The organism is Burkholderia lata, assembly GCF_902499025.1.
GTDB lineage: Bacteria > Pseudomonadota > Gammaproteobacteria > Burkholderiales > Burkholderiaceae > Burkholderia > Burkholderia lata_C.
In genome coordinates, this window is record NZ_CABVPW010000020.1 from 1 (window position 1) to 56,745 (window position 56,745).

Annotated in this window: 52 protein-coding genes (1 of these 52 only partly in view); 24 read left to right on the forward strand and 28 right to left on the reverse strand. The window is 67.1% G+C overall.

The window, feature by feature from the left end; translation table 11 throughout:
- From mdcE to madL, 6 genes are all read right to left on the reverse strand, one after another.
- A partial coding sequence (mdcE, locus tag BDI24065_RS20660; protein WP_175032836.1) for a biotin-independent malonate decarboxylase subunit gamma occupies window positions 1–661 on the reverse strand: 661 nt, incomplete at its 3' end.
- Window positions 648–1,667 (reverse strand): biotin-independent malonate decarboxylase subunit beta, encoded by a 1,020-nt coding sequence (locus BDI24065_RS20665; RefSeq protein ID WP_254609815.1) that lies wholly within the window; start codon window positions 1,665–1,667, stop codon window positions 648–650. The genes mdcE and BDI24065_RS20665, both read right to left, overlap by 14 nt.
- Window positions 1,664–1,981, reverse strand: a complete 318-nt coding sequence (gene mdcC, locus BDI24065_RS20670) for a malonate decarboxylase acyl carrier protein (protein WP_011351579.1) — start codon at window positions 1,979–1,981, stop codon at window positions 1,664–1,666. Before mdcC ends, BDI24065_RS20665 begins: the two co-directional genes overlap by 4 nt.
- 10 nt (window positions 1,982–1,991) lie before the next feature.
- On the reverse strand, window positions 1,992–3,638 hold the full coding sequence (gene mdcA / locus BDI24065_RS20675) for a malonate decarboxylase subunit alpha (RefSeq protein WP_175032837.1): 1,647 nt from the start codon (window positions 3,636–3,638) through the stop codon (window positions 1,992–1,994).
- A 134-nt stretch (window positions 3,639–3,772) separates the two neighbouring features.
- Window positions 3,773–4,540, reverse strand: a complete 768-nt coding sequence (gene madM, locus BDI24065_RS20680; RefSeq protein ID WP_175032838.1) for a malonate transporter subunit MadM — start codon at window positions 4,538–4,540, stop codon at window positions 3,773–3,775.
- Between the two features lie 11 nt (window positions 4,541–4,551).
- A complete protein-coding gene (gene madL / locus BDI24065_RS20685) occupies window positions 4,552–4,947 on the reverse strand; it encodes a malonate transporter subunit MadL (RefSeq protein ID WP_034186756.1) in 396 nt (131 codons plus the stop codon).
- A gap of 327 nt (window positions 4,948–5,274) precedes the next feature.
- On the opposite strand from madL, the gene BDI24065_RS20690 reads away from it, so the two are divergent.
- Window positions 5,275–6,123: a LysR substrate-binding domain-containing protein gene (locus BDI24065_RS20690; RefSeq protein WP_021162693.1), complete on the forward strand. Its 849-nt coding sequence runs from the start codon at window positions 5,275–5,277 to the stop codon at window positions 6,121–6,123.
- A 180-nt stretch (window positions 6,124–6,303) separates the two neighbouring features.
- On the forward strand, window positions 6,304–6,585 hold the full coding sequence (locus BDI24065_RS20695; protein WP_175032839.1) for a DUF4148 domain-containing protein: 282 nt from the start codon (window positions 6,304–6,306) through the stop codon (window positions 6,583–6,585).
- A 34-nt stretch (window positions 6,586–6,619) separates the two neighbouring features.
- On the opposite strand, the gene BDI24065_RS20700 is transcribed toward BDI24065_RS20695, so the two are convergent.
- Complete coding sequence (locus BDI24065_RS20700) at window positions 6,620–7,537, reverse strand: 3-hydroxyacyl-CoA dehydrogenase NAD-binding domain-containing protein (RefSeq protein ID WP_175032840.1); 918 nt, start codon at window positions 7,535–7,537, stop codon at window positions 6,620–6,622.
- A 247-nt stretch (window positions 7,538–7,784) separates the two neighbouring features.
- Here BDI24065_RS20700 and BDI24065_RS20705 point away from each other — a divergent pair, with 247 nt between their 5' ends.
- Together BDI24065_RS20705 and BDI24065_RS20710 are read left to right on the forward strand one after the other, a co-directional pair.
- Window positions 7,785–8,225 carry an Hsp20/alpha crystallin family protein gene (locus BDI24065_RS20705; RefSeq protein ID WP_175032841.1) on the forward strand — a complete coding sequence of 147 codons (441 nt, stop codon included), beginning with the start codon at window positions 7,785–7,787 and terminating at the stop codon, window positions 8,223–8,225.
- Between the two features lie 16 nt (window positions 8,226–8,241).
- Window positions 8,242–8,652 carry an Hsp20/alpha crystallin family protein gene (locus tag BDI24065_RS20710; protein ID WP_043182225.1) on the forward strand — a complete coding sequence of 137 codons (411 nt, stop codon included), beginning with the start codon at window positions 8,242–8,244 and terminating at the stop codon, window positions 8,650–8,652.
- A gap of 87 nt (window positions 8,653–8,739) precedes the next feature.
- Here the strand turns inward: BDI24065_RS20710 and BDI24065_RS20715 are convergent, their stop codons facing one another.
- Both BDI24065_RS20715 and BDI24065_RS20720 read right to left on the reverse strand, forming a co-directional pair.
- Window positions 8,740–9,075, reverse strand: coding sequence for a zf-TFIIB domain-containing protein (locus BDI24065_RS20715; protein WP_175032842.1), 336 nt, complete (start codon window positions 9,073–9,075; stop codon window positions 8,740–8,742).
- 90 nt (window positions 9,076–9,165) lie between these two features.
- Window positions 9,166–9,921 (reverse strand): TerC family protein, encoded by a 756-nt coding sequence (locus tag BDI24065_RS20720; RefSeq protein ID WP_175032932.1) that lies wholly within the window; start codon window positions 9,919–9,921, stop codon window positions 9,166–9,168.
- Window positions 9,922–10,029: 108 nt separating this feature from the next.
- On the opposite strand from BDI24065_RS20720, the gene BDI24065_RS20725 reads away from it, so the two are divergent.
- The gene (locus BDI24065_RS20725; protein ID WP_175032843.1) at window positions 10,030–10,923 is read left to right on the forward strand and encodes a LysR family transcriptional regulator; all 894 of its coding nucleotides are present in this window, start codon (window positions 10,030–10,032) and stop codon (window positions 10,921–10,923) included.
- Between the two features lie 115 nt (window positions 10,924–11,038).
- Window positions 11,039–12,175: a DUF2242 domain-containing protein gene (locus BDI24065_RS20730; protein ID WP_175032844.1), complete on the forward strand. Its 1,137-nt coding sequence runs from the start codon at window positions 11,039–11,041 to the stop codon at window positions 12,173–12,175.
- A gap of 372 nt (window positions 12,176–12,547) precedes the next feature.
- On the opposite strand, the gene BDI24065_RS20735 is transcribed toward BDI24065_RS20730, so the two are convergent.
- Window positions 12,548–13,468, reverse strand: coding sequence for a pyridoxal-phosphate dependent enzyme (locus BDI24065_RS20735; RefSeq protein WP_175032845.1), 921 nt, complete (start codon window positions 13,466–13,468; stop codon window positions 12,548–12,550).
- 151 nt (window positions 13,469–13,619) lie between these two features.
- On the opposite strand from BDI24065_RS20735, the gene BDI24065_RS20740 reads away from it, so the two are divergent.
- Both BDI24065_RS20740 and BDI24065_RS20745 read left to right on the forward strand, forming a co-directional pair.
- Window positions 13,620–14,531 carry a LysR family transcriptional regulator gene (locus BDI24065_RS20740; protein WP_175032933.1) on the forward strand — a complete coding sequence of 304 codons (912 nt, stop codon included), beginning with the start codon at window positions 13,620–13,622 and terminating at the stop codon, window positions 14,529–14,531.
- Between the two features lie 469 nt (window positions 14,532–15,000).
- Complete coding sequence (locus BDI24065_RS20745) at window positions 15,001–16,206, forward strand: MFS transporter (protein ID WP_175032846.1); 1,206 nt, start codon at window positions 15,001–15,003, stop codon at window positions 16,204–16,206.
- A gap of 119 nt (window positions 16,207–16,325) precedes the next feature.
- On the opposite strand, the gene BDI24065_RS20750 is transcribed toward BDI24065_RS20745, so the two are convergent.
- From BDI24065_RS20750 to BDI24065_RS20760, 3 genes are read right to left on the reverse strand one after another with little or no spacing between them, the layout of a single operon-like run.
- Complete coding sequence (locus tag BDI24065_RS20750; protein ID WP_175032847.1) at window positions 16,326–17,348, reverse strand: histone deacetylase family protein; 1,023 nt, start codon at window positions 17,346–17,348, stop codon at window positions 16,326–16,328.
- Between the two features lie 57 nt (window positions 17,349–17,405).
- Window positions 17,406–18,677, reverse strand: a complete 1,272-nt coding sequence (locus BDI24065_RS20755) for a Zn-dependent hydrolase (protein ID WP_175032848.1) — start codon at window positions 18,675–18,677, stop codon at window positions 17,406–17,408.
- Window positions 18,678–18,708: 31 nt separating this feature from the next.
- Window positions 18,709–20,019 (reverse strand): MFS transporter, encoded by a 1,311-nt coding sequence (locus BDI24065_RS20760; RefSeq protein ID WP_175032849.1) that lies wholly within the window; start codon window positions 20,017–20,019, stop codon window positions 18,709–18,711.
- Between the two features lie 190 nt (window positions 20,020–20,209).
- Between BDI24065_RS20760 and BDI24065_RS20765 the strand changes: the two genes are divergently transcribed.
- Window positions 20,210–21,166 carry a LysR family transcriptional regulator gene (locus BDI24065_RS20765; RefSeq protein ID WP_124495797.1) on the forward strand — a complete coding sequence of 319 codons (957 nt, stop codon included), beginning with the start codon at window positions 20,210–20,212 and terminating at the stop codon, window positions 21,164–21,166.
- 58 nt (window positions 21,167–21,224) lie between these two features.
- Here the strand turns inward: BDI24065_RS20765 and BDI24065_RS20770 are convergent, their stop codons facing one another.
- From BDI24065_RS20770 to speB, 5 genes are all read right to left on the reverse strand, one after another.
- Complete coding sequence (locus BDI24065_RS20770) at window positions 21,225–22,283, reverse strand: porin (RefSeq protein WP_438820023.1); 1,059 nt, start codon at window positions 22,281–22,283, stop codon at window positions 21,225–21,227.
- Window positions 22,284–22,456: 173 nt separating this feature from the next.
- Window positions 22,457–23,887 carry a purine-cytosine permease family protein gene (locus BDI24065_RS20775; protein WP_175032851.1) on the reverse strand — a complete coding sequence of 477 codons (1,431 nt, stop codon included), beginning with the start codon at window positions 23,885–23,887 and terminating at the stop codon, window positions 22,457–22,459.
- 303 nt (window positions 23,888–24,190) lie between these two features.
- Window positions 24,191–24,868 (reverse strand): SOS response-associated peptidase family protein, encoded by a 678-nt coding sequence (locus BDI24065_RS20780; RefSeq protein WP_175032852.1) that lies wholly within the window; start codon window positions 24,866–24,868, stop codon window positions 24,191–24,193.
- A gap of 128 nt (window positions 24,869–24,996) precedes the next feature.
- Window positions 24,997–25,461, reverse strand: coding sequence for a GNAT family N-acetyltransferase (locus tag BDI24065_RS20785; protein WP_175032853.1), 465 nt, complete (start codon window positions 25,459–25,461; stop codon window positions 24,997–24,999).
- On the reverse strand, window positions 25,454–26,422 hold the full coding sequence (speB, locus tag BDI24065_RS20790; protein ID WP_175032854.1) for an agmatinase: 969 nt from the start codon (window positions 26,420–26,422) through the stop codon (window positions 25,454–25,456). The genes BDI24065_RS20785 and speB overlap by 8 nt, the downstream gene beginning before the upstream one ends.
- 127 nt (window positions 26,423–26,549) lie before the next feature.
- Here speB and BDI24065_RS20795 point away from each other — a divergent pair, with 127 nt between their 5' ends.
- Window positions 26,550–27,467, forward strand: a complete 918-nt coding sequence (locus tag BDI24065_RS20795; protein ID WP_175032855.1) for a LysR family transcriptional regulator — start codon at window positions 26,550–26,552, stop codon at window positions 27,465–27,467.
- A 24-nt stretch (window positions 27,468–27,491) separates the two neighbouring features.
- Here the strand turns inward: BDI24065_RS20795 and BDI24065_RS20800 are convergent, their stop codons facing one another.
- Window positions 27,492–28,121 carry an NAD-dependent epimerase/dehydratase family protein gene (locus BDI24065_RS20800; RefSeq protein WP_175032856.1) on the reverse strand — a complete coding sequence of 210 codons (630 nt, stop codon included), beginning with the start codon at window positions 28,119–28,121 and terminating at the stop codon, window positions 27,492–27,494.
- A gap of 146 nt (window positions 28,122–28,267) precedes the next feature.
- A complete protein-coding gene (locus BDI24065_RS20805) occupies window positions 28,268–29,293 on the reverse strand; it encodes an AraC family transcriptional regulator (RefSeq protein ID WP_175032857.1) in 1,026 nt (341 codons plus the stop codon).
- Window positions 29,294–29,539: 246 nt separating this feature from the next.
- Here BDI24065_RS20805 and BDI24065_RS20810 point away from each other — a divergent pair, with 246 nt between their 5' ends.
- On the forward strand, window positions 29,540–30,514 hold the full coding sequence (locus BDI24065_RS20810; RefSeq protein WP_175032858.1) for an alpha/beta hydrolase: 975 nt from the start codon (window positions 29,540–29,542) through the stop codon (window positions 30,512–30,514).
- Between the two features lie 99 nt (window positions 30,515–30,613).
- Here BDI24065_RS20810 and lpdA read toward each other — a convergent pair whose 3' ends face one another.
- The 5 genes from lpdA to BDI24065_RS20835 all read right to left on the reverse strand — a co-directional run bounded on the left by lpdA (window position 30,614) and on the right by BDI24065_RS20835 (window position 37,132).
- The gene (lpdA, locus tag BDI24065_RS20815; RefSeq protein ID WP_175032859.1) at window positions 30,614–32,005 is read right to left on the reverse strand and encodes a dihydrolipoyl dehydrogenase; all 1,392 of its coding nucleotides are present in this window, start codon (window positions 32,003–32,005) and stop codon (window positions 30,614–30,616) included.
- A 7-nt stretch (window positions 32,006–32,012) separates the two neighbouring features.
- Window positions 32,013–33,341, reverse strand: coding sequence for a dihydrolipoamide acetyltransferase family protein (locus BDI24065_RS20820; protein WP_175032860.1), 1,329 nt, complete (start codon window positions 33,339–33,341; stop codon window positions 32,013–32,015).
- 1 nt (window position 33,342) lies between these two features.
- Window positions 33,343–34,383: an alpha-ketoacid dehydrogenase subunit beta gene (locus BDI24065_RS20825; protein ID WP_043182180.1), complete on the reverse strand. Its 1,041-nt coding sequence runs from the start codon at window positions 34,381–34,383 to the stop codon at window positions 33,343–33,345.
- A gap of 2 nt (window positions 34,384–34,385) precedes the next feature.
- Window positions 34,386–35,618, reverse strand: coding sequence for a 3-methyl-2-oxobutanoate dehydrogenase (2-methylpropanoyl-transferring) subunit alpha (locus BDI24065_RS20830; RefSeq protein WP_175032861.1), 1,233 nt, complete (start codon window positions 35,616–35,618; stop codon window positions 34,386–34,388).
- A 482-nt stretch (window positions 35,619–36,100) separates the two neighbouring features.
- A complete protein-coding gene (locus tag BDI24065_RS20835) occupies window positions 36,101–37,132 on the reverse strand; it encodes an alcohol dehydrogenase catalytic domain-containing protein (RefSeq protein WP_175032862.1) in 1,032 nt (343 codons plus the stop codon).
- Window positions 37,133–37,216: 84 nt separating this feature from the next.
- Between BDI24065_RS20835 and BDI24065_RS20840 the strand changes: the two genes are divergently transcribed.
- Window positions 37,217–38,191, forward strand: coding sequence for a LysR family transcriptional regulator (locus tag BDI24065_RS20840; RefSeq protein ID WP_175032863.1), 975 nt, complete (start codon window positions 37,217–37,219; stop codon window positions 38,189–38,191).
- Window positions 38,192–38,501: 310 nt separating this feature from the next.
- Window positions 38,502–38,996 carry a DinB family protein gene (locus BDI24065_RS20845; RefSeq protein ID WP_175032864.1) on the forward strand — a complete coding sequence of 165 codons (495 nt, stop codon included), beginning with the start codon at window positions 38,502–38,504 and terminating at the stop codon, window positions 38,994–38,996.
- Between the two features lie 81 nt (window positions 38,997–39,077).
- On the opposite strand, the gene BDI24065_RS20850 is transcribed toward BDI24065_RS20845, so the two are convergent.
- Window positions 39,078–39,788, reverse strand: a complete 711-nt coding sequence (locus tag BDI24065_RS20850) for a response regulator (RefSeq protein ID WP_205169303.1) — start codon at window positions 39,786–39,788, stop codon at window positions 39,078–39,080.
- A gap of 374 nt (window positions 39,789–40,162) precedes the next feature.
- Here BDI24065_RS20850 and BDI24065_RS20855 point away from each other — a divergent pair, with 374 nt between their 5' ends.
- Genes BDI24065_RS20855 through BDI24065_RS20885 form a run of 7 tightly spaced genes read left to right on the forward strand, consistent with a single transcriptional unit; the run spans window position 40,163 to window position 46,637 of the window.
- Window positions 40,163–40,801 carry an energy transducer TonB gene (locus tag BDI24065_RS20855; protein WP_122944934.1) on the forward strand — a complete coding sequence of 213 codons (639 nt, stop codon included), beginning with the start codon at window positions 40,163–40,165 and terminating at the stop codon, window positions 40,799–40,801.
- Between the two features lie 56 nt (window positions 40,802–40,857).
- A complete protein-coding gene (locus BDI24065_RS20860) occupies window positions 40,858–41,646 on the forward strand; it encodes a MotA/TolQ/ExbB proton channel family protein (RefSeq protein WP_175032866.1) in 789 nt (262 codons plus the stop codon).
- Between the two features lie 3 nt (window positions 41,647–41,649).
- Complete coding sequence (locus BDI24065_RS20865; RefSeq protein ID WP_122944932.1) at window positions 41,650–42,081, forward strand: ExbD/TolR family protein; 432 nt, start codon at window positions 41,650–41,652, stop codon at window positions 42,079–42,081.
- 28 nt (window positions 42,082–42,109) lie between these two features.
- Window positions 42,110–42,538: an ExbD/TolR family protein gene (locus tag BDI24065_RS20870; RefSeq protein ID WP_175032867.1), complete on the forward strand. Its 429-nt coding sequence runs from the start codon at window positions 42,110–42,112 to the stop codon at window positions 42,536–42,538.
- A 24-nt stretch (window positions 42,539–42,562) separates the two neighbouring features.
- Window positions 42,563–43,924 (forward strand): MFS transporter, encoded by a 1,362-nt coding sequence (locus tag BDI24065_RS20875; RefSeq protein WP_175032868.1) that lies wholly within the window; start codon window positions 42,563–42,565, stop codon window positions 43,922–43,924.
- Between the two features lie 22 nt (window positions 43,925–43,946).
- Window positions 43,947–44,966: a dipeptide epimerase gene (locus BDI24065_RS20880; RefSeq protein ID WP_254609816.1), complete on the forward strand. Its 1,020-nt coding sequence runs from the start codon at window positions 43,947–43,949 to the stop codon at window positions 44,964–44,966.
- A 9-nt stretch (window positions 44,967–44,975) separates the two neighbouring features.
- Window positions 44,976–46,637, forward strand: coding sequence for a serine hydrolase domain-containing protein (locus BDI24065_RS20885; RefSeq protein WP_175032870.1), 1,662 nt, complete (start codon window positions 44,976–44,978; stop codon window positions 46,635–46,637).
- Window positions 46,638–46,670: 33 nt separating this feature from the next.
- Here the strand turns inward: BDI24065_RS20885 and BDI24065_RS20890 are convergent, their stop codons facing one another.
- Entirely contained in the window at window positions 46,671–48,137 is a 1,467-nt protein-coding gene (locus BDI24065_RS20890; RefSeq protein ID WP_175032871.1) for a M81 family metallopeptidase, read from the reverse strand.
- A 127-nt stretch (window positions 48,138–48,264) separates the two neighbouring features.
- Window positions 48,265–49,263, reverse strand: a complete 999-nt coding sequence (locus BDI24065_RS20895) for an ATP-binding protein (RefSeq protein ID WP_254609818.1) — start codon at window positions 49,261–49,263, stop codon at window positions 48,265–48,267.
- A 256-nt stretch (window positions 49,264–49,519) separates the two neighbouring features.
- On the opposite strand from BDI24065_RS20895, the gene BDI24065_RS20900 reads away from it, so the two are divergent.
- The 4 genes from BDI24065_RS20900 to BDI24065_RS20915 all read left to right on the forward strand — a co-directional run.
- Window positions 49,520–51,883: a TonB-dependent receptor gene (locus BDI24065_RS20900; protein WP_175032872.1), complete on the forward strand. Its 2,364-nt coding sequence runs from the start codon at window positions 49,520–49,522 to the stop codon at window positions 51,881–51,883.
- A 19-nt stretch (window positions 51,884–51,902) separates the two neighbouring features.
- Window positions 51,903–53,546, forward strand: a complete 1,644-nt coding sequence (locus BDI24065_RS20905; protein ID WP_175032873.1) for a serine hydrolase domain-containing protein — start codon at window positions 51,903–51,905, stop codon at window positions 53,544–53,546.
- 1,091 nt (window positions 53,547–54,637) lie between these two features.
- Complete coding sequence (locus BDI24065_RS20910; RefSeq protein WP_175032874.1) at window positions 54,638–55,753, forward strand: hypothetical protein; 1,116 nt, start codon at window positions 54,638–54,640, stop codon at window positions 55,751–55,753.
- Between the two features lie 321 nt (window positions 55,754–56,074).
- A protein-coding gene (locus BDI24065_RS20915) for a LacI family DNA-binding transcriptional regulator (protein ID WP_175032875.1) crosses the window boundary here: on the forward strand, window positions 56,075–56,745 show its 5' portion. It continues 355 nt past the right edge of the window; only the first 671 of its 1,026 coding nucleotides appear in the window; the start codon lies at window positions 56,075–56,077; its stop codon lies beyond the right edge, outside the window.

The window sequence follows — 56,745 nt, forward strand, 5'->3', positions numbered from 1 at the left end:
CGGCAACCGTGCGGCCGCGCGCGGCGCGCCGGTCGACGCGGTCGGCCGGCTTGCCGAGCCATTCGCCGACCTGCGCGTCGAGCGCGCGGGCCGGATCGAGCACGGCGTCGACGGCGCCCATCTTCACGAGATTGTCGAGCCCCGGCGCGAACACCGGTGTCGAGCGCGACATCTCCTTCAGCACGTCGATCGGCAGCTTGGTCACGCGCGACATCGACGGCAGGTCCATCACCTCCGGCTCGGCGCCCGGCACCGCAAGCAGCGTGCGCGTCGCGAGCGCGGTCGCGATGAACGCGCCGGCGGCCGTGTGGCCATACAGCACGCCGATCGTCCGGTGCCCGGCGAGATCCGCGTGCATCAGGCACTTCGCGAGATGCGACAGCCCTTCGTTCAGGCCGAGCAGTTCGTCGCGCTTGCTCATCCGCTGGCTGTCGCTGTCGACGAGCACGAGGATCGGCGTGTCGCCGCCGCGCTCGATCGTGTCGAGCACGCGCGCCGCCAGCGTCAGCGCCTCGTCGATGCCGAACGGCAAACGGTCGGCGACGCCGATCACGTCGACGCGCGTACCGGCCAGTTCCGCATGGCCGGTCAGCAGGCCGCCGTTGCGGGCGATCGAGTGGCCTTGCGGGAACAGTGAATTCAGTACTTCATCGAGCGTCATGCGGGCTCTCCTGCAGTTGGTCCGCGAGCGCGGCGAAGGCATCGTCCGGCATCCCCGGAATCGCTTCCGGCGCCGATGCGCCCAGCGCGCGCCACACGTCGAGCGCGTCCTGGCATGCGCCGAATCGCTCGACACGCGCTTCGAGGCGCGCCTGCTCGGCGCGCAGCATCGCCGCATCGAACGTCGGCGCACGGCCGATCAGTTCGAGCGCGGCGGCGCGGAACGCATCGGGCGTGTCGGCCACGTAGCGATCCGCGCCGCCGACCAGCCGCCGGTGCTTGCCGCCCATCGTGCGCCAGATCAGCGCGCGGTCCTTCGCATCGAATTCCTCGACGCCGCGATTGGTCTCGATCACTTCGGGGCCCGACACGCTGATGCGGCCCTGCTCCGACACCGCGAGCGCCGAGCAGCACGCGGCGAGCAATCCGCCGCCGCCGTAGCAACCCGAGCGCCCGCCGATCAGCCCGATCACCGGCACACCGGCCGCACGCGCTTCGACGAGCGCACGCATGATCTCGGCGATCGCGAGCTCGCCCGCATTCGCTTCCTGCAGCCGCACGCCCCCCGTATCGAACAGGATCAGCACCGGCTTGCCGGTTTCATGCGCGGCACGCAGCAGCCCGGTGAGCTTCGCGCCGTGCACTTCGCCGAACGCGCCGCCCATGAAGCGGCCTTCCTGCGCGGCGACGAACACCAGCTGGCCGTCGAGCCGGCCGTGGCCGACCACCATCCCGTCGTCGAACTGCTGCGGCAGGTCGAACAGCGGCAGGTGCGGGCTCGTCACGCGCTCGGCCGGGCCGAGGAATTCGCTGAAACTGCCGGCGTCGAGGAGCCCCTCGACGCGCTGCCGCGCCGATGCTTCGTACCAGCTTGCGGCGTTCGCGACGAACGCGGGGGCGTCGTGATCGTGCTTCACGTCGTTCGGCGCCTCCCGACGGGCCGCCCCTGGGGAGGCGCCGCCCCCCTCGGGAGGCAGCGAATGGATGTGAGCGTGGGGGTTGTTCATTGGGCGTCTCCCTCGATCGCGCGCACCGCCTGCGCGAGCCGCAGCGACACCATGTCGGGCCGCGCGCCGCCGTCGTTGATCGACAGCTTCAGGCCGCCCGGCGTGCGCCGCTCGACGAAATCCGTGACGACGGCCTGCCACACCGCGCCGAACCCGACCGCCGCGGTGCGGATGTCGATCTCGCATTCGTTGCCCGGCAGCACGCGCTCGACCAGCACTTCGAGATTGCCGGATGCCACTACGCCGACGAGCGCCGCGGCCTGCTCGCCCTTCGCGCGTTCGCGCGCGGTGAAGCGATAGTTCAACTGTTCCATGCCCTCTTCCTCACCAGTTGCGGAACCGGGCCGGCGGCGCATAGAGGCCGCCCGACCAGTGCACGAGATCCTTGATCGAACGCGCGGCGAGCCAGCGACGGTCGGCGTCGAGCGGATCGATGCCGAGATCCTCCGGACGACGGATCACGCCGCGTTCGCGCAGCCGCTCGACCATCTTCCGGTCACGGCCGCGGCCGATCTCCGTATAGCCGGCGACGCCGCGGATCGCGTGCTCGCGTTCGTCCTTGTCGCGGCACATCAGGAGATTCGCGATCCCTTCCTCGGTGACGATGTGCGTGACGTCGTCGCCGTAGACCATGATCGGCGCGAGGTCGAGCTGCAGCTTGTCGGCGAGCTTCAGCGCGTCGAGCTTCTCGACGAACATCGGCACGTTCTTGTCGCCGAACGTCTCGCCGATCTGCACGACGAGCTTGCGGCCGCGCCTGAGCGCCGCCGGCGTATCGGGATCCGCTTCCGCACCGGCCTTCAGCCACGGCTCGCTCGGATGGCGCCGGCCGCGCGCGTCGCTGCCCATGTTCGGCGCGCCGCCGAAACCGGCAATGCGCTCGGCCGTGACCGTCGACGAATGGCCGGACAGGTCGATCTGCAGCGTCGAGCCGATGAACATGTCGCACGCATAGAGGCCGGCCGTCTGGCAGAACGCGCGGTTCGAACGCAGCGACCCGTCGGGGCCCGTGAACCATATGTCGGAACGCGCACGAATGTAGTCGTCCATCCCGACTTCCGAGCCGAAGCAATGGATCTGCTCGACCCAGCCCGACTCGATCGCGGGAATCAGCGTCGGGTGCGGATTGAGCGCCCAGTGCGAGCAGACCTTGCCCTTCAGCCCGAGCTTCTCGCCGTAGGTCGGCAGCAGCAGCTCGATCGCGGCCGTGTTGAAGCCGATCCCGTGGTTCAGGCGCTTGACGCCGTACGGCTCGTAGATGCCCTTGATCGCGAGCATCGCGGTGAGGATCTGCGTTTCGGTGATCGCCGCCGGATCGCGCGTGAACAGCGGCTCGACGTAGAACGGCCGGCCGGCCTCGACGACGAAATGCACGCGGTCGCCCGGAATGTCGACGCGCGGCACCTTGTCGACGATGCGGTCGACCTGCGCGATCACGATGCCGTCCTTGAACGCGGTGGCCTCGACGACCGTCGGCGTATCTTCGGTGTTCGGGCCGGTGTACAGGTTGCCGTCGCGATCGGCGCTGACCGCGGCGATCAGCGCGACCTGCGGCGTGAGATCGATGAAGTAGCGAGCGAACAGCTCGAGATAGGTGTGCACCGCGCCGAGCGCGATCTTGCCGCCGAACAGCAGCTTCGCGATCCGCTGCGACTGCGGGCCCGAATACGCGAAGTCGAGACGCTTCGCGATGCCGCGCTCGAACACGTCGAGATGCTCGGGCAGCACGACGCCCGACTGCACCATGTGCAGGTCGTGCACCTTCGCGCTGTCGACGTCGGCGAGCGCCGTCGCGAGCAGGTCGGCCTGCTTCTGGTTGTCGCCTTCGAGGCAGACGCGGTCGCCGGGCCGCAGCACCGCTTCGAGCAACGCCACGGTGTCGCGCGCATCGACCCGCTTGCCCTGCGCGTAAGCCGCGCCGGCCGCGAGGCGTGCATCGCGCGCCTGCCGCGCGTGATTCCATCCCGTCATGAACAGTTCTCCCGCTTCGATGGTTCAGCGGCATTCTAAGCCTGGCGCCGCCGCCGATTGATGATGTTGACGAATGCGACTCAGAGGACGCGGCGATGGATGCGGCCCGCGCACGGGCCGCCCACCGTCCGGGCCTAACCGCCGACCAGCGCGCGCGTCGTAAAGAACAGCACCGACGGGCCGAGCAGGCAGCCGACGCCCGTATGGAACGTCGCGACCAGCGCGCCGTACGGGACGAGCCGGCGATCGGTCGCGGCGAGCCCCGCGCTCACGCCGCTGACGGTGCCGGCCAGGCCGCCGAAGATCATCGCGGAGCGCGGCGTCTTCAGGCCCATGAAGTTGGCCGCGACGGGCGTGCCGACCATCACGATGATCGCCTTGACCAGCCCCGTCGCGATGCTGAGCGCGATCACGTCGGAGCTTGCGCCGATCGCCGCGCCCGTGACCGGCCCGACGATGTAGGTGACGGCGCCCGCGCCGATCGTCGTCATGCTGACCGCGTCGGTATAGCCGAACGCGCGCGCGATGCACGCACCGACGATGAACGGCAGCACGGTGCCGAGCAGCAGCGACACGACGCCGACCAGCCCGGCCTTGCGCGCCTCGGTCGGCTGCACTTCGAACGCGGTCGCGACGATCGCGAAATCGCGCAGCATCGCGCCGCCCATCAGGCCGACGCCCGCGAACAGCCGCACGTCGGCGATCCCCTTCTCGCCGCCGGTGAATGCGCCGCCGACGTAGGCCAGCGCGAGACCGATCACGATCGCGATCGCGGAGCCGTGCACGCGGCCGAACGTGAGCTTGCGCGACGCGATCGACGACAGCCACATGATCAGGCCGACCAGCGCGAACGACGCGACGAGCCCGTTGTGGGCGACGGTTTTTTCGAGCATCTGCAGCATGGCGGCCTCCGTCACTGTTCTTCGAATTGCGGCACGCCCGCGAACGCCGTGTCGTCGCGCCCGGTGCGCACGAGTACCGCGATGCAGCATGCGCAGATCGCGACCGCGCCGACGGCGGCCAGCAGCGCAACGGGGCCGCCCTTCAGCGCGGCGACGACGTTCTGGTTCGCGGCCATCGCGACCACGACGGGGATGTACATCGCCCCCCAGAAACCGACGCCGGCCTCGGTCTCCTTCGGCAGCCAGCCGCGGCGGTGCAGCCACAGGCGCAGGCAGATCAGCAGCAGCATCGCGATACCGACGCCACCGACGTTGGTCTTCACGCCGATCGCGCTGCCGAGCAGGTCGCCGAGGAACAGTCCGGCCAGGTGGCAGAACGCCAGCAGCGCGGTTCCGTAGATGATCATGAGTCGTCTCCAGTCTCTTCGTGACGGGCGCAGGACGCCTGCAGGCGCCGGCCCCGCACGCCGATCCCGTGCGCGGACTCGTCTCCTGCGGCGGTGCGCCGCGGCCCGGCGGCCCGTCATGCGGGCACGTTCTCGGGCGGTCGATGGGATGATGCGGTTTCGGGCCGGACGCCGGATGCCGTAGACTGAATGATGCAGCCGCCGGCACGACGCGGGCTACGCGTCCGGTGCGCCCCGTTGCGGGCCGCACCGGGGCGTGATCCGATACTAGCGCCGCAAAATGCGGTCATTTATGAAGTTGTCGAAACCGATTCAGTGGATTTAGCAATGCGTCCGTTACCGCCCGAGCTGCTGCGCAGCTTCGTCGCCGTCGCCCAGTCCGGCAGCTTCACCGCCGCGTCCGAGCGCGTGAGCCTGTCGCAGTCGACCGTCAGCCAGCACATCCGCCGCCTCGAGGAGCTGCTCGACCGGCCGCTGTTCGAACGCGACACGCGCAACGTGCACCTGTCGCAGCACGGCGATGCGCTGTTCCGCTACGCGGTGCGCATCCTCGAGCTGATGGACGAGGCCGTCACGTCGGTGTGCGGGCCGCCGCTGTCGGGCAAGGTGCGGCTCGCGATGTCGGAAGATTTCGCGTCCGCGCACCTGACGGCCGCACTTGCGAGCTTCGTGCAGCGCAATCCGGAAGTCGAGCTCGCGATCTCGACCGGGCTGTCGGGCGACCTGTTCGACGCGCTCGACGAAGGGCGGCACGATCTCGTGTTCGCGAAGCGCATCGCGGGCAGCCGGCGCGGCCGCGTGATCCGCAGCGAGCCGCTGTACTGGTGCACGGGCCCCGATTCGCGGATCACCGGCCACGAGACCGTGCTGCCGCTCGCGATGCATCCGGAGCCGAGCGTGTCGCGCCGCCGTGTGCTCGAATCGCTCGAGGCCGTCGGGCGGCCGTACCGGATCGCGGTTGTGAGCAGCAGCGTCGCGGTGTTGCGCGCTGCTGCGAGCGCGGGGCTCGGCGTCAGCGCGTTCGCCGGCTACGTGATTCCGGCCGGGCTCGCGCGGCTCGACGCAGGGCTGCCCGAACTCGGCGAACTCGAATACGTGATCGACCGGCCGGCGGCCGCGTCGCGTTCGACGCTGGCACTCGAGGCCACGCTGATTACAGCCGCATCGGAGTTGTAACCGCACCGGGCGCGCTCCACGCAGCGGCGAACGTACCCGGTGCCCGCGCACGCACCTGACAGCTTTGCCCGGAACGCGTCATCGTCCACGCAGCACCCGCTCGCGACAATGGGACCCATCGGAACGCACGGCCAGCCGCCGCGTGCATCCGGTGTCCCGTCCCCTTGATCGGAGCACGCCATGAATGTCTTGCGATTCGCCGTCGCGACCGCCACCGCCGCCCTGCTGTCCCCCGCCTTTGCCCAGACGACCGACGCCGCGGCGCCCGCGCAGGGGCTGACCCGCGCGGAAGTCATTACACAACTCAAGCAGGCCTATCTCGACGGCGAACTGCCGACGAACGACAGCAACTACCCGCCGAACGCCGCGACACGCGCGCGCAACCGCGAACTGGTGCAGGCCGCGAGCCCGGCATGGCTCGCGCAGACGCCGCAGGCCCCGCAAACCGCCGCGCAGCAGTAGCCGCCCGCGGCACCTGCGCGACGCCGCGGCGCGATCACGGCAGGAAGCTGCGGCGCCGCGCGTCGATCAGCTCGACGAGCAAGCGGTCGCGTTCGGCCTCGAGTTCCTGCATCGAGCGTTCGCCCTGGATCGCGCGCAATTCGTCGTTCAGCTTGCGATCGACTTCCGGGTCGAACGACGGCGTACCGAGATCGTCCCACCAGCTCGTGATCGGCCCCGACAGGTGTTCGAGAAAGTGCGCGATCCCGCCCGCGCCGCCGCCGAGGTGATAGGTCAGGCACTGCCCCATCAGCCCCCAGCGCAGGCCGGGGCCCCATGCGACGGCCTTGTCCGCATCGGCAACGCTCACGACGCCTTCACCGACGAGGTGATACACCTCGCGGAACAGCGCGGCCGCGAGCCGGTTCGCGACGTGGCCGGTCATCTCCTTGTTGAGAACGATCGTCTGCTTGCCGAGCGCATCGTAGAAATTCTTCACGCGCGCGATCACGTCCTGGCGAGTGGCATCGCCGCCGACCAGCTCGACGAGCGGAATCAGGTGCGGCGGATTGAACGGATGCGCGATCAAACAACGCTCCGGATGCTTGTCGCACGCGGTCTGGATGTCCGACATCTTCAGGCCCGACGAACTCGACGCAATCGGCACGTGCGCGGGCAGCACGTCGTCCATCTGCCGGTACAACTCGCGCTTCAGGTCGAGCCGTTCCGGGCCGTTCTCCTGCACGAAGTCGACGCCGTCGAGCGCACGCACGAGATCGGCGTCGAACGACAGCCGCGCGGAAAGTTCGGCGGCCCGGTCGCCGAGAAACGCGGCCAGCGCGTCGCGCAGCCGCGCGTCGGCGTGCGGTGCCGGATCGGTCGCGACGACGTCGAAGCCCTGCGTCAGATAGAAGGCGGCCCAGCTCGCGCCGATCACGCCGGCGCCGACGATCGCGATGCGTCGAATGTCCATGATTGTCCCGTGTCGTTGGTCTGCAAATAGATCGCGGCGATTGTCGCATCGAATCGCACGGGCCTGCATTGATGCAGATTGCAGATTCCCTCTTGAAATGCGCTTCGGCTGCCACTAATTACACGTCGTCGGGCAGCGCACCATGCAACGCACTGCCCCCGATTCGACCCAGTGGAGCTTCCACGTCGCGCCCGCCGCAGGCGTCGCGCCGTCACGTCTCCCGCGTTCCCTGTTCAGGAGGACCAACATGAGCGGTATCCATTTCGGCAGCGACCTGTTCGACGAATTCGCCCGCGTGCAGCGGCAAGTGGCGAACCTGCTCGGCGAACGTCCGTCCGGCATTCGCGCGGTACGACCCGGTGCGTTTCCCGCGCTCAACGTCGGCGCCACCGACGGCGCCATCGAGATCGTCGCGTTCGCGCCCGGCATGGCCGCGGCCGACTTCGACGTCTCGATCGACAAGGATCTGCTGACGATCAGCGGCGAGCGCAAGCCGGCGGCTCACAACGACGGCGACGATCTGCGCACCTATGCACAGGAACGCTTTCACGGTGCATTCCGCCGTGTCGTCGAGCTGCCGCGGGACGCGGATCCCGACCAGGTCAGCGCCCGCTACGAAAACGGCTGCCTGCTGATTCGCGTCGGCCGGCGCGAGGCATCGAAGCCGCGTGCGATCACCGTTCAATAATATTCAGGATACCGACATGAATGCGAACCCGACCCTGGCCGAGCGTCAGACGAACACCGTTCACCCCGCTGCCGCCGAAGCAGCCCGACGGCCCGCCATCACGCCGGCCGTCGACATCGTCGAGAACCATCTCGGCGTCACGCTGCGGGCCGACCTGCCCGGCGTGCCGCGCGAGAACCTCGACGTGAAAGTGCACGACAACACGCTGACGATCGAAGCCGACACGCACCTCGACACGCCGGCCGACCTGCGCGTGCGGCACGCCGAAATCCGCGCGACGCGCTATGCGCGCAGCTTCGTGCTGAGCCCGGATCTCGACACGTCGAGGATCGACGCGAACCTGCGCGACGGCGTGCTGACGCTGACGATTCCGCGCCGCGAGGAAACGCGTCCGCGCCGCATCGACGTGACGGCCGGCAACGCGTAAGCATCGGCGCGTGCCGTGATCTCGCACGCATGAAAAAGCCCCGCCGGGTATGCACCCGGCGGGGCTTTATTTCAACGTGCGGCGCAATCAGTCGAAGTCGAACAGATCGAACACCGATTTCTTGCGGCGCTGGCCGTCGTGCTTGTAGCGATCGTCGTGTGAGCGGCCATCGTGTCTGTCACGGTTATCGTAAGCGCGAGCGTCACGCCCCCACCCGCCGTCGTGGCCGCGTGGCGCTTGCGCATCGTGCCGCACGGGCGTCTCGTCGCGACGCACCGGCACGTCGCCGGTCTCGCGTGCAATCAGCTTGTCGAGTTCGCCGCGATCGAGCCACACGCCGCGGCAGGTCGGACAGTAGTCGATCTCGATCGACTGGCGCTCGGCCATCAACAGGTCGGGCGTCTTGCAGACAGGGCATTTCATCGCGCTTCTCCTTTCCGTGCGAATTTCGTCTGGATTCCGTATGAGGCGCGCGGGCCGGCCGCCAAGGCGGCCGGCGTCGCGCGCGGTGGCTCAGTGGCCTTCCGTCGGTGCCGAGCGCTTCGCCTTCGCGCGCCGCGCCAGCATGTTCATGCCTTCGACGAAAGCCGAGAACGCCATTGCCGCGTAGATGTAACCCTTCGGCACGTGCGAACCGAAACCTTCGGCGATCAGCGTCATGCCGATCACGACCAGGAACGACAGCGCGAGCATCACGATGGTCGGGTTGCGGTCGATGAAGCGTGCGAGCGGCTGTGCAGCGAACAGCATCACGGCGACGGCGACGATCACGGCGACGAACATGATCGGGACGTGCTCGGTCATGCCGATCGCGGTCACGATGCTGTCGATCGAGAACACGATGTCGAGCATCACGATCTGGCCGATCGCGGCCCACATCGTCAGGCCGACCGCGCCGCCGGCACCGCCCGCGCCTTCACCGTCGTGCGACACGTGGTGATGGATCTCGGTGGTCGCCTTCCACACGAGGAACAGGCCACCCGACAGCAGGATCATGTCGCGCCACGAGAACGCATGGTCGAACAGCGTGAACACCGGTTCGGTGAGGCTCGCGATCCACGCGACGCTGCCAAGCAGCGCGAGGCGCATCACCAGCGCGAGCGCGATGCCGAGGCGCTGCGTGCGGGCGCGCTGCGCTTCGGGCAGCTTGTTGCTGAGGATCGAGATGAAGATCAGGTTGTCGATGCCGAGCACGACTTCCATCACGACGAGCGTCAGAAGCGCCGCCCAGACGGCGGGGTCAACGGCAAGCGTCAGCAGGTAGTCCATGAAATGGGCCGATACGAAAGTGGAAAGCCAGATCATATGCCGCCCCGAACTTCGGAAAAATCAGAGAGAATCTGACTTTCAGTTCGGTTTTTCCGAAATTACGATCCGATGCTCAATTTCCGACATCTGTACTATTTCTGGGTCGTCGTGAAGGAAGGCGGCTTCGCGCGCGCGGCCGCACGGCTCGACATGGCCGTGCAGACCATCAGCGCGCAGGTGCGCGAACTCGAGAAGGCGCTCGGGCACCAGTTGCTGCGCCCGGCCGGGCGCGGCGTCGCGATGACCGACGCCGGCCAGGCCGCGTTTGCGCGCGCGGAGGTGATCTTCGAGATGGGGCGGCTGATTCCCGACGAAGTGCGCGCGGCGGCCAGCCAGCCGACCGTGCGGCTCGCGGTCGGCCTCTCCGACGGCATCTCCAAGCTCGCCGCGCACGCGATCCTCGCGCCCGTGCTGGATACCCCCACGCTGCGGCTGCTGTGCCACGAAGGCGAACACGATGCGCTGCTCGCGGAGCTGGCGCTGCATCATCTCGACCTGGTGCTGGCCGGCCAGGGCGCGCCCTCCGGCTCGAACCTGCGGGTGACGAGCGAGCGGCTCGTCGCGTCGCCGGTCGACTGGTATGGCCCCGCGGCGCTCGTCACGCCGGCCGCGCGGCAGCACTTTCCGCAGTGCCTCACCGACCTGCCGGTGCTGCTGCCGACCGCGCACTCGGCGCTGCGCGCGCGCCTCGACCTGTGGCTGGAAGGCGAGCGGATCGTGCCGCGCGTGGCCGGCGAATTCGAGGACAGCGCGCTGATGGCCGTGTTCGCGGCACGCGGCCTCGGCGTGTTTCCGCTGAGCGAACTCGGCGCGAACGACGCGTCGCTGCTGCGCGGGTTGCGGCGGCTCGGGCGGGCGGGCGACGTGACCGAGGAGATCCACGCGATCCGCTCGCGGCGCGGCGAACACCATCCGCTGACGTCGCAATTGCTGGCCGCGGCACGCGGCGCACCGGCCGACTGAAGCGAGCGCGACATCAAAGGAAACTATAATGGCGCCCCGGCCTTACGAGATTGCCGCGCGCTTTATCCAGGCTCCGCCGTTGCGCGGCCTCTCGCCAAGCCTTCTGAAAGACGCCATGCACAACCGATTTCGCCTGTTTTCCGTTTCGTGCGCGCTCACGGCCGCGACCGTGCTGGCGGCGTGCTCGTCGCCGCCCAAGCCGATCTACCAGCAGGAACAGTTCGACGCAACGAGCAGCCCGTACGCGCATACGTTCCACTCGAAATCCGACGCGGCCTGCGAGGCCGCGCGGCGCGCGCTGCTGAGCCAGGGCTATGTGGTGTCGTCGTCGCGTAACGACGCGGTCGACGGCAGCAAGAATTTCCAGCCGAACAACGACATGCACGTCGTGATCGAATTTCACGTCGTGTGCGCGGACGCGAACGCGGACGGCTCGTCGAGCATCGCGTACGTGAACGCGGTGCAGGATCGCTATACGCTGAAGAAGTCGAATACGTCGGCCAGCGTCGGCCTCAGCGTGTTCGGCTCGCTGTCGCTGCCGATCGGGTCGAGCGACGACGCGCTCGTCAAGACCGCCAGCGAGACGATTCCCGCCGGCGTGTTCTACGAGCGCTTCTTCAATCTCGTCGAGCATTTCCTGAAGATCGATCCGGCCCGCCGCGACCGCGCGACCGTCAAGGCCGCCGAGAAGGAACCCGTCACGCCGCTGCCCGAACCCGCGCCGACGCCGCAGGGCGAGCCGATGAAGATGACGACGCCGATCGTGCCGACGCCGCCCGCGGCGCCGGTACCGCTGTCGCTGCCGGTCGTCGCGCCCGAGTCGGGCTCGAACGCCGTGCCGGCCGCCGCGTCGGCCGTGGTCGCGCCGGCGGCGATGCGCGCTGCCGCGCCGGTGGCCGCGTCTGGCTCGGGGGCGGTATCGGCTTCGGGTGCGGCGCCTGCTTCGGCCGTCTCGTCGACGCCCGCACCGGTTGTCGCTCCCGCGCCGGCGTCCGGATCGGCATCCCTGCCGGCTTCGGCTCCCGTGCCGGTTTCCGCGCCGGCATCCGCTTCCAGCCCGGCGGCATCGCCCGCTGCCGCTTCGACGCCTGCCGCTTCGGCTCCGGCCGCTGCAACGCCGGCACCGGCCGCGTCCGCCGCACCGGCCCCCGTATCGGCGTCGGCACCCTCGAGCACCTCGCCCGCGCCTGCTGCCGCCAACCCCGTCGCATCGTCCGCACCGTCCGGCGCGAGCGCACCTGCCACGAACTGACCGGCCGCCCGTATCGTCGCGCCCGGCCGCATCCGGCGCAGCGCGACGATACGCACCCTTCCCCGTCACGCCTCACAAAAACGCCCGCGCCGCCGGCTGCCTGCCCGCCCGCCCGCTGTATAGCCGACATTGCGTCGACGCTTCGCGGCAAGCATGTGCGGCCGATGCTCACATTCGCCGGGACCGACGGCCGTCCGGCCGTCACATGGCAGACCGGCTTGCGCCGGCCGCTCCGCCTACCGCAACGTTGCGTGCAGCGTCTGCAACTGCTCGACCGTCGCCGTCACGCCGCCACAGACGGTCACGGCGACATCCTTCGCCGACAGCCGTCTGACCGTGACCCTGCAGGCCTGCCTGAGCCGGCCGCTCCGCCTACCGCAACGTCGCGCTCAGCGTCTGCAACTGCTCGACCGTCGCCGTCACGCCGCCGCAGACGATCACGGCGATATCCGTCGCCGACGCGAGCACGGGCACCGGCCGCTCGAGCGCGGCCAGCGCGGCGCCGCACGCGGGCTCGACGACGATCCGGTGTTCGTCGAGGAAGCGAAGCGACGCGGCCACTGCATCGGCGTCGGACACGACGACCGGATGGATCTCGTGCCGCGCGGCCCAGTCGACCGCTGCATCGCACGGCCGCTTCGCGCCGAGCGACGTCGCGATGCTCGTGATCGCCGGCAATTCGACCGGGCGGCCCTGCGCGAGCGAGCGCGCATAGCAGTCGGCGCCTGCCGTTTCGACCGCGACCACCGGCACGTCGTGCCAGCCGTTGCGCGCCAGCCCTTCGAGCACGCCGCACAGCAACCCGCCGCCGCCGACCGCGAGCACGACCGCGTCGGGCTTCGGGCCGGCCGCCGCCATCTCGTCGATCATCGTCGCGTGGCCCTGCCACAGCACGCGGTCGTCGAACGGATGCACGAACGCATCGTGCTCGCCGAGCGCCGACTGCGCGAACGCGTTTGCCTCGGCCCAGCTCGCGCCATGCACGATGAGCTCCGCGCCCTCGACGCGGATCAGCTCGCGTGCGCGGGCCGACGCGCTTTCCGGCACGACGACGAGCACCGGCACGCCGAGTTCGCGGCCGCAATACGCAACCGCGATGCCCGCGTTGCCGCCCGACGACGACACGAAGCGCCGCGCGCCGGCGGCATGTCGCGCTTCGCAGACCGCGCCGATGCCGCGCAGCTTGAACGAGCCCGACGGCTGCAGCGCATCGAGCTTCAGCCGGATGGTCCTGCCGAGCCGGCGGGACGCGATTTGCGAGCGGATATAAGGGGTCGGGATATGGAGCGGCATGGGACGGGACCAATAAGAACGGAAGGAGCGCGACTCGTAGGGCGAGCGGCAATGACGGTCATCGTACGGCACGCTCGCCATGCTTTCCAATACCATCGAATGGCGTTTGCTATGCTTCACAGGTATATCGATGAACAAGAGCCGATACCGCATGCGTCAGATCGAATTACGTCACCTGCGCTACTTCGTGGCCGTCGCACAGGCCGGGAGCGTGATGGCCGGCGCCCGCGCGGCCGGGATCGTCCAGCCCGCACTGTCGCGACAGATCCGCGAACTCGAGGACGCGATCGGCACGCCGCTGCTGGTACGCCGTGCAACAGGCGTCACGCTGACGGCGGCCGGCGCAAGCTTCCTGCAGGACGCGACCGGCCTGCTCGCGACACTTCAGGACAGCCGCGAGCGCGCATTGCGCAGCGCGGCCGGCCAGTTGGGCGAGCTGCGGCTCGGCGCGTTGCCGAACTGCCTGCCGCTGCCCGTCGTCGCGAACGTCCTCAAGGCGTTTCGCGACGGGTGCCCGGACGTGAAGCTGTCGATCGCACCGATGCTGTCCGCCGAACAGGCAAGCGCGCTGGTGCGCGGCCAGCTCGACGGCGGAATCATGGCGTGGCGCCGGGACGAGGCGCCGCACCTGTCGGGCGTACGGTTGCTGAGCGACCGCTTCGTGCTCGCGATGCCCGCGCCGCCGGGCGAACCCTTCACCGCGCCACGCACGCTGGCCGACGTCGCGAACGAGCCGTTCGTCTGGTTCGACGCGCAGCGCTCCGCCGCGCACCACCGGTTCCTGATGGCGCAGTGCCAGCAGGCCGGCTTCACGCCACGCATCGCGCAGGTCGGCAGCGACATTCCGACGTTGATCGGCCTCGTCGCGGCCGGCATGGGCTGTGCGTTCGTGCCGGAAAGCGCGTCGCCGACCTGCCCGCATACGGTCCGGCTCGTCGCGCTCGACGAGCTCGCGAGCCGCTTCGACATCGAGTTCGTGTTCGACGGTGCGGCCGTGCCACCGTCGCCCGTCGTCGCGCGGTTTCTCGACGCCGTGCGCGATGCGGCCGGTGAAGCGGGCTGAGCGGTGCAGATACAGGGGCCTCGCCCGGCGCTTGAGCGGCAGGATTCGCGATGCCGGATGACGGGCGGAATCGCCTTCCGTCAAACCGTCGCTTTGGCTGCTGAAACACGCTAAACATCCGCATCTTTCCCGCGAAAATTCTTTCGAAACGGCGACACCGGACGCCATAGCACCGGTGTTTTTAAATTGACACCAAAAACGGCCGTTTAACGCCGCTTCGAATTGTCACGGTTCGAAATATACTTCGCGCGCATCCAACCCTCGTGCCAAAGAGAGGATGCGTTTCCGCCCCGGTCACGGTCCCCCTGTGATCGGGGCTTTTTTTGCCCGTGGCGCTCGCTGCATTGTTGACATGAAATCAAGATAATTTCGTTCGTATGCGGCTTTTTCCGCAAAAGTCATGCAGGCACACTTCGCCCTGTCCTCAACGGCTCCATGCCGTTGTCCCTCGACTACAGGAGCCCATCGCGTGAACACCACGACTTCCTCTCCTTCCCGCCCGGGTGGCAGCGCCGCGCTGCCGCTGCTGGCACTCGCCGCCGGTGCATTCGGCATCGGCACGACCGAGTTCTCGCCGATGGGCCTGCTGCCCGTGATCGCCGACGGCGTGCACGTGTCGATTCCGCAAGCCGGCATGCTGATCAGTGCGTATGCGATCGGCGTGATGGTCGGTGCGCCGCTGATGACGCTGCTGCTCGCGCGCTGGTCGCGACGCTCGGCGCTGATCGCGCTGATGTCGATCTTCACGATCGGCAACCTGCTGTCGGCAATGGCGCCGGGCTATACGACGCTGCTGCTCGCCCGCCTCGTGACGAGCCTCAACCACGGCGCATTCTTCGGGCTCGGCTCGGTGGTCGCGGCGAGCCTCGTCCCGCGCGAAAAGCAGGCCAGCGCGGTCGCGACGATGTTCATGGGTCTCACGATCGCGAACGTCGGAGGCGTGCCGGCCGCGACCTGGCTCGGCCAGATCATCGGCTGGCGCATGTCGTTCGCGGCGACCGCGGGCCTCGGCCTGGTTGCGATTGCCGGGCTGTTCGCCGCGCTGCCGAAGGGCGAAGCCGGCAAGATGCCCGACCTGCGCGCCGAACTCTCGGTGCTGACGCGCCCCGTCGTGCTCGGCGCGCTCGGGACGACCGTGCTCGGCGCCGGCGCGATGTTCACGCTCTACACGTATATCGCGCCGACGCTCGAACACCTGACCGGCGCTACGCCCGGCTTCGTGACCGCGATGCTGGTGCTGATCGGCGTCGGCTTCTCGATCGGCAACATCGCGGGCGGACGCCTGGCCGACCGCTCGCTCGACGGCACGCTGATCGGTTTCCTGCTGCTGCTGATCGCGACGATGGCCGCGTTCCCGGTGCTCGCCGGCACGCATGCCGGCGCCGCCGTCACGTTGCTCGTGTGGGGTATCGCGACGTTCGCGGTCGTGCCGCCGCTGCAGATGCGCGTGATGCGGGCAGCCCACGAAGCACCGGGCCTCGCATCGGCCGTCAACATCGGCGCGTTCAATCTCGGCAACGCACTCGGCGCGGCTGCCGGTGGCGCGGCACTGTCGGCAGGTTTCGGTTATGCGGCCGTGCCGCTCGTCGGCGGGCTGATCGCCGCGGCCGGACTCGCACTCGTCTTCCTGCAGATCGTGCAGCAGCGCCGCGCACCGGCCGCCGCGAATTCGTAAGCGTGCGGTAGCCCGCCAGGTGCCGATATGCGCACCGCTATTGAAAAACGCCCGCGTCGGGATCCCGACGCGGGCGTTTTCGTTGGCGGGCCGCGCATCGCGGCCGCTGCTTCGACGTATCAGCGCGCGGCGGCGAACCCGCCGAAAAATGCACGTGCGTTCGCGTCGAGGCTGTCGAGGTGATAGCCGCCTTCCTGCACGATCACCGTCGGCAACCCGAGTGCGCCGATCGCGCCGCCGAGCCGCCCGAAACCGTCGGTCGTGACGGCCACCTGCGATTGCGGATCGTCCTTGTAGATATCGAAGCCGAGCGCGAGCACGAGCGCATCGGGCTGGAACCGCGCGAGCGCGCGCAGCGCATCGTCGAGCCGCTCGAAGAACGCCGACTCCGGCGCGCCGTGCGGCATCGGCAGGTTGAGGTTGAAGCCGTCGCCTGCCCCCGTGCCCGTCTCTTCCTCGTAGCCCGCGACGACCGGGTAGAAGTTGGTCGGGTCGCCGTGGATCGACACGTACAGCACGTCGTCGCGGCCGTAGAAGATCTCCTGCACGCCCTGCCCGTGATGCATGTCGGTGTCGAGGATCGCGACCCGGCGATGGCGGCCGAGCAGCGACTGCGCGGCGATCGCCGCATTGTTCAGGTAGCAGAAACCGCCGGCTGCGTCGCGGCGTGCATGGTGGCCAGGCGGCCGGCACAGCGCGTACGCCTCGCGCGCGCCGTCGTTGACATCGGCCGCGGCTGCAAGCGCGTCCTGCGCGGACCAGTACGCGGCGCGCCACGTGTTCGCGCCGACCGGGCAGCTGCCGTCGGCGAGGTAGCGCGCGGCTTTCGCGAGCACGCCGCGCAGCGGGTTCGGGTCGCGCACGAACACGTTCGACATCACTTCGTCGCCCCAGTCGTCGGGCATCTGCTTCCAGTCGCGGTGCGCTTCTTCCAGAAAGCGCAGGTAGTTCATGTCGTGCACGGCCGCGATCGGCGCGGTGCCGCGGTCGGCCGGCTCGCGCACGTCGAAGTCGAGCGCCCGGACGGCCGCGACGAGCCGCGCCGCGCGCTCGGGCACTTCCTGCGGTTCACGCATCCGGCCGCGCGACAGGTAGCTGCGCGGGTGGTGCAGCAACTGCTCGGGATGGAAATAGGTCTTCATCGTTCGCCCTCGTCGGTTGTTCGATTGGTCGGTTTACCGGTTTAGCGGTTCACCGCTTCACGCATCCTGTGGAGTGGCCGCCACGGCAACGCCCGCCGCGACGCCGGCGCGCGCGAGCACCGCATGAAGCAGCACGTTCGTGCCGTGCGTCACGTCGTCAGGCAGCGCATCTTCCGCTTCGTTGTGCGACAGGCCGTCGACGCACGGGATGAACACCATCGCGGTCGGGACGCGGCGCGCAAGCAGGATCGCGTCGTGGCCCGCGCCGCTGACGATCCGCTCGTTCGTATAGCCGAACTTCGCTGCCGCCTGCGCGACCCGTTCGACGCAGTCGCGATCGAACGGCGTCGCCGGGCTGCGCCAGCAGGTTTCAATCGCGACCTGCACGCCACGCGCCGCGGCGACACGCGCGCACGCATCGCGCAAGTCGCGCTCCATCGCGTCGACTTGCGCATCGTCGTGATGGCGGAGATCGACCGTGAACGTCACGTCGCCGGCAATGGTGTTGCGCGACGCGTTGCGGATGCCGACCTGCCCGATCGTCGCGAGACCGCGCGGTGCATAACCGGCGACGATCCGTTCGAGTTCGAGTGCCATCTGCGCGCTCGCGAAATACGCGTCCTTGCGATACGGCATCGGCGTCGTGCCCGCATGCGCGGCCACGCCCGTCACCGTCACGTCGAGCCAACGGATCGCCTGCCCGCCCGTGACGACGCCGATCGTCGTGCCGTTCGCCTCGAGCACGGGGCCCTGTTCGATATGCGCTTCGAAGTACGCATCGACCGCGCCGCCGGTCGCACGCGTGCCGCGATAGCCGCATGCGTCGAGTGCCGCGCCGAGCGTGACACCGTCGGCGTCCTGCTTCGCGAGCGCATCGTCGAGCGGCAACGCACCCGTGAACACCGCCGAGCCGAGCATCGCCGGCGCGAAGCGCGCGCCCTCCTCGTTGGTCCACGACACGATCTCCAGCGGCCGATCGGTCGCGATGCCTGCGTCGTTCAGCGTACGCACGAGTTCGAGCGCGGCGAGCACGCCATAGACACCGTCGAAACGACCGCCTTCGGGCTGCGTGTCGAGATGGCTGCCGATCAGCACCGGCGCGGCCTGCGCATCGGTGCCGTCGCGCCGTGCGAACAGATTGCCGACGGCGTCGACGCTCACCGTCATCCCCGCGTCGCGGCACCACTGCGCGAACAGGTCGCGCCCGCGACGATCGTCGTCGGTGAGCGCGAGACGCCGCACGCCGCCGCGCGGCGTCGCGCCGACACGCGCCATGTCCGCCAGGCTCTGCCACAAACGGGCGCCGTCGATTTCCAGCAGGTCTTTCATGTGCACTCCGGATGAATTCGTTCGTTGGGGTTCATTGCGAGCCGAGCGCTTCGGCGGCGGCCGGCCGTGCCGCGCGGCGTGCGTCGAGCGCGACGATGCAGAGCAGCGAGACACCGGCGAGACCGGTGTAGAACACCGCGAGCGGCCACCACTGGCCCGCAAAGCGATGCGCGAGCCACGTGCCGACGAGCGGCGTCAGCCCGCCCGCGATCGCACCACAGATCTGGTAGGCGAGCGAGATCGCCGAATAGCGCACGTGCGCCGGGAACACGTCGCTCACGAAACCCGCGATCACCGAATAGAAGCCGGCCATGCAGACCACCGCGAGCGCGATGCCGGCGATGAGCGACGCGGACGTACCGCCCTGCACGAGCATGAACATCGGATACGGCGACAGCATCGCGAGCAGCGCCGCGAGCTTCAGGAAGCGCGCACCGCCGATGCGCTCGGCGATCCACGCGGCGATCGGCTGCGCGATGAACTGGATGATCGCGACCGCGAACAGGCTGTCGAGGATCAGCGAGCGCGAGACGCCGACGTACTGCGTCGTGTACGCGATCATGAACGTGTTCGTGAAATAGACGCCCGCGATGCCGATCGTGTTCGCGCCGATGCAGAGCGCCACGAGGCCCGACGCGGAGCGGAACACTTCGGCGACCGGCAGCTTCACCGTGCGGTTGGTTTCCTTCACGCGCGCGAATTCCGGCGACTCGTTCACGCCGAGCCGGATCAGGATGCCGACCACGAGCAGCACCGAACTCGCGAGAAACGGCAGGCGCCAGCCCCAGGCGAGGAAGTCGGCCTTGTCCATCGACGTGACCGCGCGGAACGCGATCAGCGACAGGATCAGCCCGGCCGGGCTGCCGAGCTGCGCGAACGACGCGAAGAACGTGCGGCGCCCCTGCGGCGCATGCTCGCCCGCCATCAGCACCGCCCCGCCCCATTCGCCGCCGACCGCGATCCCCTGCACCACGCGCAGCGCGACGAGCAGCACCGGCGCGAGCATGCCGACCTTCGAATAGTCGGGCAGCAGCCCGACGCAGACGGTCGCGACGCCCATCATCATCAGCGTCGTCATCAGCGCCTTCTTGCGACCGATGCGGTCGCCGAGATGGCCGAAGATCACGCCGCCGAGCGGCCGCGCGAAGAAGCCGACCGCGAACGTCGCGAACGACGCCATCGTGCTGACGAAAGGGTCATGCGACGGGAAATAGAGTTCGCCGAACACGAGCGCGGCGGCGGTCGCGTAGATGTAGAAGTCGTACCACTCGATCATCGTGCCGATGAACGCGGCCGTCGCGGCGCGCCCCGGCTGGCGGGCGGAAGGAAGGGACTGGGTCATGCGGGCTCCTGACGCGCGCCACTGCGACGCGACGCGCAATATCGTGTGACGGCCGTCTGTCGCGGCCTTGCGCCGCACGCTGCGGCACCCCTCCTTTATCGGCGACCGCAAATTATTAGTCAAATTTCAAGTTATTATTCACGGTATAAATTCAACTAATGTCCGCCCCGACGCCTCGCCCGGAGACCCGATGCGCCCCGACCTCGCCCCGTTCCTGAACGACCGCCTCGACTGGAACCTGTTGCGCACCTATCTGGTGATCATCCAGGAGCGCAGCGTGAGCCGCGCGGCCGCGCGCCTGCACGTGACGCAGCCGGCCGTGAGCCAGGCATTGCGGCGGCTCGAGGACACGCTCGAGCGCAAGCTGATCGAGCGGCGCGGCACGCACTTCGCGCCGACGCCTGCCGGCGAAGCCGTCTACCGGATCGCGAGCGACATCTACGGCGGCATCTCGCGCCTCGAAACCGAAATCGACGACAGCACGGCCGACCTGACCGGTTCGATCCGGCTGCTGACGGTGAGCCGCATCGAGTCGCCCGTCTACGACGAATTCCTCGCGGATTTCCATCGCGCGTATCCGCGCATCGACCTGCAGATCGAGGTGATGCGCTCGTCGGACATTCTTTCCTCGTTGCTGCAGAAAACGGCCACGGCCGGGCTCGGCCTGTGCCGCACGCCGCACGACAAGCTGGAGATGCGCTGCTTCCTGCGCCAGCGCTATGCGATCTACTGCGGCCGCCATCACCGGCTGTTCGGGCAGACGCAACTGCGGATGGACGATCTGCTCGCCGAGAATTTCGTGTCGTTCACGAGCGACCAGATCGGCGACAGCCTGTCGCCACTCACCGTGTTTCGCGACCAGAGGGGCTTCACGGGGCGCATCGTCGCGTCGTCGCCGAGCCTCGAGGAAGTGCGGCGGCTGATCTTCGCCGGCTACGGGATCGGCTGCCTGCCCGAGCACATCGTGCGCGACGACATCGCGCAGCAGCGGCTGTGGCGGCTGCCGCCCGACGACGGGCTCGTCGATGTCGACGTGTTCCTGCTGTGGCATCGCGATCGCAAGATGAACGCGGCCGAGCACGCGTTTCTCGACGCGATGGAGCGCTGCATGCAGCGCCATTCGCTCGCGGAACGGCTGGGAAAGTAACGGCGCGAACGCGCTCGCGGAAAGCGCCGGGCACATGTGACCCGGCGCGTCGGCCTCGTCAGAACCGATGCACGATGCCGAGCTGCACGCCGCGCGCATTCGCCCCCGGATACGCGAGCGGCAGGCCGGGGTTCGCCGCGCCGGCGAGCGTATAGCCGGCCTGGTTGCGGTTGCGCAGGTACGACAGCGCGCCGTAGAAGCTCGTGCGCTTCGACAGGTCGTACTCGTACATCAGCCCGAGCTGGTCCGCATTGTTGCCTTGCGACGACCGATCGTGCAGATACGCGTAGCCGAGCGCCACGTAGTTCGCCGGATTGAACTGGTACTTGACCGACAACCCGACCACGCGCGAATCGATGCCGAGATCGGCCCACTTCACCGCGGAGAAGCCGCCGTACACGGTGGCCTTGCCGATCTCGTACGACGCGCCGGCCATGATCGTGCGATCGGTCGTGGTCGCCGTCGCGTTCTTCAGCCACTGGCCCGCGACGAACGCGCCGAACGGCCCGTGTTCGTAGGTCAGGTCGAACTGCTGGCTGGAACCTGCCGAGCGCACGCCGCCCGCATCGCCGAACCCGAAGTACAGCCCGCCCTGGAAGCCCGCGATCTCCGGGCTCTGGTACGACAGCGTATTGCTGGTGCGGAACGCGAACACGGTCAGGTTGTCCATGCCGGACGCCTGCGTGACGCCGCCGAACGCATCCTGTCCGCCCTGGTCGTTGAACAGCGGCGAATTCTGACGGCCCGCGCGCACCTTGCCCCACTGCCCCGCGATGCCGACCCACGCCTGCCGGTTGAACAGGCTGCCCGAACTCGCCAGCGAACCGTCGTTCGGATTGAAGCCGTTCTCCAGCGCGAACTCGATCTTCTGCCCGCCGCCGATATCCTCCCCGCCCTTCAGCCCGAACCGGCTGCCCCACTGACCACCCGAATTGATCGCCGCCGTGTAGCCGTTGCCCGTATTCACGTACTGCGCGAATTCGTCGATCACGCCGTACAGCGTGACGCCATCCTGTGCGAACGCCGCGCTTGGTCCGGCGACGCACGCCACCGCGACCGTCATGCGAAGACCGGCGTGCACCATCCGCGCCCGGGAATCGCTTCCGCGGGTCGTCATTTGTTTAGTCATACTATTTAATAGCCCGAGAATGAAACGACACCGCGCGCGGCAGTCGCGCCGCACCGGCATCGCGGAAAAGGAAACGTGGGGAAGAGCCCGGCGCAGGCGGCGCCCGGCTCGACGCGGCACTCAGGCCGGCAGCCGGCCGGCCCGAGGCGCGTGACGTGTCGTCAGTGGTGAACTTCGCCGCGTTCGAGCGGCAGGATCAGGCGTTCGGGAATGCTGCGGCGCGACGCGCGTGCGCCGATGTAGTACAGCACGGCCGGCACGACCAGGCCGAGGATCCACGAGATGTCGGTGCCGCCGAGCGCATCGACGAGCGGCCCCGTGTAGATGTGCGTCGACATGAACGGAAACTGCACGAGGATACCGACCACGTAGATCGTGATCGCCATCACGTTCCAGCGGCCGTAGCGGCCATCCGGATCGGACAGCGCCGGCACGTCGTAGCGCGAGCGCGTGAAGCAGTAGTAGTCGACCAGGTTGATCGCGCTCCACGGCGTGAAGAACGCGAGCAGGAACAGGATGAACGCGGTGAATTCCTTCAGGAACGAATGGCGGCCCGCGAGCGCGATGAGCGTGGACACGCAGATCATCCCGAAGATGTACACGAGGCGGCTCTTCGACGACACGGCGCCCTTGCCGCGAAAGCCGCTGACGATCGTCGCCATCGACATGAAGCTGCCGTAGGCGTTCAGCGCCGTCACCGTCACCTTGCCGAACGCGATGCTGAAGTACAGCAGCGCAGCCACGGCGCCCGTCGAGCCGAGCCCGACGATATACGACACCTCATGGTGCGCGAACTGGCTGCCGGCCAGTGCGGCCGCAAACACGCCGAACACCATCGCCGCCTGCGCGCCGATCACCGAGCCCAGGCCGACTGCGACGAACGTCGCGACCGACGACGTCGAGCGCGGCAGGTAGCGCGAATAGTCGGCGACGTACGGGCCGAACGCGATCTGCCACGATGCGGACAGCGACATCGACAGCAGGAAGCTCGCGAGCGAGAAATGCTTGTTCGCGAGCAGCGCGCCGATGTCGTGGTTCGCGAACAGTTGCGTGAACATGTAGACGAACGCGATGATGCCGACCACGCTCGCGATCCGGCCGACGGCATGGATCGCGCGATAGCCGAACACGGTCAGCACGACGATCACGGCCGCGAACAACAGGATGCCCGCCGCGTCGTCGATGTGCAGCAGCTGCGCGACAGCCTGCCCGGCCAGCACCGAGCCGCTGGCGGAAAAGCCGATGTACATCAGGCACACGAGCACGATCGGGATCATCGCGCCGTAGACACCGAACTGCACGCGGCTCGAGATCATCTGCGGCAGCCCGAGCTGCGGCCCCTGCGCACCATGCAGCGCCATCACCGTGCCGCCGATGAACTGGCCGATCAGCAGCGCGACCAGCGACCAGAACACGTCGCCGCCGAGCACGACCGCGAGTGCGCCCGTGACGATGGCCGTGATCTGCATGTTCGCCGACAGCCACAGCGTGAACTGGCTCAGCAAGCCGCCGTGGCGCTCGGCGTCGGGGATGAAGTCGATCGAACGTACTTCGATCAGGCCGCCGGCTTTTCCACTGGGATTCGTTGACACGGGGAAATCTCCAAAATACTCAGGATCACAAATGGTTTGGACGAGACGGGAATCTGCGAGCCGCCCTTTCGGCTCGGCGGGTGCGGGGCGCCGTGGATCGCCGGCATGCGCCACGCACGCACGGTCTGCGCACTGGCGCGCAAGCGGCACGACGTGTGCCGACATTGCCAGCGGATGATCTTGTATATACAACTTGCGAGGTATCGGTGATTACCCGGTAACCGCCGATTTTCGAAATTGTCTGAAAAATTGGGATACGTTCGACCCGTTTTGTCGAAAGTCAGGCGTATGAATAATGAAAGGTCAGGTGCGCGCAGGCGAGGCCTGATCGGGCTCGGCCGTCATGTCGGCGGCGGGGAGCAGGTTCACCAGGCGCCGGGCGGCCTCGATGTCGCGCACGTGCAGCCATTCGTCGTAATCGTCGCGGCGCAGCATCACGACGCCCCGCTTCTCTTCGCCGGGCCGATGCATCCGCGCGAACAACGGGTGCCCGTCGGCGTTGACCGTGAGCATGGCCATGCCCACGCGCTCGCGGCCGTCGTCGCCCTCGTAGCGCCGCCAGATGCCGGCGACGCAGCACGATTGCCAGCCGTCGACGCCGATCCGGTGCCACACGTTGCGACCGGTTTCGTAGCAGGGTTCGACGATCCAGCGCACCGGGATCAGGCAGCGCTGGCCGTTGCGCCATGCGTTGCCGTAGAGCCGCGACGAGCCGACCGTTTCCGCCCGCGCGTTCACCGTATCGAGTTTCTTTTTTTTGCGGCCGTTCTCGTCGAGCCGCTCAGGCTGCATGAATTTCGGCCAGAAGCCGAACACGGCCGTGACGACTTCGAGGCCGTCGCCATCGGCGCGCGCAATCGGCGCCGCGTAGTCGGGATACACGTCGGGGGCCCACGGGTCGCGGCGAAACAGATCGCCGATGCCGATCTTCAGTTCGCTGATGCCCGGGTCTTCGTCGGGGGCGCGGTAGTGGGTGCACACGGCTCGGCGGACGATGGATGCAATGTTTCCATCGTAGGTCAGCGCGGGTGCGACGGCCGCGCGATTGTTTGTATGACGAAACAGTTTTACGAATCGATGGTGTGCCGGGAGCGATCCGGCCCATACCGTCACGCGTGCTGCGCGATCCGCAGCGTCAGGATTTCGTCGCCCGCTGCGTCGAGCGTCCCGGTCGGCGTCCAGCCCAGATGCCGATAAAAGCCATGCGAGCGCGACGCGGGATCGGTCGAACACCCGAGAAACAGCGACGTGAAACCGTTCGCCGCGAATTCGTCGATCACCTGCCGCAGCAGCCGCTTGCCGATCCCCGCCCCCTCGTACTCGGGCAGGATCGCGAGCACGACGATCTCGCCCGAATCGGTGTCGCCGAAGCAGTAGCCGACCATGCGCCCGTTCGCACAGCAGACATGGCCCGAGAACAGGCCGCCGCGAATCCCGTCGCCCCAGCTTTCGACGGTGATGCCGAGATCGCGCAACTGCGCCTCGGTGAACGCGTTCTCGCGCGTCCTGCCGCGCAGTGCGATGCACGCGGCCGCATCGTCGGGGACGGCCTTGCGCCAGGTGAGTTCAGTCATCGTTCGCTTCTTCCATGGTTCGCCGCCGGCGCGATGCATACAGGCAGATCAGCTCCAGCGCGATCGTCGCGCCGGCCAGCGACGTGATTTCCGCATGATCATACGGCGGCGACACTTCGACCACATCCATGCCGACCAGGTTGATGCCTTCCAGATGACGCAGGATCTCGAACGCCTGATGGCTCGACAGTCCGCCCGAGACCGGCGTCCCCGTGCCCGGTGCGAAGGCCGGATCGAGACAGTCGATGTCGAACGTCAGGTACACGGGATGATCGCCGACCCGCTCGCGAATGCGCGCGGCGACCGCGGCGGGTGTCGACGCATGCACCTGGCGCGCATCCTGGATGTCGAAGCCCATCGGCTCGTCGTTGGTCGTCCGGATCCCGATCTGCGCCGATCGTTCGGGCACCACCCACCCTTCCCGCGCCGCGTGATAGAACATCGTGCCGTGATCGATGCGCTTGACGTCGCGATCGGGCCACGTATCGGTATGCGCATCGAAATGCACGAGCGACAACGGCCCGTGCACCTTCGCATGCGCCTTCAGCAGCGGATACGTGATGAAGTGATCGCCGCCGAGCGTCAGCATCGCGCAGCCGCGCGCGAGGATCGCATCCGCATGCCGCTCGATCGCGCCCGGCACCGATTCGGGCTGCCCGAGATCGAACGCGCAATCGCCGTAGTCGACCGCGGCCAGCACGTCGAACGGATCGAACGACCACGGCCACGGGCGCTCCCACGCGATGCCCGTCGACGCGATCCGCAACCCGCGCGGGCCGAAGCGCGTGCCGGGCCGGTGCGACGCTGCGGAATCGAACGGCACGCCGGTGATCGCGAGGTCGACACCATCGAGATCGCGGCTGAAACGCCGGCGCATGAAGCTCGTCGCGCCCGCGAAGGACGGCTCGGCCTGCGTGCCATAGAGGCTGTCGCGCGTGAATGCGAAATCGTTCTGGCTCATCGTCGGAATCCTGTCCGTAGGGAAACGGTCGCGCGGCTGGCGACCTCGTGCCCGATTCTGCCGCCAGCGCATCCGACGAAAAATATGAACTAACATAAGCCGACTTCACGAAACGCGATGTATCGCCATGCTGACCCGACTGAGAGACATGGATTTGCAGCTGCTGCGGCTCTTTCTGACGATCGTCGAAAGCGGCGGCTTCAGCGCCGCGCAGGGCACGCTCGGGATGGCGCCCTCGACGATCAGCACGCAAATGGCCAAGCTCGAAACGCGTCTCGGGTTCCGGCTGTGCGATCGCGGCAAGAGCGGCTTCCGGCTGACGCCGAAGGGCGAACGCGTGCTGCAGTCGACGCGGCGGCTCCTGCACGCGATGGACGTGTTCACGCGCGATACGCAGCACGTGTCGGGCACGTTGCTCGGCGAACTGCGCATCGGGCTGTCCGAGCGGCTGGCACCGGACGTCGTCGAATCGATCGCGGCGGCCGTCGGCCGCTTCCGCGAACGGGCGCCCGACGTGCTGATCGAGATGGTCGCGGGTCCGCCCGACGAGCTGGAGCGCCGGCTGCTGAAAAGCGAACTGCAGCTCGCGATCGGCTACTTTTCCGGCCACCAGGCCGGCCTGCACTACGCGCCGCTGTTCGTCGAACACCAGTCGCTGCACTGCGGCGCCCGGCATCCGCTGTTTGCGAAAAAGACCGTGTCGGTCAACGACATCGCGCGTGCCGGCAACGTCGCGCGGCTCTACAAGACGAATACGTCGGGTGCGGCGCTGCGCAACGCGCAGCCGACCGCGTTCTCCGAAAACGTCGACGCCGACGTGATCTTCATCCTGTCCGGCGCGCATGTCGGCTTCCTGCCCGACCATGTCGCGGCGCCGTGGGTCGCCGCAGGGAAAATGCGCCGGCTGCTCGCGAGCAAGCTGAGCCATACGGTCGAATTCCAGCTCGCGACGCCGAGGAACTGCGACGGCAGCGAAGCGCTGGAGGCATTCACGACGGCGCTCGCCGAACGGTTCGGCGGGCTCGACGGTTTCGCGGATCGGTGACCGTCGCGAGCCGCCCGTTCCGGGTCAGACGAGCCGGTCCGACGCGATGACCTGCACGCCCGGCCGTGCGTCGATCGCCGCGTCGAGCATCGCGCGGGCAATCCGCGACGCGGGATTCACGCGCCACTTCGCCGGCAACACGGGCCGGGCCACGTTCAACGCGGACACCAGCAGCCGCTCGCCGAACCGGAATTCGTCGCGGCTGCCGCCGATCAGGCCGGGCCGCACATAAGTGAGCGACGCGAATCCGACGCCGGCGAGCGCCTGCTCGACCTCCCCCTTCACACGGTTGTAGAAGATGCGCGACGCCGGATCCGCGCCGAGTGCGGAATTCAGTACGTAAGCCGGTGTGCCGTAGCGGTGCGCGAGCCGCGCGACCGCGAGCGGATAGTCGTGGTCGACCCGCCGGAATGCCGCCTGAGAGCCCGCGGCCCGCATCGTGGTGCCGAGCGTGCAGATCACGGCATCGGCGTGCCACCAGTCGGCCGCGTCGGGCAGACGATCGAAATCGACCTCGTGCGCGCGCATCTTCGGATGCGGCGACAACGGGCGGCGCGCGAGGACGATCACCTGATCGACCCGCGCATCGGCGAGCGCGACTTCGAGGACGTGACGCCCGACGAGTCCCGTCGCGCCGACGAGCAGCAATTTCATGTCCGGTTCTTCCGTTTGGAGCCTGCGTTGGCGGGCCGGGAACGGCCCGGTTTCCGGCTTCCCACATGATCGTCGGCCGACTCGGCGCCGACAACCGCCCAACATCTCAAAAAATTACAGGACGCGCTTGATTCACCAGGTGCGCGCTACGAACCCGCCGTCTCCTGTCGCGACACGCTCGGCGCGACACCCGTCCAGCGCTTGTATGCCTGCGAGAACGACGACATGTCGCTGAATCCGAGTTCCTGCGCGATTTCCTTGATCGACAGCCGCCCTTCCGCGATCAGCGCCTGTGCGCGAGTCTTGCGCACCGCGCTCGAAATGTCCCGAAAGCACGCGCCCTCTTCCTGGAGCCGGCGCTTCAGCGTGCGCTCGCTGGTGTTGAGCAGCGTCGCGATGTCCTTCAGCTGCGGCGGCCGGTCGAACGGGCGCGTAGCCAGGTATTCGTTCAGGAACGACACGAGGTCGACGCGCGTCCGCCTGCGCGTGATCAACTCGGCACACATGCGCTCGCACATCGCCGCGGTCGCGGCGTTCGCCTGCGGCAACGGCCGCTCGAGATGCGCGTGCTCGAACGTGAGCGTGCTGGCGGGCCGGCCGTGCCGGATCGTCGCGCCCAGCACCGGCTGCTTCGCGTCAGGGCCGGAGCCGGCGCCATACGCAAGGTCGAACGTCGCGAGTTCGAACGCGCTGCCGATCACGTCGCGCAGCACGCGGCACGTCGCGCCCATCGCGCGTTCGACGAAGAAGCGCTGCACGTTCGCGGCCAGCTCCGGCGACGCGTCGAACTGAATCACGTCGTGCTGCCCGGCCCGGCGGAACGTCATCCCGACGAACGTATAGGTCAGCGCCAGGTAGCGGCCCGCGAGCGCGACCGCGTCCATCCCGGTCGCACTGCTCAGCAGCCCGTACCCGAGCAGCCCGTATGCCGAAAGCTGGTACGACAGGCCGACCTTGAGGCCGACGCCGGCCTCACCGGCGGTCAGGTCCAGCAGGTTCGACACCACCGCCAGCTCCTGGGCGGCCAGCACCGTGAAATCCGGGTCGGCGAGCTGCTTCAGCGTGAGCTGCGACCCGTTGAGCAACGCCGACGGCGCGATCTTGCGGTCGCGCCCGAAGTCGATCATCAGCAGGACGGAAGCCGGGCTGCGGGCAAAGTTCCAGACATTCATCAGGCGCCTCGCGACGTGGGTTGGCCTAGATTCTAAAGCGGTTGGCCTGCCCCAGCATGGATCGCGCGAGCCCGCGCGCCGATGATGGACGACATCGCAACCCGCACGGCGTCGATCACCATGAAGCTCTGTTCGCTCTTTCGCCCGGCCTGCACTTTATTGCTGGCCGCCGGCCTGACGGGCGCACCGCTCGCGCCGGCACGGGCCGACGATGCCGTTTCGCCCAATCCACCGGAGTCCGCCACCATGCCCAAGACCTACGCAGACCAGCCCGTCTGGCGCGACATGCAGAAATTCCTTCCGACCGACTTCCAGTGGAAGGACGGCCAGCAACCGACGGAAGAATGGTGGTCGTGGCACGGCCATCGCATGCATCTCGACACGTACCGCAACCCGCAAGCGCGCGTGAAGGTGATCCTGTTCCACGGCGTGGGCACCAACGGCCGGCAGATGTCGATGATCCTCGGCGAGCAGCTGGCGCGCCGCGGCTACGAAACGATCGCGGTCGACATGCCCGAATACGGGATGACCGAGGTCGCCAGGGGCGCGCTGGTCCGCTATGACGACTGGGTGCGCGCCGGCAGCGACCTGATCGACGCGGAGCGCGCGAAAGACGACCGGCCGATCGTGCTCTACGGGCTGAGTGCGGGCGGCATGCTCACGTATCACGTGGCCGCGCTGAACGGCAAGGTCAAGGGCATCGTCGGCATGACCTTCCTCGACCAGCGACTTCAGCAGGTGCGCGACGAAACCGCGCGCAACGTGTTCATGAGCCGCGTCGGCGGCACGATGATGCATCTCACCGCGATGACCCCGCTGAAATCGATGCGGGTGCCGATGACGCTCGCCAGCAAGATGTCCGCGCTCGTCAACGACCGCGATGCGCTGAAGGTGTGGCTGTCCGATCGCACCTCTGCCGGCAACGCGATGACGATCGCGTTTCTCGATTCCTACATGTCGTACCGGCCGGCGGTCGAGCCGGAGGATTTCGCCGTGTGCCCGATCCTGCTCACGCAACCGGCCGCGGATCGCTGGACGCCGCTGCACCTGAGCGAGCCGTTCCTGCAGCGCGTGCGGAAGGTGCCGGTAAAGGTCGTCATGCTGGACAATGCCGGCCACTATCCGCTCGAACAGCCGGGGCTGTCGCAGATGGTCGATGCGATCGATGCGTTTTATCGTCAGGTGACGGCGCAACCCGTCGACCTCCGCGCGCCGTCCTGACGAAGCGTGCACGCGCCGGCGCGAAAGCCGGCACGGCAAACGGAAAGCCGCCGATGCGCACGTTGCGCATCGGCGGCTTCGTGTCACGCGTGGTGCGCGTCAGACGTGCAACGCGTGCCCGAGCGCGCGCAGCGCAGCCTCTTGCAGTGCTTCGCCGAGCGTCGGGTGCGCATGGATCGTGCCGCCGATGTCCTCCAGCCGCGCGCCCATCTCCAGCGACTGCGAAAACGCCGCGGCCAGTTCCGACACGCCGCGCCCGACCGCCTGCCAGCCGACGATCAGGTGATTGTCGCGCCGCGCAACGACACGCACGAAACCGTCGGTCGCCTGCAGCGTCATCGCGCGCCCGTTCGCCGCGAACGGGAACGACGCGCTCACGCAATCGACATCGGCCGCACGCGCGTCGTCCGGCGACCAGCCGGCCGTGACGATTTCCGGATCAGTGAAGCACACGGCCGGGATCGACGCGGGCATGAACTTGCGGCGCTTGCCGGCGATCAGCTCGGCCACCATCTCGCCTTGCGCCATCGCGCGATGCGCGAGCATCGGCTCGCCGGCAACGTCGCCGATCGCCCAGACGTTGCGCATCGACGTCCGGCATTCGTCGTCGATCCACAGCGCGCGGCCATTGCGATCGAGCGGCAGCGACTCGAGCCCGAAACCGTCGACCCGCGGCCGGCGGCCCACCGCGACCAGCACGCGATCGGCCTGCAGCGTCTGCTCCGCGCCGTCGGCGGCCTGCACGCGCACCGCGCCGTGTTCCGCGGGACCGAGCACCTTGTGGCCGAGCAACAGCCGCACGCCCAGCCGCGCGAGCGAATCGGCGACCGGCCGCGCGAGTTCGGCATCGTATGCGGGCAACACGCGCTCCGCCGCTTCGACCACGCTCACGTCGACGCCGAGCTTGCGATAGACGATCCCGAGTTCCAGCCCGATATACCCGGCCCCGACGACGACCAGCCGCTTCGGCAACGTCGCGGGCGACAGCGCTTCGGTGGACGACACGACATGCCCGCCGAACGGCATCGACGGCAGCGCGACCGGTTCGGAACCGGTCGCGAGCAACAGGTGCTCGCAGCTGATTCGGGTCGTGTGGCCGCCGGCGACGACGTCGACGGTCTTGCCGTCGACCACCTGCGCATCGCCGTGCAGCACGCGCACGCCGTTCTTCTTGAGCAGTGCGCCGACGCCGCGGGTCAGCCGGTCGACGATGCCGTCCTTCCATGCAACGCTTTTCGCGATGTCGATCTCGGGCGTGCGCACGCGGATCCCGAGCGCGCCCTCGCCCGCGTGGCCGCGGGCCTGTTCGAATGCGTCGGCCACGTGGATCAGCGCCTTGGACGGAATGCAGCCGATGTTCAGGCACGTGCCGCCGAGCCGGTCGCGCTCGACGAGCACCGTCGGAATGCCGAGCTGGCCGGCGCGAATCGCGGCGACGTAGCCGCCCGGGCCGCCGCCGATCACCAGCAGCGTGGTGTGTTCGTTCTTCATTGCGTTATCACTCCACGAACAGCAGTGCCGGGCGCTCGAGCACCGCGCGCACGGCCTGGATGAATTCGGCCGCGTCCGCACCGTCGACGACGCGATGGTCGAACGACGACGACAGGTTCATCATCTTGCGTGCGACGACCGCACCGTCGCGGATCATCGGCCGCTCGACGATCCGGTTCACGCCCACGATGCCGACTTCCGGATGATTGATCACCGGGGTCGACACGATGCCGCCGAGTGCGCCGAGGCTCGAGATCGTGATCGTCGAGCCGCTCAGCTCGTCGCGCTGCGCGCGGTTCGTACGCACCGCATCGGCGAGCCGCGCGATCTCGGCGGAGATCGACCACACGTCGCGCGCTTCGGCATGACGCAGCACGGGCACCGTGAGGCCGCCGTCCGTCTGCGTCGCGACGCCCATGTGCACCGCGCCGTAGCGCGTGACGACACCCGCTTCGTCGTCGAAGCGCGCGTTGATCTGCGGAAAGTCGCGCAGCGCGATCACCATCGCGCGGATCAGCAGCGGCAGCGGCGTGAGCTTGCCGCGCGTGTCGCCGTGGCGGCGATTCAGTTCCGTACGCAACGATTCCAGCTCGGTGACGTCGATTTCCTCGACGTAGCTGAAGTGCGGAATGCGGCGCTTCGCTTCCTGCATCTTGCGTGCGATCGCACGCCGCAAGCCGATCACCGGTACGTCGGTTTCGTCGTTGCGCTCGCCGTAACCATGCGCTCGCGATCCGTGCACCGCACCGCCGCCGGTGCCCGCAAACGCATCGAGGTCCGCGTGCAGGATCCGCCCCGCTTCACCGGTGCCGCGCACATAGCGCAGCTCGATGCCCATGTCCCATGCGCGCTGACGCACGGCCGGCGACGCGAGCGGCCGTTCGCCCGGCGCGAGCGCCGCGCGCGGCGGCGCAGCGTGCTCCGTGCGCTCGGCATGCTTCGCGCGACGCGGCCCCGCGGGTGCGTGCTTCGTAGCCGGCTTTGCGGACGATTCCGCCGGCGCCTCGGCTACCGCCTTCGACGGCGCCGCAGCGACCGGTGCGGTTTCTACCTTTGATTCCCGCACCGGTGCGCCGGCCTTCAAGTTGCCGTCGCCTTCGACCTCGAGGCGGATCAGCTCGCTGCCGACCGCCATCATCTCGCCGATCCGGCCGCCGAGCTCGATCACCTTGCCCGTCACCGGCGACGGAATCTCGACCGCCGCCTTGTCGGTCATCACATCGGCGAGCGGCTGGTCTTCCTTGATCGTCTGCCCGACTTCCACGTGCCAGGCCACCAGTTCGACCTCGGCAATCCCTTCGCCGATATCCGGCATCTTGATGACATGAATCCCCATCTCACGCCTCCATCACGCGTCGCAACGCTTCACCGACCCGGGCCGGTCCCGGAAAGTACGCCCACTCCTGCGCATGCGGATACGGCGTATCCCAGCCCGTCGTGCGCTCGACCGGCGCTTCGAGGTGGTAGAAGCAATGTTCCTGGACCAGCGACACCAGTTCCGCACCGTAGCCGCAGGTGCGCGTCGCCTCGTGCACCACGACGCAGCGCCCGGTCTTGCGCACCGACGCGACGATCGTGTCGAGGTCGAGCGGCCACAGCGTGCGCAGGTCGATCACCTCCGCATCGATGCCCGTCTCTTCAGCCGCGGCGAGCGACACGTGAACGGTCGTGCCGTAGGTCAGCACCGTCACGTCGTTGCCGGGACGCACCACGGCAGCCGTATCGAGCGGCACCGTGTAGTAGCCCTCGGGCACCGCGCTTGCCGGATGCTTGAGCCACGACGTGACCGGCCGATCGTGATGGCCGTCGAACGGCCCGTTGTACAGCCGTTTCGGCTCGAGGAAGATCACCGGATCGTCGTTCTCGATCGATGCGATCAAGAGCCCCTTCGCGTCGTACGGATTCGACGGCATCACGGTGCGCAGCCCGCACACCTGCGTGAACATCGCCTCCGGGCTCTGGCTGTGCGTCTGGCCGCCGTAGATGCCGCCGCCGCAGGGCATGCGGATCGTCATCGGCGCGATGAACTGGCCGGCCGAGCGATAGCGCAGCCGCGCGCCTTCCGACACGATCTGGTCGGATGCCGGGTAGAAATAGTCGGCGAACTGGATCTCGCACACCGGGCGCAGCCCGTACGCGCCCATCCCCACCGCCGCGCCGACGATCCCGCTTTCGGAGATCGGCGCATCGAACACGCGCGACTTGCCGTATTTGTTCTGCAGTCCTTCGGTACAGCGGAACACGCCGCCGAAATAGCCGACGTCCTGCCCGAACACGACCACGTCGCTGTCGCGCCCGAGCATCACGTCCATCGCCGAGCGCAGCGCCTGGATCATCGTCATCGGCTGCGTTGCCGTGCCTGTCTCTTGTTGCGCCATGATCACGCTCCCAGTTCCTGGCGCTGACGGCGCAGGTGCGCGGGCAGCTCCTTGTACACGTCGTCGAACATCGAAGCCGGCGACGGAATCCGGTCGTCGGCCAACGTGCCGTACTTCTCCGCTTCCTTCTGCGCGGCGATCACCTCGGCCTCGAGCTCGGCCGTCAGCGCTTCATGCGCGCTGTCCGACCAGATGCCCTTGACGATCAGGTGGCGCTTGAAGCGCTCGATCGGATCGCCGAGCGGGAAATGGGACCAGTCGTCGCTCGGCCGGTACTTGGTCGGATCGTCCGACGTCGAATGCGCGCCCGCACGGTAGGTCACCCACTCGATCAGCGTCGGGCCGAGATTGCGGCGCGCGCGTTCGGCCGCCCAGCTCGACGCCGCGTAGATCGCGAGGAAGTCGTTGCCGTCGACGCGCAGAGACGCGATCCCGCAGCCGACGCCGCGCCCCGCGAACGTCGTGCCTTCGCCGCCCGCGATCGCCTGGAACGTCGAGATCGCCCACTGGTTGTTGACGACGTTCAGCACGACCGGCGCGCGGTACACGTGCGCGAACGTGAGCGCGGTGTGAAAATCGGATTCGGCCGTCGCGCCGTCGCCGATCCACGCGGACGCGATCTTCGTGTCGCCCTTGATCGCCGACGCCATCGCCCAGCCGACCGCCTGGATGAACTGCGTCGCGAGGTTGCCGGAGATCGAGAAGAAGCCCGCATCGCGATCCGAATACATCACGGGGAGCTGGCGGCCTTTCAGCGGGTCGCCTTCGTTCGACATCAGCTGGCAGATCATCCGCTCGAGCGGCACGTCGCGCGCGATCAGGATGCTCTGCTGCCGGTAGGTCGGGAAGCACATGTCGCCGTCGCGCAGCGCCATCGCGTGCGCGGTGCCGATCGCCTCTTCGCCGAGGCTCAACATGTAGAAGGAGATTTTCTTCTGGCGCTGCGCGATCATCATGCGCGCGTCGAAAATGCGGGTCTTGAGCATCGCGCGCAGGCCGGCGATCAGCCGCGCATCGTCGAGATCCGGTGCCCACGGGCCGACGGCCTTGCCGCTGTCGTCGAGCACGCGCACGAGGCTGCGGGCGAGATCGGCGGTGTCCGCCGCGGCAACGTCGATCGGCGGGCGGCGAACGGCGCCGGCCGGCGATAGATGCAGATAGGAAAAGTCCGTCTTGCAGCCCGGGCGCCCGGTGGGCTCCGGCACATGCAGACGCAATGGCTCTGACAGGCTCATCGTGTCGTCTCCACGCTCGATTGTGTCTCACGCTGATTAGGAACGCGCGGCCGGTTGCCGGCCTGCGCGCGGGCTGGCGTGCGGATAGGCACGTCAACCTTGGAAATCTATGCCTTGTGGCGACGGACGTCGATGCCCAAGCCGCTCGATTGCGGTGAGCAGATTTGCCATGTCGGGCGCGGGTGCCCCGCCAGGCGGGCACCGGCCGGCAGCCCGGGGTTGCCGGGCCGGTGCGAACCGGGGCCTGACGGGAAATCGCGGAGGTCGCGACGACCGAGGCCGGGCGACAACCGGCTGCGCCGGACGAGGCCGGCATGCCGCGCCTGAGCGGGCGGCCGTCGATATCAGGGGCATGTCGATCGCGGACGACGGCCGCATATCGATGTGACCCATTCGATCACGATACAGGCGCGGAGCACGGCGAGTCGGCCACGCCCGCTTGCCGGGAGAACCATCCCCGCATCTCCCGGCACCCTTGAGCGTCAGCGGCTTTGCGCGGGCGTGAACACGCCGCGAAAACGCATCTTCCCGGACGCGAGGCGGTCATAGGCTTCCGTCGCCTGGTCGAGCGAGAACGTCTCGACGATCGGCTTGACCTTGCCTTTGGCGGCGAGATCCAGCACTTCGCTCAGGTAGCGCAAGCCGCCATGCGTGGAGCCGATGACCTGCTGGCGCATCATGTGGAACGGCTTGCGCTGCGACGCGATCGAGAACGGCTTGCTGAAGTCGAGCCCGCAGAGGATCACCCGGCCGTCGACCCGCACGCCCGTCATCGCTTCCTCCGCAGTACTGAACTCGTTGGTCGTGACCAGCAGGACATCCGCGCCGCCCAGGTCGCGCAGCTCCGCGCCGTTTGCGACGACCCGGTCCGCGCCCAGCCCGATCGCGAGGTCGTGCTTGTCGGCCGAATGCGTGATCGCGATGGTCTCGAAGCCGCACGCGCGGGACAGTTGCAGCGCCACGTGCCCCAATCCGCCGATGCCGAGCACAGCCACCTTCTCGTGCGGTTGCGGCGCCGCATCGCGCAAGCCGCTCCATGTCGTGTAGCCCGCGCACATCATCGGTGCGGCATCGACATACGCCAGAGCGTCGGGCAACAGCACCGTGCCCTCGGCCGCGACGGCGATGTACTCCGCATGCCCGCCCTGCGATGCGAACCCGGTGGTCCGCGGCGCATCGCAGTTCACGGCCGTCTGGCCGGAAAGCGGACGATGCTCGCGGCAGTACGGGCAGCGCCCGCACGCGGACTGCACCCACGTCGTGCCGATCCGGTCGCCCACCCGGCGCGCATGCACGCCCGCGCCCACTTCGACGATTTCGCCGACCACCTCGTGGCCCGGTGTCTGCGGATAGATGTCCCCGCCGTAGCCCTGCGTGGCCCACACGTCCGTGTAGCACATCCCCGACGCGTGCACCTTCACCAGCACCTGCCCCGGACCGGCTTCCGGCACCGGCACTTCCTGCACTTCCCAGGGCCGGTTGGCCCCCGTCATCACGATCGCCTTCATCTTCATTGCCTGCTCCTTGATCAACCGAACGCAGGGCCTAGTCTAGAAAAGGCGCATTATCATGACAATCTCGCCAATCTTTACGTCACGATGAAATCAGCTCATCAATTGAAAAGCGGCGATCTCTTCTCGCTCAATGTGTTCCTTTCCGCGGCGACGCACCTCAGCTTCCGCACGGCATCGGTCGAGCTCGACGTCACGCCGTCGGCGATCAGTCATTCGATCAAGAGCCTCGAGCAGCGCCTGGGGGTACGCCTGTTCAATCGCACCACGCGCAGCGTGTCGCTGACGGACGCCGGCGAACGGCTCGTCGACAAGCTCCGCCCGGCGATCTCGTCGGTTGCGGAGGCGATGCTCGCGGTCGACGGGATGCGCGACACGCCCAGCGGCACCGTGCGCATCAACGCCAGCGAAGGGGCGATCCGCCTCGTGCTGAAGCCGGTGCTCGCGCGCTTCCTGCGCGACTACCCGCAGGTCCATCTCGACATCGTGACGGACGGCAAGCTCGGCGACATCGTCGCCGGTGGATTCGACGCGGGGATCCGGCTGGCCGAAGCCGTGCCGCAGGACATGATCGCGGTGCGCGTGTCCGATCCGGTGCGTTTCGCCGCCGTCGCGTCGCCGGCCTATTTCGCCGCGCATGGCCGCCCCGACGTGCCGCAGGACCTGGGCCGGCACGACTGCATCCGCTTTCGCTTCGACAGCGGTGCGATCTACCGCTGGGAGTTCGAGCGCCGCGGCGTCGTCGAAACGGTGAACGTCAGCGGCCCGCTCACGCTGACCGACCAGCCGTTGATGGTCGACGCCGCAATCGACGGGATCGGGATCGCGTTCGTGCCCGACCATCTCGTCCGCGATGCGCTGGCCGACGGGCGGCTCGAACGCGTGTTGGCCGACTGGTGCCCGGTCATGCCGGGGCTGTGCCTGTATTACCCCGGTCATCGCCATGTTTCGGGCGGGTTGCGTGCGCTGATCGACAGGGTGCGGGTTCAATCGCCCGATGCCCATCGAGCGGCATTGCAACCGGCGCAACGCCGCAAAAGCAGGAAACCCGCGAGCGACTGATTGTCTGTGGATTGTCGGATCGTCGCCGAATCGCACGGCAGTCCATTCGAGCAGCGCGCGGATGCGGTGCGTTCCGCCGGCATCCAGCGCTTCACCCGCATGGCGCAGCAGCAACCCAATGTGAGCCCGTGCACCGCGCGTCAGCACGATACCGTGGTGCGACGCCGTATGGCGCAACGCTTCCGGAACGGGTCGGCCCGCAAAACAAACGCGAGTACCCAACGCGTCGTCATGCATCAATAATGGCTGTCGACCTTCGTATTCGGCGCCTGATGTGCAGCGCCGAGCCTTCCTGACAGGAGACGCCCCGATGCTGGATTCCGACACCGCATGCCTCCTCGCACGCTACAACGACTGGGCAGACCGCACGCTGTTCGATGCGCTGGAGAATGTGCCGATGCACGAGATCGTCGGCCCGAGCAACACGCTGTTCGGCTCGATACTGGCGACACTGAATCACAACTATCAGGTCGATCTGATCTGGCATGCGCATCTGACGGGGCGCCGGCACGGGTTCAGCTCGCGACGCGACCTGCTGTGCCCGACGCTGCCGGCACTCGTCGCCGCACAATGCGACGCCAATGAGTGGCTGATCGAATGGGTCGACGGACAGGATGCCGCGAGCCTTGCGGAAACGGTGTCGTTCGAATTCGTTTCCGGTCGCGCGGGGCAGATGGCGCGTGGCGCGATGCTCTTGCACCTGTACAACCACAAGACGTACCACCGTGGCTGGGTGTGCCAGATGCTGTTCGAACTTGGCGTGACGCCGCCGGAGACCGACCTGCCGGTGTATTTGAGTCGATGATGACGGAACGCGCCGGCGCCCCGTCCGGCGCCCCGCTTGCATCGCATGCTGACGCTCAGCTGCATCGATCGGCACGCACACCTAACGATGGCCGACATCCAGCATGTAGCCTTCGCCGCGAATCGTGCGAATCAGGCGCGGCTCCTTGATGTCCTCGCGCAACTTCTGACGCAGGCGCGATATCTGTACGTCGATACTGCGGTCGAACGTGTCGATCGACTTGCCGCGCGCGGTATCCATCAGGTATTCGCGGCTCAGTACTCGCCCCGGTGCGGCAAGGAACGCGTTGAGCAGGCGAAATTCCGCGTTCGACAACGGAATGACCGTGTTGTCGGCGGCAATCAGGTGGCGGCCGATCTGGTGAAGCCGCCATCCGGCAAAGCGGCTTTCCTCCTGCGCCCTCGTCCGGCCTTGCGTTTGCGCACGCACGCGGCGCAGGATCGTCTGGATGCGCGCGACCAGTTCACGCGGCTCGAACGGCTTGACGATATAGTCGTCGGCACCCAGTTCCAGCCCGACAATCCGGTCGGTCATCTCGCCGCGAGCGGTCAGGATGATCAATGGAATCTCCGATGTCGCACGAATCTCGCGGCAGAGATTGAGGCCGTCGTCGTCCGGCAGCATCAGGTCGAGCACCACGAGATCGAAGCCGCCCTCCCCGAGCGCGTGATGCATTTCCGCGCCGGTGCCGGCTTGCGCGGTCGTCATGCCGAAGTCTGCAAGGCAGTCGCACAACAGGCTGCGAATCTGCGAGTCGTCGTCGACGACGAGAATACGAATCGCTTTGTTCACGGCGTCTTGTCTCCGATGTTGCGGCGATGAGATGTGCCCCGCACTCATTATTGCCCGTCAATATAAGGGCTTTTTGCACGAATTGTTGCAGCGTTGAAATAATTGCCCCGGCACCTTGCCCCACAAGGTCGTCCGGAAAAATCGGGACGCCTGACGAGCATGCGCGTCATGGATAACCCGCCCGGTATTTTCCCGAAGAGACGCCGCCGAGCATCGTCCGCCTTCGCCGCCCCGTCTGGTTTCGCGCGTCCTGCCGCAACATTGCCCAACCGGAAAGACTTTGTGTCAGCGCAGATACAAAGCCGATATGAACCAGAAATGCCCGGGTCTTAACGTGGCTCCCAAGTCATATCGACGCAGGAGACACGCGGGACATGAACTACGCACAACCCAAGCCACCTGTCCGGCGCATTGGCGGCATCGCCTTCGTGGTCGGATTGCACGCCGTGATCGTCTACGCCTTGCTCACCGGTCTCGCGACGAAAGTCGTGGACGTGATTCGTCAGCCGATCGAGACGCGGATCATCGAGGAGATCAAGCCGCCGCCCCCTCCACCACCGCCACCGAAGCGGATCGCCCCGCCACCGCCGAAGCACGTCGCGCCACCGCCGCCGTTCGTGCCGCCCCCGGAAGTGCGCGTCGCGGCGCCGCCGTCGCCGAACGCGATCACCACGCAATCGACCAAGCCTGCGCCGTCGGCACCCGTCGCGCCGCCGGCACCGCCCGCCGCTGCGGCGCCGGTGTCGACGAGCGTCGGCGTGGTGTGCCCCAACTCGACGCAGGTCCGCGCCGCCATTCGCTATCCGCGTGAAGCGCTCAAGGACAACCTGACCGGCGACGTCGTCGTGACCTTCGTGGTCGGCACCGACGGCAACGTCAAGGACCTGAGCGTGACCCAGTCGGCCGCGCCGGTTCTCGACAGGGCCGCGGAAAACGCAGTGCGGCAGTTCCACTGCGTCGCACAGGGCGAGGAAGTCCGCGTGCAGGTGCCCTTCTCTTTCAAGCTCGATTGACGGTGCCCTCGACAGCCGTTCCCTTTCTACTTGCCAACGCATTTCAGGAGACACTCATGATCAACCGTACCCGCAAGGCCGCCCTGGTGACGGCTCTGTTCCTCGCGGCCAGCGCCGCGCACGCCGCCACCGATACGGTGGCGAATCCCTACGGCCTCGATGCGCTCTGGAAAGGCGGGGATTTCATCGCACGCGGCACGCTGCTCATTCTGGTCGTCATGTCGATGGGCAGCTGGTACATCATCGTCGCGAAACTGCTCGAGCAAACGCGTGTGCTGCGCCGTGCGAAGGCGGCGGAAACGGGTTTCTGGAAAGCGGCCAGTCTCGGCGAAGGCACGAAAAAACTGGACGCCGGCAGCCCGTTCCGCTTCATCGCCGAAACAGGTCTCGCGGCATTCGACCATCACGAAGGCGCGCTGGTCGAACAGGTCGACCTCAACCAGTGGGTCGCGGCGGCCATCGAGCGGGCCACCACGTCGGTCTCGAGCCGCTTGCAGGACGGCCTCGCGTTTCTCGGCACCGTCGGTTCGACCGCGCCGTTCATTGGCCTGTTCGGCACGGTGTGGGGCATCTATCACGCACTGACTGCGATCGGCATCGCGGGCCAGGCGTCCATCGACAAGGTCGCGGGGCCGGTCGGCGAAGCGCTGATCATGACCGCGATCGGGCTGGCTGTCGCGGTGCCCGCCGTGCTCGGCTACAACTGGCTCGTGCGCCGCAACAAGGCGGTGATGGAGCGCGTGCGCGGGTTTTCGACGGAACTGCACATCGTCATCCTGACCGGCACGACCACGGCCGGGGCCGCCGCCGCGACCAAGGCCGCCGCCCTCACCCGCGTGGGGTGAACCATGGCCATGACCGTAGGCCCCCGCGACGGCGCCGAGCACGACGAGACCATGTCGTCCATCAACACGACGCCGCTGGTCGACGTGATGCTGGTGCTGCTGATCATCTTCCTCATCACGATTCCGGTGGTATCGCACACCGTGCCGGTCACGCTGCCCAAGGAAGCCGTGCAGCCGCTGCAAACGACCCCGCAGAACGTGATTCTCGCCGTGACGAAAGAAGGCGACGTGTTCTGGGACGAACGGCGCGTACCGGACGCGGCAACGCTCGTCGAGAAGCTCAAGGCGGTTGCGGTGCAATCGCCGCAACCCGAAGTCCACATCCGCGGCGATCTCGACGCGCGCTACGCGGCCATCGGCCGCGTCGTGTTTGCCTGCCAGCGGGCGGGCATCGTCAAGGTCGACTTCATCACCGAACCGCCGCCGCGCCAATGATTCCTCCACACCGACAAGGAGACCCGAGATGGCCATGACGATGCCCACCGGCAACGCCGACGAACCCGACGTGATGATCGAGATCAACACCACACCGCTCATCGACGTGATGCTGGTCCTGCTGATCATGCTGATCCTCACCATTCCGATCCAGACGAACGCGGTCAAGCTCGACATGCCGACCGGCGCGCCGCCGTCGCAACTGCAGACACCGCCCGTGGTGCAGATCAATATCGCGGCCGACGGCACCATCGCATGGAATGGCGAGACGCTGAGTTCGCGCGAGCAACTGGAAACGCGATTGCACGACGTCGCCGCCAACCCCGCGCCGACCGAACTGCATCTGCGGCCCGACAAGGCGGCGCCTTACCGCGCCGTCGCCATGGTCATGGCGTCCGCGCAGCGGCTCGGCGCGAACCGCATCGGGCTCGTGGGCAACGAGCAGTTCATGCAGTAACCGCTTTCTCATCACGGAGCCCTCATGTTCGACGCCAACCCCGACGTGCTCGCCCCCGTGGCGACCCCGAGCCCGCCATCGGAATCACCTGCCGGACCACTCGCGTGGTTCGGCCTGGCGATTCTCGTGATCGTGGCGTTCTTCGCGTTCGTCGACCGTCAGATGCTGATCCTGCTGACGGAGCCCATCCGCCACGATTTCGGGCTGACCGACACGCAAATCGGCCTGATGCAAGGCGCGGGCATCGCGCTGTTCGCCGGCGTGGCTTCGCTGCCGATCGGCTGGGTCGCCGACCGCGTGGATCGCCGTGTGGTGCTGGTCGCGTGTGTCGTCGTCTGGAGCGCTGCCACTGCGATCTGCGGCATGACCACCCACTTCTGGCAGTTGTTCATCGCCACCGTCGGGCTGGGGATCGGCGAAGCCGGACTGGTGCCGGTGATCTACGGCCTGATTCCCGATCTCTTCCCTGCGCGCCAGCGCGTGCTCGCCAATGCGATCTTCGCGCTCGCCAACCTGTTGGGCTCAGGTGCGGGGATGGCGCTCGGCGGCGCACTGATGCACGGCATCGCGGCAGTGCACGGCGCGTTGCCGGTCGGGCTCGCCGATCTCGCGCCGTGGCGGCTCGCGTTTTTTGCGGTTGCCCTGCCCGCCCCCGTGCTGGTCGTGCTGGTTCTGCTCATTCGACCCGGAAGGCACGGCGACACGGAAGCATCCGCCGCGCGGCAGCGGCCATCCGCGCCGCTGCCGTCCGCACCGGTCTACTTCCGGCGCGAAGCCATCATGATGCTCAAGTTCTTCGGTGCCATCGGACTGGTCAATCTGTCGTTCGGCGGTGTGGCGACGTGGATGCCGGTCGTGGCGGTGCGAACTTTCGGCGCTACGCCGGCCGAAGCCGGCGGCGGCATGGGGGTGGCGGCGATGGCCGGCGGCATCGCGGGTTGCGTGCTCGGCGGACTCGTTGCCGGCCGCATGAAAGCGCGCTTCGGCGTGCTCGCGCCACTGCGTGTCTGCGAATGCGGCGCGCTGGTCGCCGGCGGCCTGTCGTTCCTCTATCTGGCGGTCGGCTCGCTTACACCGGTCTACGCGCTCTTCGGCGCACAGCTCGCCTGCATGGTCGCCGGCATGGTGCTGTTTCCCACCATCATGCAGAACATCTGCCCTGCCCACCTGCGCTCGCGCGTGGCGGCGATCGGCGCGCTGACGACGATCGTCGTGCAATCGGGCAGCCCCGTGTTCATCGGCTTCATGTCGGATCGTCTGCACGCGTTCAGCCAGGGCTTGCTGGGGTCGATCGTCTGCGTCGCGGCGTTCGGCTTCTTTGCCGCCTGCATTCTGATGCGCGCGGCCGGCCGTGGTGTCCGAGAAGCAATCGAACGCTATGCGTAATTCCCTTCTTCCTCCCGCTCCCATGTCACCCCGCACACGCTCGCTCTCGCTGCGCATCGAACGTTGGCCGCTGGCGGCTCCCTTCCATATCACCGGCCACGTCATCGACGCCGCTCGCGTCGTGAGCGTGACCGTCGACGACGGGCACCACGCCGGCAACGGCGAAGCATCCGGGGTCTTTTACCTGGGTGAGACACCTGAATCCATCGCCGCGCAAATCGAAAGCGCCCGGGCGTCGATAGAAGCCGGCGTCACGCGCGCGCAGTTGCTCGACGTCTTGCCGCCCGGCGGCGCGCGCAACGCGGTCGATGCGGCATTGTGGTCGCTTGAATCGCAACAGCAGGCCGTGCCTGCCTGGCGCATCGCGGGCCTCTCCGCGCCGCGCCCGTTGCGGACCACGATGACGATCGGCGTGGATACGCCGAGTGCAATGGCCGGGGCCGCCCGGAGACTGCCCCACGCCAGGGCGCTGAAGGTCAAGCTGGACGGCAGCGCCGCCGACGCCGCGCGCCTCGCGGCAATCCGTGAGGCGCGCCCGGAAGTCACGCTCGCCGTCGACGCGAATCAGGGCTGGTCGCGCGCGCACTTCGACGCGATGCTCCCCGTGCTGCAACGGCTCGATGTCGGCATGCTCGAACAGCCGTTTGCGATCGGTGCGGACGCCTGTCTCGACCATATCGACTGTCCGATCCCGCTCGCGGCCGACGAATCGTTTCAGGATCTCGGCGACCTGCCCGCGGTCGCGCGCCGCTACGACATCGTCAACCTCAAGCTCGACAAATGCGGCGGCCTGACGCGCGCGTTCGACCTTGCCACGCGTGTACGCGAAGCCGGCCTGTCCGTGATGGTCGGTTGCATGGCAGGCACGTCGCTGGCGATCGCCCCTGCCTTTCTGCTCGGGCAACTGTGCGATCACGTCGATCTCGACGGACCGATCTTCCTCGCCCGCGATCGCGAGCCGGGCGTCGCCTACATCGACGGCCTGCTGCACTGCCCGCCCCAAGCCTGGGGCCACGCGGGCGTCCCTGCTTCCTCTCACTGAGCGATCGACATGACATCGGATTCATCCACCACGACGACGCAGCTCGACGCACTGTTCGCGCGTTATCACCGCGCCGATGCACCCGGATTGATCGCCGGCATCGTCCATCGCGGCCAACTGCTGTATCGACGCGGTTTCGGCATGGCCAGCCTCGAACACGGCATCGCCAACACGCCGGCCACACGCATGCGCATCGGTTCGGTCAGCAAGCATTTCACCTGCCTCGCCGTGCTGCTCCTGTGCGAGTGCGGCGCGCTCGACGCCGACACCCCCATCGGCACGTATCTGCAGGAACTGCCGCCGGCCGCGGGCCGACCGACGCTGCGGCAGTTGATGTCGCACCGCGGCGGACAGCGATGCGCACTGGACCTGGCGCTGCTGACGCAGGGTCTCGCCATGTCGCCGCCTGGCGCGTTCCTGGCGTCGCAGCAACGTCAACGCGACGAAAATTTTCCGCCCGGGGAACGCATGATGTATTCGAACGGCGGCTATCACCTGCTTTCGCTCGCCGTCGAACGTGCGAGCGGGATGCGGTTCGCCGCATTCCTCGCGACCCATCTCTTCGCTCCCCTGCTCATGCACGGCACCGCGAGCGTACCCAACGACATGACACTCGAGCACGGCATCGCGACGATGCATATTCGTGACAGCGACGGCGGATTCCGGCGCGGTATCTTTCCGACGTGGGAACTGCTGGGTGAAGGCTCGATCGTCTCGACCGTCGACGACATGCTGCGATGGACCGCGCACCTGCGATGCCGCGACAAGATCGTCGGCAACGCCGATACCTGGATCCAGATGCTGGCGTTGCCCGTGTTCTCCAGCGGCCAGCGCAGCCGATACTCGCTCGGTCTCACGCAGAGCCTCTATCGAGGTGTCGAGCTGATCCAACATTCCGGTGGCGTCGTCGGTGGAACGTGCCAGATGCTGGTGTCGGCGGCGCACGGGCTCGACGTCGTATTGCTCAGCAACGGCGCGCTCGACGCACCGCTCGAACTGTCGAGGCGTGTCGTCGACATCGTGCTGGCGGACGACCTGGATGGCGACGGCCCGCCTGTCGCGGCGCGCGCCGCCGATCATGTGGCGCGCCTCGGCAGTTACCGGTCGTCCCGCACCGGCGCCGTGCATGTACTGGAGGATCATGACGGCGCGCTGGTGTTGACGGGACCGCTTTGCCCCAGGCCGCCGATGACGCTCTACGACAGCGCGGACGGCCTGAACGACGTCCAGGTCGAAGCGGGCGGCGACGGGCCGCTGGCGTTGCGGTGGGGATCGTCTTGCACACCGGACGATCTCTCCATCCTGCGCATCGTGCATTGCGGCCATGTCGACACGCTCGCACGCCTCGGCGAAGCGCCCGCGATGACGCCGCCTCTCGCCGCCGCGATGTCCGGCACATTCGCAAGCCACGATGCCCACGCCCGCGCCATCATTCGACTCGACGACGAAGCCCTCGTTCTTCGCATGCACGGCGCGGTGGGCCGTTGCGACTACCGCCTCACGCCGCTGGCCCACGATGTCTTCCGGCTGGCGCCGGTCGATCCAGTGGACATCATGACCGGAATCGTCACGTTGACCCGCGATGCCACGCGCGCAAACATCACCGGCTTTCGCGTCGATACGCCGCGCACCCGGCATCTGGCCTTCACGCGGGTGCACGTCGATGCCTGATACGTGCCGGCGCCAAACAGCGCCGGCACGTATTCACATCGCCGACGCAAACGGATTCGACACGCGCGGCCAGTAGTTGAGGTCACGATGACGATAGTCGAGTTCGGCGAAGTTCACCATGAGCGCACCGGGCGCAGCGACATGAAAGATGGCCGTCGAACGCGGCGCGAATTCGGTTTGAAAATGCTGCGTCGATTTCACGACCACCAGCTTCTTGCCGGGAAAGTCGATGCCGAGGCCGGTGAATACGTCCACGCCCAGCACCTGGGTGCGAACCGAGATCAGCGCGATGTCGAGCCCGTTGTCCGCTTCTACCCACACCGCCCGGCCAAGCGGCTGCTCGAGACCCATGATGCTTTGCGTATGCCGCTCGACCACACTGCGCACCGTGACGCGCAGGTCCACCGGGTCCCCCGAGTACACACTGCATTTACCGCCGATGCGCAGATTCAGCGTTGCCCCGACACCCGCGTCCTTGCAGATCTGGATGGCGCCGAGATCCCAGAAGCACCCGATCGCAACATTGGCAATCCGTCGCTCGATCACGCGACGCAGAATGAACGTACTGTCACACGGCGCACCACCGCCAGGATTGTCCGCGACATCCGCCAGTACGACCGGGCCACCGTCGACCGCCAGCGCTCGATCCAGTCCGGCATCGATATCGAGCCATGCGGGGCGTGTCGCGTCGCGCAGTTCCCAGAACTCGCGCGCCAGTTGCGCCGCCAGCGCCTCGGCCTTGGCGAGATCGCTGTCCGTCACCACCCAGAGTTTCGCGCCGGCTTCCGGCACGTCGCCCCACGGGAACCCGTGGCCGAGCGACACCGACAGCACGCCGTCGCGTCCTTCGAACGACTTCATGCGCCGGACAAACCCCGCCATTGGTTCGCCCGTGGTGTGCCAGGCACCGACCATCCGGCAGTCCGACACGCCGATCGTCGGGCGGATGCGTCCGGCAGCCATCTCGAGCGCCAGCCGATAGGCTTCGCGCGCCCGATCGATGGCATCGACATGCGGATACTCCTTGTACGCAATCAAGACGTCTGCCGATGCCTTCATCAATTGCGTGAAGTGACAGTGCGGGTCGAGCGTGACCGAGATGGGGACGTCCGGGCCGACGATGGCGCGAACGCCGGCGAGCAGATCGCCTTCACAATCGTCGTAGCCCTCCGCCACCATCGCGCCGTGCAGCAGCAGAATTACGGCATCCAGCGGCAACGCGGCCTTTACGCCATCGAGAATTTCGTCTCTCAGGGACGCGTAGACCGCACGAATCGTGCGGCCGGACGGCTGGGCTTCCGCACATAGACCTTCCACGATGTCGTGACCGTCGGCCTCCGCAAGGCGCCGCACTTCCGCGAGCACAAAGCCCATGCCGTCGGGTTCGCGCACACTCGCGTCGCCATGAAAAATGGTGAACTCTTCGAAGCCGCCCCATCCGGTCGGGCACGGGGCAAAGGTATTGGTTTCCGTCGAAAGCTGAGCCGTGAATATTTTCATGACGAGGTCTGCCGAAAGGGATTGAAGGGCGTAAAACGACTATAAGCACGCGCTGTTTCCGCTTTGTGAGCAATCTGTATCAAGCGTGAAACAGAGCAGTGCCAACGATCGCTCCGCGCCCCTCGCCCTATCGACGCGGCAACGTGACCTGCGCCACCAGCCCGCCTTCCGACCCGTTGCGCAACACCAGTTCGCCGCCGTGACGCTTCACCACGTCATTCGCGATGGCAAGGCCCAGCCCCGTCCCGCCCGTGTTCCTGTTGCGGGAACTTTCCACCCGGTAGAACGGCTCCAGCGCCCGCTCCAGCTGCGACTCCGGTATGCCCGGGCCGTGATCGACAACCTGGATACGCACGCACGACGGCGTGTCGATCAGGCGGATGTGTGCGTCTTCACCGTATCGAATCGCGTTGGCAACCAGGTTCGTCAGGCAGCGTTTGAGACCCAGCGGCTGGGCCGATATCGGCGGCACCTCACCGCTGATCGTCACCTTCTGACCGAGTTCGGCCGCATCTTCCGCGATGGCATCCACCAGTGCGTTGATGTCGACCGGACTGAACACTTCAACCACTTCTTCATTGCGCAGAAACGACAGCGTGGCCTCCAGAAGCTGTGTCATCTCGTCGATGTCGTCTCTGAGCCGGGCACTCAATTCGACATCCTGAGCAGATCGAAGGCGAAGCGTCATGCGCGTCAGCGGGGTACGCAGATCGTGCGATACGGCGGCGAGAAAGCGGTTGCGCTCGCTCATTTGCCGCCGCAGCGACGCCTGCATCGTGTTGAAGACGCTGGCGGCCTGACGCGCCTCGACCGGGCCGATTTCCTTGATGGGCGGCGCATCGATATTCCTCGACAGTTCAGCAGCCCCTACGGTCAGCGTGCGGAACGGGGCGGCCAGCATGCGCGCGCCGATCCAGGACGAGATCAGCGCCGGCATCACCTGGATCATCACCGCGGCGCCCCACTGCAACGATGCGCTCATCCCCGGAGGCGGCTTGAAGGGAGCGGTGCTGTAGAGCTTGAAGAGCAGCAGGCCGGCACTGATCTGCATCACGAGGATGATCGAGATCATCACGAAGAACAGGCGATAGAAAGCCGAATCGAAGCGGGGTCTGTGCATGGTCATGGCCGACAGCGAGCAATGGCTTCGATTATCGCCCGCGAATGTAGGGGCCATGTGTGCCGTTTATTGCAAACCCGAAACATGTCTTCGTCCCGCGTCCACCTCGTCTGCCCGCCTGACCCGCCATCACGCTCACCGATCGTTTGTATCACCGACGATACAAACGCCACATGAACCAGAAATAACCGGCACTTACCGTTCCCCCTGAGTTGCGCTACACGGCATCGCGTTCAGTCGATCGCAAAATCAGGAGGAGACAATGATGAAGGTGAAGAACCGGACGAAGCACCCTGCGGCTTCGGCAACGTTACCGCTGCGGCACGGCGGGCGTTACGCCCCCCTCTTCGTCGGACCGGTATTCGGGTTGGCATCGTTGGGCGTGCACGCGCAGGAACAGGCGCAAACGCCCGTGCCGACTCAGCAGATCGCCGCGCCTGATGCGGCGTCCGCTGTGACGCCTGCCCCGGTACCGAATGCCCCTGCAGCGGAGACGTCGAAAGCGCAAGGCAAGGATGGCGCGACGCTCAATACCGTGGTGGTGACCGCGACACGCCGACGCGAACCGGCTCGCGAAGTCCCGATGCAGGTCAATGTCCTGTCGGCCGACGAACTGCAGAAGAGCGGCGCGAAAACGATGTCCGACTATCTCTCTGCGGAGCCGGGTGTCGACTTGAACGCCAGTGGCGGCAGCGGGTCGGGCCAGGTCAGTATCCGCGGCGTGACGACGGGCGTTCAGACAGGGCCGACGGTCGGCATGTATATCGACGACGTCGCGTTCGGCGGCAGCACCCTGTTCTCCCAAAGTGCAACGTTCGCGCTCGACATGAGCCTGCTCGACCTCAACCACGTCGAGATCCTGCGCGGTCCGCAGGGCACGTTGTATGGCGCGGGGGCGATGGGCGGCTTGCTGAAATACGTGACCAACGAACCGGACCCGAGTCAGTTTTCCGGGCAGGTCGGCACCGGCGTGTCGGGAACGGCGCATGGCGGCGTGAGCGGTTCGGCCAACGCCGCGTTGAACATCCCGCTGAAGACCGACGTTGCCGCGCTGCGCGTCTCCGTGTTCGGGCAGCACGATGGCGGTTATGTCGACGCCGTGGGCCCCAAGGCGGACACCCACATCGATCGCGGCGACACCTACGGCGCCCGCGCGTCGTTGCTGCTGACGCCGACCCGGGATTTGACGGTCCGGTTGTCCGCGGTCTCGCAAAACATCAATCGCAACGATCCGAACTACGTCGAATACGGCGCCAACGGGCAGCCGGTCTGGGGCGACCTGACAACGCGACAGTTTGCCCAGCAGCCCTTTCATCAAAACATCCAGCTCTATTCGGCCGGGATCGAATACGAACTCGGCTGGGCGCGCCTGAACTCGATCACGTCGTATCAACGCATCAACACGAGCGCGCCGCAAGACCTGACCGGTGTCTATGGGCCGCTATTTGCAGCACAGGGGCTGGATCTCGGTTCGGTAGTCGCCAAGGATGTGGCCACCACGAACAAGGTGACCCAGGAGTTTCGCCTGACCTCGCCGGGCAACCAGCGCCTCGAGTGGCTGGCCGGCCTCTTCTATACGCACGAGCGCAGCAACTCGAGCGAAGGCTTCCTGACGACGTTGCCCGACGGCACGCCCGGCCCGAACCTGTCGGAGCTCCAGGCGCCCAGTACGTACAACGAGTACGCAGCCTACGGCGACCTGACTTATCACCTCACGCCGCGCCTTTCGCTGACGGGCGGCGTCCGGATCGCCCACAACACCCAGACCTACGAACAGACGACCTCCGGTACGCTCGCCGGTCCGACACAGACCATCTCGGCACCGTCGTCGGACACCAGCAAGACCTATATGTTCACCGCGCGCTATGCGCTGACCTCCAACAGCAATGCGTACGTCCGCATCGCCAGCGGATACCGGCCCGGTGGCCCGAATGCCCTGCTGATCGATCCCCTCACCGGCATGCGTGCAGCGGGCAGCCCGACCTTCGCGCCCGACACGCTATGGAGCTACGAGGCGGGCTACAAGGCCGACCTGCTCGACAAGCGGCTATCGCTGGAGACGTCGGTCTACGACATCGAGTGGAAGAACATCCAGCAGCTCGGCACGGTCGATGGCGTCAACCAGGTCATCAACGCCGGCAACGCGCGCATCAAGGGCCTGGAGTTCTCCGGTACGTTCCGCCCCAACCCGCACTGGAACTTCAGCGCGAACCTGTCGCTCATCGACGCCAGCCTGACGACCGGCAACGCGAGCGCCGGTACGACAGCGGGCCAGCCATTGCCGAACTCAGCCAAGGTCGCCGCGACGCTCTCGGGCACCTATCTGTTCAGCGCACACGGGTATCCGTCGTATGCGGGTATTACGCAGCGATTCGTCGGCCGGCGTCATAGCGGGTTCGACGCCAGCTCGGGCCGGCCGGATTACCCGTTGCCAGGCTACGCGATCACGGATCTCCAGGCGGGCGTGGACTTCAGGAAGTTCAGCCTGGCGTTCTATGTTCGCAACCTGTTCGACCGCCGCGCGTTGATCGCGGCCGGTACTTCGCTGATACCGCTGGGCGGCCCGGCGCTCGTCAGCGTGATTCAGCCTCGCACGATCGGCGCGGCACTTACCGTTCCGTTCTAAATCATAGGGATAACTGAAGATGACACAAGAATCGCACGACATCGCCAAGCAACTGGATACCCTGTTCGAACGCTTCAACAAATGCGATGAACCCGGCCTCGTCGTGGCCGTGGCGCATCGAGGCGAAGTCCTCTACCGACGAGGCTTCGGCATGGCAAGCCTGGAACACGGCGTAGCCAATACGCCGGCCACGCGCTTGCGCATCGGCTCGACGAGCAAGCACTTCACCTGTCTCGCCGCGCTCCTGCTCGCCGAGGACGGCAAGCTCGACATCGACGCCGGGATTCGCACGTACCTGCCTGAACTGCCGCTGCTGGCAGGCGACCCCAGCTTGCGCCAGCTGATGACGCATACGGGCGGCTACCGCTGCTATCTCGACCTCACGCTGCTCGCGCAAGGCGTAGCGACGCTGCCGCGTGGCGGCGTGCTGGCGGCAGAAGTCCGGCAACGCGACGTCAATTTCCCGCCGGGCGAGCGGATGATCTATTGCAACGGCGGATATCACCTGCTGTCGCTCGCGATCGAGCGGGTCAGCGGCGTCCCCTTCGAGACCTTTCTGAAGGAACGCATCTTCGACGTGATGGGGATGGTCGACACGGAGTCGGTCGCCGACGACATGCGCATCCGCCCGCGGATGGCGACCCAGCACGTGCCGGACGGAACAGGCGGATTCACGCGCGGCCTCTTTCCGTCGTGGGAGGTGCTCGGTGAAGGCGGGATCGTGTCGACGGTCGACGACATGCTGCGCTGGCTCGCGCATCTGCGCGGCCCCAAGCGGGTCGGCAGCGAAGCAAGCTGGCGCCAGATGCTGACCAAACCGCACTATTCGAGCGGCGCGGAAGGCGTCTACACCCTCGGGCTGATGCTCACGCCCCATCGCGACGTGGAGGTGCTGCACCATGCCGGCGGTGTGTTCGGTGGCACCTGCCAGATGCTGACCGTGGCCACGCACGCACTGGACGTCATCATTCTCACCAACGGCGCGGCAGCCAATGTGGTTGAACTGGCTACGCAGATAGTCGATATCGTTCTGGGCGATGCCATCCTTGGCGCGAAACCTGCCGCGCCGCTGCAAACTGCCGGGCACGAAGCGTTGCTCGGCAAGTACCACTCGCGTGTATCCGGGACGTATTGCGTGATCGACGATCACGACGGGCAAGTCAACGTGAGCTTGCATAACGCCAGACAGATGCCTCAGGCGCTCATCGAGACGGAAGCCGGATTGCGGGTCGACGAAGGGGCAGGCGGAACGCTGCTGATCAAACCTCGAGCGTCGGCGGCAGCGGCACGTGTGACGGCTATCGAGCTGGTGGACTGCGGGCACGCGGAGACGCTCGAGCGCTTGCCCGATCACGCACCGTCGCTCTCCGATGCGTCGGCCGGTCTGACCGGCACGTATCACGGTCACGATGCCGCGGCACGTGCAACGATCGCGGTGACGAACGGTGAACTCATGTTGACCATGCACGGCGTCGCAGGCAGTGCCGACTACCGGCTGGAGCCGGTGGCCGACGATATTTTCACGTTCGACCCCACCGGTCAGTTTGCCGTCATCCACGGCGTCCTGACGGTGGAACGCTCGGGTCACGAGGTGACGCGCTTTCGCATCGATACGTCGCGCACGCGCAACCTGACCTTCATGCGCGAGCGGTGTGATTCGTAGATATCGCGTCACTTCATCGTGTGACGTTTGCGTGGTGGGGCTTGCAGCTTCGTCAGGAGGCGCGCGTTCCACCACGCGCATGTGATGATTCGCCGCGACGCCGCCGGAGACCGCCCCGCCGGTCCATTCGACGCGTCGCCGATGACGGTGGCTTCGTCGTTCGGTCGAAGGCAATCGCAATCGATGCCACGCCACAAAAACAAAAAACCCGCGAGCGCTAGGTTTCTCGCGGGCTTTCGACCCTTCATCGAATCGCACTGAAAGCGATCGTGGTGCCGGGAACCGGACTCGAACCGGCAAGCCAGTTAAGGCGGCGGATTTTCGTCACACTGCTTCTTTCAAAGCCGGCGTCGCATGCGCGATGCCGTTCGTGCGCTGGACTATGCCTTCACCGTCGCGCGCGGGCGTGCCTGCTGCCCGTGCGCCTTAGGCGCCCCCCGTCTAGTCTCTACACCTTCCTCGCGGGTACCGCGAGGCTTGGCTCGGCGTTGCCTCGATGCGCGCATCAGGGGTTTCGCCGAATTTGAAGGGTTCTGCACCGACCGTTTCCGACCGGGCACTCAATCGTTTAAGTCCGCTATGTTTACCAATTTCATCACCCCGGCAAGAGGGCGGACGCGATTCTACCATTGCTCGCGCCCCCCTTCCTCATTTGTTCCGTCGCAGATTGCCCGACCGGCGACGCGCTGCCACGGCAACCTCCCGAGACCGATCCGGTCCGGTGAAACATCGCCCCATGCACCGGCGCCGATGCTTGCCGGCACGATCGGCCGCGCGTTCGATCACATGCGCCTTACATCCAGAAAATGAAAGGCTTCGATTTCGCCTGACATCCGCATGCTCGACCGGCGCGGCCGATGCCCCGATTTCCGACGGAATTTCGATACGCAGGCGATTCGCCACCTTTCGTTAAGCCAGCCTTAAGCAACACCGTGATAGCCGATCCCGGCATTGCGAACGGCACGCCGCACGTTCGCGACTTTTTCACCGAAACGAAATATGTGCGCCTTAGCCTGACCCGCGCCCATGTAACCAGCGGTAATAGATCAACCCGATTCGGTCGGCGCGAATCATCTATTCAGGAAAACGAAATGTTTAGAAAGCCTCTGTTCATTGCGATGTCGGCATCGGTCTTTCTTGCGGCATGTGGTGGAGACGACGCGACCTCGACCCCCGGTATCGCACCGACCAATACGGCGGCCGTGCCGAACACGGCCACCGCGTCCGGCTACGCGCTGTCCGTGTTCGCGAAAGCGCCGGTCTCCACCGACAAGCCCGACTCGATCGTCCAGTTCAACAACACTGTCTTCATCGGGTATCAGAAGGCCGGTGACGTCAAGGATGGCTCGGTCCCGGGGCTGACCAACGATGTCGTGCAGTACGACCTGGGCGGCAACGTGCTCAAGACGTATACGGTGCCGGGCCACGTCGACGGCCTGATGGCCCGCGCCGATACGAACACGCTATGGGCAATGGCCAATGAGGACGGCAATCCCGAGCTGACGATCATCGATCTCAAGGCCGGCACGCAGAAGACCTACGCGGCGACCGTCAATCCGACCGCACACGGCGGCGGCTTCGACGACATGCAGTTGCTCAACGGGAACGTCTACGTGAGCGCGTCGAACCCGACCACGCCCGGCACCGCCGCACCGACCGTCGGACAGCTCACGCTGAACGCGAACGGCACGACGTTCGACGTCGCACCGGTGCTCGCCGGTAACGCGCAGGCCACCGACGTGACCCCGTCCGTCGGCGGATCGCCGAATCCCACCTTCAACCAGCAGGTGACACTGAGCCTGACGGACCCCGATTCCGAAGCGATCAATTCCGCCGGCGATCTCGTGCTCGACAGCCAGGCCGACGGCAAGCTGGTGTTCATCCACAATCCGGGCGCGAGCCAGACCGTCAGCGTGCTGACGCTTACGCTCTTCAGCGACAAGGACGGCCCTGTCTATCCGGTCGACGATACGCGCTGGGTGCCGGCGCCGGGCCCGCAAGGCAAGACCTTCATGCTGTTCACCGACGCCAGCAACACGACCTACCGCGTCGATGCGCCGTTCTCTCAAGGTGACGCCTACAGCGCCGGCCAAGGCCAGGTGATGAAACTGGATCCGAAGTCCGGCCACCTGACGCCCGTCGCGACGAGCATCGGCAACGCATCCGCCCTTCAGGACCCGCACGGCATGCTGTTCGTCGCGCTGTAACGCCAACCTGCCCTGCGGCGGCGCCGCGTGCACGCCGCGGGCCAGCGGCGAGACGCGGCGCACGCATCCCGCCCGCATGCGCGTGCACGCCGGGCCGCCTCGCGCCCGACGACGGACATCGCGCACCGCGCCCGCGTTCGCCGATACAATCCACAGCGGCGGCGCGCGGCCGATCCTTCACATGAATCCGCCCTGCCCGACGTTCCAACCGTCTGACTTTTGTATCGTACTTTTTGCGAAACAAACGTCGCTCACGTCATCGCGAAGTCACAAACGTTTTCGATAATTTTCTGGCCGAAAACGTTTACATCGCATGACTTCATGACCTCGACCATCAAGGATGTCGCTGCCCTCGCGGGCTTCTCGATCGCCACCGTCTCGCGTGCGATCAACGCCCCGCATACCGTCAGCCCCGCCACGCTGCAAACGATCCGCATCGCGATCGATACCCTGCAATTCCGCCCGAGCCCGCTCGGCCGGCAACTGCGCGGCGAGCGCACGCGGCTCGTCGGTGTCGTCGTGCCGACGTTGTCGAACCCCGTGTTCGCCGACTGCCTGCAAGGCATCGACGAACTCGCGACCGCGGCCGGCTTCAAGCTGATCCTGATGACGACCGAATACGACGCGGCGCGCGAGCGTCACGCGATCGAGACACTGCGCGAGCAGCGCGTCGAAGGGCTGATCCTCACCGTCGCCGATGCGGATACCCACCCGCTGCTCGACATGCTCGATCGCGACGGCCCGCACTACGTGCTGATGCACAACGACACGCAGCGCCGCCCGTCGGTATCGGTCGACAACCGCAGCGCCGCGTATGACGGCGTGCGGCTGCTGACCGCGCGCGGCCACCGCCGCGTGCTGATGCTGGCCGGTTCGCTCGCCGCATCGGATCGTGCGCGCCAGCGCCATCTCGGTTATGCGCAGGCACTCGAGGAAAGCGGCGTCGCCACGTTGCCGCCGGTCGAAGTCGACTTCAACGCGCCCGAGCTGCC

Coding starts and splice junctions, on each gene's coding strand:
- BDI24065_RS20840 (WP_175032863.1), top strand. CDS start 37,217: ATGAAATCAGCTCATCAATTGAAAAGCGGCGATCTCTTCTCGCTCAAT.
- BDI24065_RS20720 (WP_175032932.1), bottom strand. CDS start 9,921: ATGGACTACCTGCTGACGCTTGCCGTTGACCCCGCCGTCTGGGCGGCG.
- BDI24065_RS20740 (WP_175032933.1), top strand. CDS start 13,620: ATGCGTCAGATCGAATTACGTCACCTGCGCTACTTCGTGGCCGTCGCA.
- BDI24065_RS20700 (WP_175032840.1), bottom strand. CDS start 7,537: ATGGACATTCGACGCATCGCGATCGTCGGCGCCGGCGTGATCGGCGCG.
- BDI24065_RS20715 (WP_175032842.1), bottom strand. CDS start 9,075: ATGAAATGCCCTGTCTGCAAGACGCCCGACCTGTTGATGGCCGAGCGC.
- BDI24065_RS20875 (WP_175032868.1), top strand. CDS start 42,563: ATGTTCGACGCCAACCCCGACGTGCTCGCCCCCGTGGCGACCCCGAGC.
- BDI24065_RS20735 (WP_175032845.1), bottom strand. CDS start 13,468: ATGCCGCTCCATATCCCGACCCCTTATATCCGCTCGCAAATCGCGTCC.
- mdcA (WP_175032837.1), bottom strand. CDS start 3,638: ATGACGGGATGGAATCACGCGCGGCAGGCGCGCGATGCACGCCTCGCG.
- BDI24065_RS20795 (WP_175032855.1), top strand. CDS start 26,550: ATGCTGACCCGACTGAGAGACATGGATTTGCAGCTGCTGCGGCTCTTT.
- BDI24065_RS20835 (WP_175032862.1), bottom strand. CDS start 37,132: ATGAAGATGAAGGCGATCGTGATGACGGGGGCCAACCGGCCCTGGGAA.
- BDI24065_RS20810 (WP_175032858.1), top strand. CDS start 29,540: ATGCCCAAGACCTACGCAGACCAGCCCGTCTGGCGCGACATGCAGAAA.
- BDI24065_RS20855 (WP_122944934.1), top strand. CDS start 40,163: ATGAACTACGCACAACCCAAGCCACCTGTCCGGCGCATTGGCGGCATC.
- BDI24065_RS20695 (WP_175032839.1), top strand. CDS start 6,304: ATGAATGTCTTGCGATTCGCCGTCGCGACCGCCACCGCCGCCCTGCTG.
- BDI24065_RS20765 (WP_124495797.1), top strand. CDS start 20,210: ATGCGCCCCGACCTCGCCCCGTTCCTGAACGACCGCCTCGACTGGAAC.
- madL (WP_034186756.1), bottom strand. CDS start 4,947: ATGATCATCTACGGAACCGCGCTGCTGGCGTTCTGCCACCTGGCCGGA.
- BDI24065_RS20830 (WP_175032861.1), bottom strand. CDS start 35,618: ATGAGCCTGTCAGAGCCATTGCGTCTGCATGTGCCGGAGCCCACCGGG.
- BDI24065_RS20865 (WP_122944932.1), top strand. CDS start 41,650: ATGGCCATGACCGTAGGCCCCCGCGACGGCGCCGAGCACGACGAGACC.
- BDI24065_RS20805 (WP_175032857.1), bottom strand. CDS start 29,293: ATGAATGTCTGGAACTTTGCCCGCAGCCCGGCTTCCGTCCTGCTGATG.
- BDI24065_RS20885 (WP_175032870.1), top strand. CDS start 44,976: ATGACATCGGATTCATCCACCACGACGACGCAGCTCGACGCACTGTTC.
- BDI24065_RS20860 (WP_175032866.1), top strand. CDS start 40,858: ATGATCAACCGTACCCGCAAGGCCGCCCTGGTGACGGCTCTGTTCCTC.
- BDI24065_RS20895 (WP_254609818.1), bottom strand. CDS start 49,263: ATGACCATGCACAGACCCCGCTTCGATTCGGCTTTCTATCGCCTGTTC.
- BDI24065_RS20755 (WP_175032848.1), bottom strand. CDS start 18,677: ATGAAAGACCTGCTGGAAATCGACGGCGCCCGTTTGTGGCAGAGCCTG.
- BDI24065_RS20890 (WP_175032871.1), bottom strand. CDS start 48,137: ATGAAAATATTCACGGCTCAGCTTTCGACGGAAACCAATACCTTTGCC.
- BDI24065_RS20800 (WP_175032856.1), bottom strand. CDS start 28,121: ATGAAATTGCTGCTCGTCGGCGCGACGGGACTCGTCGGGCGTCACGTC.
- BDI24065_RS20820 (WP_175032860.1), bottom strand. CDS start 33,341: ATGGGGATTCATGTCATCAAGATGCCGGATATCGGCGAAGGGATTGCC.
- BDI24065_RS20730 (WP_175032844.1), top strand. CDS start 11,039: ATGCACAACCGATTTCGCCTGTTTTCCGTTTCGTGCGCGCTCACGGCC.
- BDI24065_RS20870 (WP_175032867.1), top strand. CDS start 42,110: ATGGCCATGACGATGCCCACCGGCAACGCCGACGAACCCGACGTGATG.
- speB (WP_175032854.1), bottom strand. CDS start 26,422: ATGAGCCAGAACGATTTCGCATTCACGCGCGACAGCCTCTATGGCACG.
- BDI24065_RS20900 (WP_175032872.1), top strand. CDS start 49,520: ATGATGAAGGTGAAGAACCGGACGAAGCACCCTGCGGCTTCGGCAACG.
- BDI24065_RS20905 (WP_175032873.1), top strand. CDS start 51,903: ATGACACAAGAATCGCACGACATCGCCAAGCAACTGGATACCCTGTTC.
- BDI24065_RS20910 (WP_175032874.1), top strand. CDS start 54,638: ATGTTTAGAAAGCCTCTGTTCATTGCGATGTCGGCATCGGTCTTTCTT.
- BDI24065_RS20725 (WP_175032843.1), top strand. CDS start 10,030: ATGCTCAATTTCCGACATCTGTACTATTTCTGGGTCGTCGTGAAGGAA.
- BDI24065_RS20785 (WP_175032853.1), bottom strand. CDS start 25,461: ATGACTGAACTCACCTGGCGCAAGGCCGTCCCCGACGATGCGGCCGCG.
- BDI24065_RS20770 (WP_438820023.1), bottom strand. CDS start 22,283: ATGACGACCCGCGGAAGCGATTCCCGGGCGCGGATGGTGCACGCCGGT.
- BDI24065_RS20705 (WP_175032841.1), top strand. CDS start 7,785: ATGAGCGGTATCCATTTCGGCAGCGACCTGTTCGACGAATTCGCCCGC.
- mdcC (WP_011351579.1), bottom strand. CDS start 1,981: ATGGAACAGTTGAACTATCGCTTCACCGCGCGCGAACGCGCGAAGGGC.
- BDI24065_RS20845 (WP_175032864.1), top strand. CDS start 38,502: ATGCTGGATTCCGACACCGCATGCCTCCTCGCACGCTACAACGACTGG.
- BDI24065_RS20825 (WP_043182180.1), bottom strand. CDS start 34,383: ATGGCGCAACAAGAGACAGGCACGGCAACGCAGCCGATGACGATGATC.
- BDI24065_RS20690 (WP_021162693.1), top strand. CDS start 5,275: ATGCGTCCGTTACCGCCCGAGCTGCTGCGCAGCTTCGTCGCCGTCGCC.
- lpdA (WP_175032859.1), bottom strand. CDS start 32,005: ATGAAGAACGAACACACCACGCTGCTGGTGATCGGCGGCGGCCCGGGC.
- BDI24065_RS20760 (WP_175032849.1), bottom strand. CDS start 20,019: ATGACCCAGTCCCTTCCTTCCGCCCGCCAGCCGGGGCGCGCCGCGACG.
- madM (WP_175032838.1), bottom strand. CDS start 4,540: ATGCTGCAGATGCTCGAAAAAACCGTCGCCCACAACGGGCTCGTCGCG.
- BDI24065_RS20880 (WP_254609816.1), top strand. CDS start 43,947: ATGTCACCCCGCACACGCTCGCTCTCGCTGCGCATCGAACGTTGGCCG.
- BDI24065_RS20665 (WP_254609815.1), bottom strand. CDS start 1,667: ATGAACAACCCCCACGCTCACATCCATTCGCTGCCTCCCGAGGGGGGC.
- BDI24065_RS20710 (WP_043182225.1), top strand. CDS start 8,242: ATGAATGCGAACCCGACCCTGGCCGAGCGTCAGACGAACACCGTTCAC.
- BDI24065_RS20750 (WP_175032847.1), bottom strand. CDS start 17,348: ATGAAGACCTATTTCCATCCCGAGCAGTTGCTGCACCACCCGCGCAGC.